This is a genomic window from Janthinobacterium sp. BJB301 (assembly GCF_002735685.1).
In the GTDB taxonomy this organism is placed as follows: domain Bacteria; phylum Pseudomonadota; class Gammaproteobacteria; order Burkholderiales; family Burkholderiaceae_D; genus Janthinobacterium; species Janthinobacterium lividum.
In genome coordinates, this window is record NZ_PDZJ01000008.1 from 1 (window position 1) to 57,671 (window position 57,671).

Consider the following 57,671-nt stretch of genomic DNA (forward strand, 5'->3'; position numbering starts at 1 on the left):
TGCCAGCAGACAAAGAAATGGTCATGCCAGGCGATAACGTGTCGATCACCGTCAAGCTGATCAACCCGATCGCGATGGAAGAAGGTCTGCGCTTCGCTATCCGCGAAGGCGGCCGTACCGTCGGCGCCGGCGTGGTTGCAAAAATCCTCGCATAAGGAAATGTTATGCTTCCACCCGGGGCGTCCTGGGTGGTAGAATAGCACTCCTCGAAAGTTTTACGTAGGGACGTAGCTCAATTGGCAGAGCGTCGGTCTCCAAAACCGAAGGTTGGGGGTTCGATGCCCTCCGTCCCTGCCACCGTCAAGGTGCAGGGCACCGAAAGTAGAAAAATGTCAAATCAATCCGTGCAAACCGTTAGCACGTCGAGTGACAAGATAAAAGTCGCGCTGGCAATAGTGGCTGCGATTGCAGGAGTAGTCGGGTTTTATTACCTGGCAGGCCAACCAGCTCTGGTGCGTGCAAGCGCGCTTGTGGCTGGTTTGGTTATTGCTGTTGCGCTCTTGTATGTCTCGACGACCGGCCGTGAATTTCTCAATTTCGCCAAAGAAGCTGTGCGCGAAACCAAGAAAGTCGTTTGGCCTACCCGCAAAGAAGCCACGCAGATTACTGCGATCGTGTTTGCCTTTGTGCTGGTCATGGCGATTTTCCTGTGGGGCACGGATAAATTGCTCGAGTTTTTGTTGTATGACGTAATTCTGGGTTGGAAAAAATAATGAGCGAAAATGTGCATGATGAAGCGGCGGACGAGTCCGTTGCGGGCGACGCTCCGGTAGCGGACACTGGTGCAGCGCTGAGCGTGCCAGTAAGCAGCAAGCGCTGGTATGTCGTGCATGCTTATTCCGGCATGGAAAAAAGCGTCATGCGCGCACTGACCGAGCGCATCGAGCGCGCGGGCATGCAAGACCAGTTCGGCCAGATCCTGGTGCCGATCGAAGAAGTCGTTGAAGTCAAGAATGGTGTGAAGTCCGTCACCGAACGTCGTTTCTATCCTGGCTATGTGCTGGTTGAAATGGAAATGACGGACGAGAGCTGGCACTTGGTCAAGAACACCAGCAAGGTTACCGGTTTCATTGGTGGCAAGTCGAACAAGCCGACGCCGATCTCCGCGCGCGAAATCGACGGCATCATGAAGCAGATGCAGGAAGGTGTTGAAAAGCCCCGTCCAAAAACCTTGTACGAAGTGGGCGAGCAAGTCCGCATCAAGGATGGTCCGTTCACCGATTTCAACGGCAATGTCGAAGAAGTCAATTACGAGAAATCCAAAGTGCGCGTCTCGGTCACCATTTTCGGCCGCGCTACCCCGGTAGAGCTCGAATTCGGCCAAGTCGAAAAAGTTTAAGCATTAGCAAGCGCCACCAGGAGCGTTGCGGCAGTCTCAGCAAAATCCGGTCAGAGGAGCCCCGCCAGGGTAGGATCGGCGGGGCGCTACTACTCAATCCAAGATAGGAGCCATCATGGCAAAGAAAATCATTGGTTTTATCAAGCTGCAAGTGCCAGCTGGTAAAGCAAACCCATCCCCACCAATCGGTCCAGCTCTGGGTCAACGTGGTCTGAACATCATGGAATTCTGCAAAGCGTTCAACGCGCAGACCCAAGGTATGGAACCAGGCATGCCGATCCCAGTCGTGATCACCGCGTTTGCGGACAAGTCCTTCACGTTCGTGATGAAGACGCCTCCAGCAACCTACCTGATCAAAAAAGCTGCTGCGATCACCAAAGGTTCGCCGAAGCCACATACCGACAAAGTCGGTACGCTGACCCGCGCACAAGCTGAAGAAATCGCTAAATTGAAAACCCCTGATCTGACCGCTGCCGACATGGATGCTGCTGTACGCACCATCGCTGGTTCCGCTCGTTCGATTGGTATCACGGTGGAAGGTGTTGTATAATGGCTAAGTTATCCAAACGTATCAAGGCTTTGAAAGCCAAAGTCGACCGTACCAAAGTGTACGCTTTCGACAACGCTGTCGCTCTGATCAAAGAGTGCGCAACGGCCAAGTTCAATGAATCGATCGACGTATCGGTACAACTGGGTGTTGATCCTAAGAAATCCGACCAAGTGGTGCGCGGCTCCGTCGTGCTGCCAGCTGGTACCGGCAAAACCGTACGCGTGGCTGTATTCGCGTCGGGCGAAAAAGCGGAAGCTGCCAAAGCAGCTGGCGCCGACATCGTTGGTATGGAAGACCTGGCTGAGCAGATCAAAGCCGGTGACATGCCTTTCGACATCGTGATCGCTTCGCCAGATACCATGCGTATCGTTGGTACCCTGGGTCAGATCCTGGGCCCACGCGGCATGATGCCTAACCCGAAAGTTGGCACTGTTACTCCTGACGTCGCTACCGCCGTGAAAAACGCGAAAGCCGGTCAAGTTCAGTACCGTACCGACAAATCCGGTATCATCCACGCTACCATCGGCCGTAAATCGTTCGCTGACGCAGATCTGAAGTCGAATCTGGTCGCACTGATCGACGCACTGAACAAAGCCAAGCCAGCATCGAGCAAAGGCGTGTACCTGCGCAAAGTTTCGCTGTCGTCGACCATGGGCGCTGGCGTCCGTGTTGACCAGGCTAGCCTGGCAGCTTAAGTAACAGAATCAAGTCCCACGCGCCTTCGGGCGCTGTGGGCGCATCTTTGGGCTGTCGGCCCGGTGTTCGCACCAGGCCGGCAGACAATCAAAGACCGTTGGGCCGACTGCGATCGCACATGCAGAAGGTTAATAGGCTTGCCGGCAACGGCAGGTGCCCAACGCAGATGGTGTACCCGAACAAGTTTTGTAGTCCTCATGCTGCGTGAATCCATCCGCTCAGTTTAGTACTTCTTGACTTCGGACGCCGTGTTCGAACCGATGCAAGGCGCTCAACCACTCGGTTGTGATTGCCGAACATCATTTAAGGAGGTTGACCGTGAGTCTCAATCTGAATGACAAAAAGGCCGTCGTCGCCGAAGTTTCCGCACAAGTAGCAAATGCGCAAACGATCGTCGTGGCCGAATATCGTGGCATCCAGGTTGGTCACTTGACGCAACTGCGTGCTAAAGCGCGTGCCCAAGGCGTGTACCTGCGTGTGTTGAAAAACACTCTGGCTCGTCGCTCCGTTGAAGGTACCGCATTCGCCAGCCTGGCAGATGCCATGACCGGCCCGTTGATCTACTCGATCTCGGCCGATGCCGTTGCAGCAGCTAAAGTCATCGCTGACTTCGCTAAAACCAACGACAAACTGGTCATCAAAGCAGGTAACTACGCAGGCAAGCCGCTGGATACAGCTGCTGTCACCGCGTTGGCGAGCATTCCTAGCCGTGAAGTCCTCATTTCGCAGTTGTTGGGCGTTATGCTGGCTCCGGTTTCGGGCTTTGCACGTGGTCTGGCTGCCCTGGCAGCGAAAAAAGGCGAAGGCGCCGAAGCTCCTGCAGAAGCAGCAGCAGAAGAAGCCCCAGCAGCCGCTTAATTGCGCGCGCTTTTTTCTCTCAGTACCAATCTGATGTAACTAACGTAATAAATTTAGGAGTTTCAAAATGGCAATTAGCAAAGACGATATCCTGGAAGCAGTTAGCGCCATGTCCGTAATGGACCTGAACGACCTGGTTAAAGCATTCGAAGAAAAATTCGGCGTGTCCGCAGCAGCAATGGCTTCGGCCGGTCCTGCAGCAGGCCCAGCAGCAGCTGCTGAAGAGCAAACCGAATTCAACGTCATCCTTGACACCTTCGGCGCAAACAAAGTTGGCGTTATTAAAGCAGTTCGCGAAATCACCGGCCTGGGCTTGAAAGAAGCTAAAGACCTGGTCGATGGCGCACCAAAAACTGTGAAAGAAGCAGTGTCGAAAGCTGACGCTGAAGCTGCACAGAAGAAACTGGTAGAAGCCGGCGCAACCGCTTCGATCAAGTAATATCTGTACCGGCGGCAGTTAGCGCCCGAGTCAAAGTCTGAGGTTTCCCCTCGCAAGGGGGGGAATCCGACTTTGGCTCCTTTGTCGTCTGCATCGTATTTGTCATGTAGTTGTAGCAGCAGTTTTTATTCGATTCAAGCCGGAAAGCAGAGCCTTGAGGTTTCGTCTGTGTCACACGCAGCGGTGCAAACGAACACTTGCAAAACCTGAATTTTCTATCCTTTCTGTCACTCACGGAGTGTCCATGCACTACTCATTTACTGAGAAGAAACGCATTCGCAAATCATTCGCGAAGCGCGCCAACGTTCACCACGTTCCGTTCCTGCTGGCGACCCAGCTCGAGTCTTATCATAGCTTCTTGCAAGAGGACATAGCACCGTCCGGCCGCAAGAATGATGGCCTGCAGTCGGCTTTCACTTCGATTTTCCCTATCGTGTCGCACAATGGTTTTGCGCGCCTCGAATTCTTGTCGTACGTTCTGGGCGATCCTGCCTTCGACGTCAAAGAATGTCAACAACGTGGCCTGACGTTCGCGTCGCCGCTGCGCGCGAAAGTGCGCCTGGTGATCCTGGACAAGGAATCGCCAACCAAGCCCGTCGTCAAAGAGATGAAGGAACAGGAAGTCTACATGGGCGAATTGCCGCTCATGACGACCACCGGTTCGTTCGTGATCAACGGCACGGAGCGGGTTATCGTTTCCCAGTTGCACCGTTCGCCTGGCGTGTTCTTCGAGCACGACCGCGGCAAGACCCACTCGTCCGGCAAACTGCTGTTCTCCGCGCGTATCATTCCTTACCGCGGTTCGTGGCTGGACTTCGAGTTCGACCCGAAAGACATCCTGTTCTTCCGCGTCGACCGCCGCCGCAAGATGCCAGTGACGATCCTGCTCAAAGCCATCGGCATGTCGCACGAGCAAATCCTGGCGAACTTCTTCGTCTTCGACAATTTCAACCTGCGCTCCGAAGGCGCGGAAATGGAATTCGTCTCCGAGCGTCTGCGCGGCGAAGTGGCGCGTTTCGACATCGTCGACAAGTCGGGCAAGACCCTGGTGCTGAAAGACAAGCGTATCAACGCGAAACACGTGCGTGATATCGAAGCTGCCGGCATCAAGCACATTTCCGTACCGGAAGACTACCTGCTGGGCCGCGTATTGGCGAAGAACATCGTCGATGGCGATACCGGTGAAGTCGTCGCTTCCGCGAACGATGAGCTGACCGAAGATCTGTTGGGCCGCCTGCGCGATGCCAACATTTCCGAAATCCAGACCTTGTACACGAACGACCTGGATCAGGGCGCCTACATCTCGCAAACCCTGCGTATCGACGACACCGCCGATCAGATGGCTGCGAAAGTGGCGATCTACCGCATGATGCGTCCAGGCGAACCGCCAACGGAAGATTCCGTTGAAGCGCTGTTCAATGGCCTGTTCTACAACTCGGACCGCTACGACCTGTCGGCCGTGGGCCGCATGAAGTTCAACCGCCGCATTGGCCGCGATGAACTGACCGGCGCCATGACCCTGTCGAACGAAGACGTGCTGGCCGTGATCAAGATCCTGGTGGAACTGCGCAATGGCCGCGGCGAAGTCGACGATATCGATCACCTGGGCAACCGTCGCGTACGTTGCGTGGGCGAACTGGCCGAGAATCAATTCCGCGCCGGCCTGGTGCGTGTTGAGCGCGCCGTCAAGGAACGCCTCGGCCAAGCCGAAGCGGACAATCTGATGCCGCACGACCTGATCAACTCGAAGCCGATTTCGGCCGCGATTCGCGAGTTCTTCGGTTCGTCCCAGCTGTCGCAGTTCATGGACCAAACCAATCCTCTGTCGGAAATTACCCACAAGCGCCGCGTATCGGCTCTGGGACCCGGCGGTCTGACACGCGAACGCGCCGGCTTTGAAGTGCGCGACGTGCATCCGACCCACTACGGCCGCGTCTGCCCGATCGAGACACCGGAAGGTCCGAACATTGGTCTGATCAACTCGCTGGCTCTGTATGCCCGCCTGAATGAATACGGCTTCCTGGAAACCCCGTACCGCAAGGTCGAAGGTTCCAAGATTACCGATCAGATCGACTACCTGTCCGCCATCGAAGAAGGCCGCTACATCATCGCTCAGGCGAATGCGACCATCAACGACGAAGGCATGCTGTCCGATGAACTGGTCTCGGCCCGTGAAGCCGGCGAAACCATCCTGGTCTCCCCGGAGCGCATCCAGTACATGGACGTGGCGCCAGGCCAGATCGTTTCCGTCGCTGCCTCGCTGATTCCGTTCCTCGAACACGATGATGCAAACCGTGCATTGATGGGCGCCAACATGCAACGCCAGGCTGTGCCTTGCTTGCGTCCTGAAAAAGCGCTGGTCGGTACCGGTATCGAACGCACTGTTGCGGTCGACTCGGGCACCACCGTGCAAGCGCTGCGTGGCGGTATCGTCGATTACATCGATGCGGGCCGTGTCGTGATTCGCGTCAACGATGACGAAGCAACCGCTGGTGAAGTGGGCGTCGACATCTACAACCTGATCAAGTACACCCGTTCGAACCAGAACACCAACATCAACCAGCGTCCTATCGTGCAAGTGGGCGACCGTGTTGCCAAGCGCGACGTGATCGCCGATGGCGCATCGACCGACCTGGGTGAATTGGCTCTGGGCCAGAACATGACCGTGGCCTTCATGCCATGGAATGGTCTGAACTTCGAAGATTCGATCCTGATCTCGGAAAACGTCGTCAAGGACGACCGCTACACCTCGATTCACATCGAAGAGTTGTCGGTTGTTGCCCGTGACACGAAACTGGGCGCGGAAGAAATTACGCGCGACATCTCGAACCTGGCTGAAAATCAGCTGGCACGTCTGGATGAGTCCGGTATCGTCTACATCGGCGCTGAAGTACAAGCCGGCGATACCCTGGTTGGTAAAGTGACGCCAAAAGGCGAAACCCAGCTGACCCCGGAAGAGAAGCTGCTGCGCGCGATTTTCGGCGAAAAAGCATCGGACGTGAAAGATACGTCGCTGCGCGTGCCTTCGGGCATGATCGGTACCGTGATCGACGTGCAAGTCTTCACCCGTGAAGGCATCGTGCGCGACAAGCGTGCCCAGCAAATTATCGATGACGAACTGAAACGCTTCCGTCTGGATTTGAACGACCAGATGCGTATCGTTGAAGGCGATGCCTTCCAGCGTCTGGAAAAAATGCTGATCGGCAAAGTTGTCAACGGCGGCCCTAAAAAGCTGGCCAAAGGCGCCAAGATCACCAAGGATTACCTGGCCGATCTGGACAAATACCACTGGTTCGACATCCGCCCTGCGGACGACGATGCAGCGGTAGCGCTGGAAGCGATCAAGGAATCGATCAACGAGAAGCGTCACCAGTTCGATCTGGCCTTCGAAGAGAAGCGCAAGAAACTGACGCAAGGCGATGAGCTGCAACCAGGCGTGCAAAAAATGGTCAAGGTGTACCTGGCCGTGAAACGCCGCCTGCAGTCGGGCGACAAGATGGCAGGTCGCCACGGTAACAAGGGTGTGGTTTCCCGTATTGTTCCTGTGGAAGACATGCCATACATGGCCGACGGCACGCCAGCCGACGTTGTGCTGAACCCGCTGGGCGTTCCTTCGCGGATGAACGTTGGTCAGATTCTCGAGACTCACTTGGGCTGGGCTGCCAAGGGTCTGGGTATCCGCATCGGCGAAATGCTGAAGGCGCAAACCAAGGTCGAGCAAGTACGCAAGTACCTGACGACGATCTACAACGACAACGGCCGTGCCGAAGAGCTGAACGACTTCGACGACGAAGAGATCATGAAGCTGGCGGAAAACCTGAAAAAAGGTGTTCCATTCGCCACGCCAGTGTTCGACGGCGCCAATGAAGAAGAGATCCGCCGCATGCTGGACCTGGCGTATCCGGACGACATCGCCAAGAACCTGGGCATGACCGCTTCGAAAAACCAGGTGACCATGTATGACGGTCGCACCGGTGAAGCGTTCGAGCGCAAGGTCACTGTCGGCGTCATGCACATGCTGAAACTGCATCACTTGGTGGATGACAAGATGCATGCGCGCTCGACCGGTCCTTACTCGCTGGTAACGCAACAGCCACTGGGCGGTAAAGCCCAGTTCGGTGGTCAGCGTTTCGGTGAGATGGAAGTCTGGGCACTGGAAGCGTATGGCGCGTCGTATGTCTTGCAAGAGATGTTGACCGTCAAGTCCGATGACGTGAATGGCCGTACCAAAGTGTACGAGAACCTCGTCAAGGGCGACCACGTGATCGACGCCGGCATGCCGGAATCGTTCAATGTGCTGGTCAAGGAAATCCGTTCGCTGGGTATCGATATCGACCTCGAACGCAACTAAACGACAGGCTTATTGACCCAATAAGCGTCATTTGGTTTGGGAAACACAAAGCCCGGCTGGGAAACCACGCCGGGCAATGTAGTCTCAGGAATATAGAAATTTAATCACCTCTGGAGTGATACATGAAAGCACTGCTCGATCTATTCAAGCAAGTACAGACCAACGAGACCTTCGATGCAATCAAGATCGGTCTCGCTTCGCCTGAGAAAATCCGTTCGTGGTCCTACGGCGAAGTCAAGAAGCCGGAAACCATCAACTACCGTACCTTCAAGCCTGAGCGCGACGGCCTGTTCTGCGCCAAGATCTTTGGCCCGATCAAGGATTACGAATGCCTGTGCGGCAAGTACAAGCGCCTGAAACACCGCGGCGTGATCTGCGAAAAGTGCGGCGTCGAAGTCACGCTGGCCAAGGTGCGCCGCGAGCGCATGGGCCACATCGAGCTGGCCTCGCCGACCGCCCACATCTGGTTCCTGAAATCGCTGCCGTCGCGTCTGGGCATGGTCCTGGACATGACCCTGCGGGACATCGAACGCGTGCTGTACTTTGAAGCATACGTCGTGACCGATCCAGGCATGACTCCGCTGAAAAAGTGCCAGATCATGTCGGAAGACGACTACGCCGCCAAGTACGAAGAGTACGGCGACGACTTCACCGCCTTCATGGGCGCCGAAGGTATCCGTGAGCTGCTGCGCTCGATCGACATCCACCGCGATGCCGAAACCCTGCGCGTGGAACTGAAGGAATCGAAATCCGAAGCCAAGATCAAGAAATACGCGAAGCGCCTGAAAGTGCTGGAAGCGTTCCAACGTTCGGGCATCAAGCCTGACTGGATGATCATGGAAGTGCTGCCAGTGCTGCCGCCGGAACTGCGTCCGCTGGTACCGCTGGATGGTGGCCGTTTCGCTACCTCGGATCTGAACGATCTGTATCGCCGCGTCATCAACCGTAACAACCGTCTGAAACGCCTGATGGAGCTGCGCGCTCCAGAGATCATCACGCGCAACGAAAAGCGCATGCTGCAAGAAGCGGTCGATTCGCTGCTGGACAACGGCCGTCGCGGCAAAGCGATGACCGGCGCCAACAAGCGTCCGCTGAAATCGCTGGCAGAGATGATCAAGGGCAAGGGCGGCCGTTTCCGTCAAAACTTGCTGGGCAAACGCGTCGATTACTCCGGTCGTTCGGTCATCGTCGTGGGCCCGCAATTGAAACTGCATCAGTGCGGCTTGCCGAAACTGATGGCGCTGGAACTGTTCAAACCATTCATTTTCAATAAACTGGAACTGATGGGTCTGGCGACCACGATCAAGGCCGCGAAAAAGCTGGTCGAGATCCAAGAGCCGGTCGTGTGGGACATCCTGGAAGACGTGATCCGTGAACATCCGATCATGTTGAACCGCGCACCTACGCTGCACCGTCTGGGTATCCAGGCATTCGAGCCAGTCCTGATTGAAGGCAAGGCCATCCAGTTGCACCCGCTCGTCTGCGCCGCATTCAACGCCGACTTTGACGGTGACCAAATGGCGGTCCACGTTCCTCTGTCGATCGAAGCGCAGATGGAAGCACGCACTTTGATGCTGGCATCGAACAACATCCTGTTCCCATCGAACGGCGAACCATCGATCGTTCCTTCCCAGGATATCGTGCTGGGTCTGTACTACGCGACCCGCGAAGCGATCAATGCGAAGAACGAAGGGATGATGTTCCCTGACGTGTCGGAAGTGATCCGCGCCTACGACAACAAGGAAGTCGAACTGACGACCCGCGTCACCGTGCGTATTACCGAATACCCGAAAAACGCCGAAACGGGCGAATTCGAGAAAACGGTTACCCGCTACGAAACGACGATCGGCCGTGCGATCCTGTCGGAAATTCTGCCAAAAGGCCTGCCGTTTTCCGTCCTGAACCGCGCGCTGAAAAAGAAAGAAATTTCCAAGCTGATCAACACGTCGTTCCGCAAGTGCGGCCTGCGCGCCACCGTGGTGTTCGCAGACAAACTGATGCAATCGGGTTTCCGCCTGGCGACACGCGCCGGTATCTCGATCTGCGTCGACGACATGCTGGTACCGCCTCAAAAAGTGACCCTGATCGCGACGGCCGAATCGGAAGTCAAGCAGATCGAACAGCAATACGCCTCGGGTCTCGTGACCGCCGGCGAGCGTTACAACAAGGTAGTCGATATCTGGGGCAAGACCTCCGATGAAGTCGGCAAGGCCATGATGGACCAGCTCAAAGTCGAAGACGTGATCCGCCGCGATGGCACCAAGTCGACGCAAGAATCGTTCAACGCCATTTACATGATGGCCGACTCCGGCGCGCGCGGTTCCGCAGCCCAGATTCGCCAGTTGGCCGGTATGCGTGGTCTGATGGCCAAACCGGATGGCTCGATTATCGAAACGCCGATTACCGCGAACTTCCGCGAAGGTCTGAACGTTTTGCAGTACTTCATTTCGACCCACGGCGCTCGTAAAGGTCTGGCCGATACGGCGCTGAAAACGGCTAACTCCGGTTACCTGACGCGTCGTCTGGTTGACGTGACGCAAGACTTGGTGGTGATCGAGGACGATTGCGGCACCATGAACGGCGCCGTCATGAAGGCACTGGTCGAAGGTGGTGAAGTCATCGAACCGTTGCGTGACCGTATCCTCGGCCGCGTGGTGGTGCATGACGTCGTCAATCCTGAAACCCAGGAAACGCTGTACGAAGCCGGCACGCTGATGGACGAAGACATGGTCGAAGAGATCGAGCGTCTGTCCATCGATGAAGTCAAGGTCCGCACGCCACTGACTTGCGACACGCGCTTCGGCCTGTGCGCCAAGTGCTATGGCCGCGATCTGGGCCGCGGCATGCTGGTCAACGCCGGCGAAGCCGTCGGTGTGGTGGCAGCGCAGTCGATTGGTGAGCCTGGTACCCAGCTGACCATGCGTACGTTCCACATTGGTGGTGCGGCATCGCGTGCGGCAGTGGCATCGTCGGTGGAAGCCAAGTCGAACGGTACCATCCGCTTCACGGCAACCATGCGTTACGTGACGAATGGCAAGGGCGCGCAAATCGTCATTTCCCGTTCCGGCGAAGTGCTGATTACCGACGACCATGGCCGTGAGCGTGAGCGTCATAAAGTACCGTACGGTGCGACCCTGATCGTCAAGGACGGCATGGTCATCAAGGCCGGTACGGCCCTGGCAACGTGGGATCCGCTGACCCGTCCGATCATTACCGAATACGCCGGTCAAGTGCGTTTCGAGAACGTCGAAGAAGGCGTCACCGTAGCCCGTCAAGTCGACGAAGTGACCGGTCTGTCCACCCTGGTGGCGATCGATGCGAAACGTCGCGGTTCGTTGACGAAAACGTTGCGTCCGCAAGTCAAGCTGATCAACGACGCGAACGAAGAAGTCAAGATCGCCGGCACCGAACACTCGGTGGCGATCGGCTTCCAGGTCGGCGCGCTGATCATGGTCAAGGACGGTCAACAGGTATCGGTGGGTGAAGTGCTGGCACGTATTCCTACCGAATCGCAAAAAACGCGCGATATTACCGGTGGTCTGCCACGCGTTGCGGAACTGTTCGAGGCGCGCTCGCCGAAAGATGCCGGTATGCTGGCGGAAGTCACGGGTACGGTTGCGTTCGGTAAAGAAACCAAGGGCAAGCAGCGTCTGGAAATCACGGACATGGACGGCAACAAGCATGAGTTCTTGATCACCAAGGACAAACAAGTGCTGGTGCATGACGGCCAAGTCGTGAACAAGGGCGAGATGATCGTGGACGGCCCGGCCGATCCGCAAGACATCCTGCGCCTGCTGGGTATCGAAGCGCTGGCACGTTACATCGTTGACGAAGTGCAAGACGTGTACCGTCTGCAAGGCGTGAAGATCAATGACAAGCACATCGAAGTGATCGTGCGTCAGATGCTGCGCCGTGTTCAGATCGTCAATGCCGGCGACACCAACTACATCGTTGGCGAGCAGGTTGAGCGTTCGGAACTGCTGGACGAGAACGATCGCATGGCCGTTGAGAACAAGATTCCAGCGACCTACGAAAACGTCTTGTTGGGTATTACCAAGGCATCGCTGTCGACCGATTCGTTCATCTCGGCCGCATCGTTCCAGGAAACCACCCGCGTGCTGACCGAAGCGGCGATCATGGGCAAGCGCGATGGTCTGCGCGGCCTGAAAGAGAACGTCATCGTCGGCCGCCTGATTCCTGGCGGTACGGGCCTGGCCTTCCACCGCGCACGCAAAGAGAAAGAAGCGTGGGAAGTGGAAGAGCGTCAAGCACTGCTGCTGGCCGAGAAAGCCTCGATGGCTGGCGAAGCTGCCGAAGCGCTGCAGGACATCGAAACCCAGCAACACCACGGCGACGAAGCGTAATCTACGCTGCTAGCTGACAAGAACGGCACCTTCGGGTGCCGTTTTTTTATGCGCGCTGCCGTAATTTGCACCGGTAAATTGCACCGAATACGCAAAGAGCTAGCAGCGTGGGAAAGTGAAGAGCGTCAGTTGCCACGCTGCTAAAGGGGAATCGGCTACCTCGGCAATTAATAATCACGGTACCTGGGAGAAATTCCTGGTGCCGTTTTTTTATGCCCGTATTTCCTTCCTGCGCCGATTTGTCCGGTATCGGGCATTCAATGAAAAGCTGGCCAATTTGAATCATGCAAGTGTTAATCAATTGAATGGAACGGGTTTCCTGTTTTATTAAGGCGGGCTATTGAATGGCATTATTGAAGAACGGAGCATTCAATAATCTGTTGCACGGACATGGCAAATACAGGCATTGATCCTGGCGGTTTATCGGGTGGCATTGCCCGGCGTTTTATCGAGTTGCCGCGGTTGCCGCTGCGTGGCGAGGCGAGGCGCGGAAAGTTGCGGTTGGAAGCCGTCATAGTAGTGAGCGCTCACAAGCTTGCCTGGTGCCGCCCGCTTTTCTGCCGGCGCGGCCGGCCGGAGACGGCGTGGCGGCGCACTGTTGCGCCACCGCCTGCGATTAGCCCTGCCGCGCCAGTTTCCAGTTTATTCATGCTAAGATTTGGCACATGATTGCCCAAGCCCTGTTTACTCCCGCCCAGCAGAAATTGCTGGGACTGCTCTTTGTCCGCGTGAATGAAGGATTTCACTTGAACGAGATCATGCGCTTGACGGGATTGGGCAGTGCATCGGCGCAGCGGGAACTGCGCCGGCTGCATGAGTCCGGGCTGATCACGTCGGAGCGGATCGGTAACGTGCGGCGCTTTTGGCCCAACAAGGAAAGCCTCGTGTATCCGGAGTTGAGCGGACTGGTGCAGAAGACCTTCGGCATCGTCGGCGTGCTCAGCATGACGCTGGCGCCCTTGCGTGCCCAGCTGCACCTGGCCTTCGTGTCTGGCGCCACGGCGAAGGGACAGGACATGCCTGGCAGCGCCATCGATTTGCTGCTGGTGGGCGAAGAAGCCAATTATGGCGATCTGTTGACGGGATTGGCCCCGGCCGAGCGAACCTTAAGGCGTAAAATCAATCCCAACTTATATACGCTGGCCGATTATCGCCGACGCCTGCGTGAAGGCCAGCCATTTCTGCTGCAGGTAATACAGCAGCCGAAGTTGTTTGTCATCGGCGATGAATCGCTATTGCAAGCGCTGGCTTTGCCAGACTCCTCAATGCAGACGAATGACATGCCATCTGTATTTTAAAGACCGGGCCTGGCATTCAATTTTTAATGCATGACATTGTTGGCCAGGAAAATATCTGAGGCGGATTGATCGTATGATGAATAAACTACAGGCTTTCGGTTTAATTGTTTCCCAGGCGGTGCGCGGTGAATTAACATTTCCCACAAGTGTTAATTCCGCACTGCAATTGCAATTGGCCCTGGCTGAACCGGATTGCCATATCGACCATGCCATCAAACTGGTACTGGCCGAGCCCTTGCTGGCGGCGCGCACGGTCGCGCTGGCCAACTCGGCCGTGTACAGCCGCGGCGATGCGGCGCCCGTGACCAGCGTGCGCGCCGCCGTCATGCGCATGGGCTACCGCAATCTGTACGCGCTGGTGGCGGCCATGGTGGTGCGCCAGTTCGGCAGCAAGATCATCGACCCCATCCTGCGCCAGAAGGCGACGCAGCTGTGGGAGCACACGGCCCACGTGGCGGCGCTGGCGCACGTGCTGGCCCGCCGCGTGACGCACGTCGATGCCGACACGGCGCTGTTCGCCGGCATCGTGCATGAGGTGGGCGGTTTTTACCTGCTGTCGCGTGCCGATGAATTCCCCGGGCTGCTCGATGACGATGCGGATCACTGGATGGAGTCCGCCGAAGAGATCATTTCCCGCGAAGTCATGAAGAAGCTGCTGATCCCGGCGGCCGTGAGCGAGGCCATCGAAGGCTTGCGCGATGGCTTGCTATCGATCCCGCCCGATTCCCTGCTCGATACCTTGTTGTTGGCCAAGCAACTGTCGCCCGTGCCGTCGCCCTTGCAGGTGACGTACGTGGAAATGCTCACCCCATCCGATTCCGTCATCGATTTCATTATCGACAATGAGACCCTGCAAAGCATCCTGGCCGAATCGGCCGAGGAAGTGCGCTCGATGAGTGCCGCACTGCTGGTGTAATATCAAACGCTCAGGCGAAAAAAAACGGCAACCCCGTCAAGGGCTGCCGTTTTGCTTTCAGGTGCGGTCGCTTACTTCTGCTGCGCGATCCACCGGTCGACCTTGGCTTCCAGCAGTTTCAAAGGCAGGGTGCCGTCGCCGAGTACCACTTCGTGGAACTTCGGCAGGCTGAACTTGTCTCCCAGCGCTTGCTGCGCGCGCTGGCGCAGTTCGACGATCTTCAGCGAACCGATCTTGTAGCCCAGGGCTTGGCCGGGCCACGCCATGTAGCGCTCCGTCTCGCTTTTCGCCACGGCGTCATAGCCGAGGGTGTCGCGCATGTACTTGATCGTCTGTTCGCGCGTCCAGCCCTTGGTGTGCAAGCCCGTGTCCACCACCAGACGCACGGCGCGCAGCATCTCGTCGTTCAAATGGCCGAAATACTGGGCCGGATCCTCGAACAGGCCCATTTCCTTGCCCAGGGTTTCCGCATACAGGGCCCAGCCTTCCGTGAAGGCATTGTTGCCGCCAAAACGGCGGAAGTTCGGCAAGTCCATCTCTTGTACCAGCGCCAGGTGGAAATGGTGGCCAGGCTTGCCTTCGTGCAGGAACAGGGTGGTCATGCCCGTGTCGCCATACAGTTTCGGATCGGTGACGACGGACCAGAACACGCCGGGGCGCGAACCGTCGGCGGCCGGTGCCGTGTAGTGGTCGGCGGCCGTGTCGCGGCTCAGTTCGGGTTCCAGGCGCAAGTCCAGCGGCGCCTTCGGCACCAGGGTGAACAGGGCGGGCAATTTGCTGTCGAGCAGCACGTTCAGCTTGCGGTAGACGTCGAGCACTTCCTGTTCCGTCTTGAACGGGCGGTATTTTGCCTGTTCCGACACCCACACGGGCAAGCCGGCGGCCGGTCCGTTGTAGCCCATCTTCGGGCCCACGATCGCATATTGTTCCTGGATGCGCGCCACTTCCTTCAAGCCGATGGCGTGGATCTGCTCCGGCTTCAAATCCGTGGTGCTGCTGCTGGCCACGCGCGCCTGGTACCAGGCAGCGCCATCGGGCAGGGCGCTCCAGCCGCTGCTCGCGCGGCCGGCCGGCAGGTAATCGCGTTCCATGAAGGTGGCCAGGCGTTGCAGCGCGGGCATCAGTTTGGCCCCGATGATGACGGTGTAGGTTTGCGTCAGGCGCGCCTTGTCCGCGTCAGAAAAGCTGGCCGGCAAGTTCTTGATCGGCGTGTAATAGACGCTGTCCTGCGGCGTGGCGCTGACGAGTTTCTTGAATTGCGGCAAGGCCGATTCCGTCAGCGCCTTCGGCAGCACGATGCCCTTTTGCATGCCGACTTTCATGTTGGCGATGGCTTGGTCTATCCAGCCCGGCAACTGGCCAATACGGCTCAGGTAAGCGTCATACTCCTTGACCGTGGTCAAAGGCTGCGATGCCTCGCCGCCCGCATAGTTGGCCAGGGTGACGGGCATGCTGTCCATCTGGTTCAAGGGCAGCAAGTATTCGGGGAAGCGCTCGAAGCTCAGTGCTGTCGCCAGTTCATAGTCGAGAATATCGTAGTTGATCTGGTCCTGATGCGACAGCTGCGCGCGCGCAATGCTGCGCAGGGTCTTCTGGTACTGGCGGTACAGCGCGAACTGTTTTGCGCGCGCGGCGGGCACAATGGCTGAACCGAGCTGGTCGTCAAAACGGTTGTCGCCGCTCTCGGTGGCATTGATCGGCTCGAAACGGGCCAGCGCATCGTAGTACTGATCGGCCACGACCTGCAATCGCTGCTTGGCTTGCGGCGCGCTGACGGCGACGGTTTTGGTAGCGGGCTGGGCCGCTTGCGCCATGGGCGCATGGGCGAGCAACAGGGAGATGGCCAGGGTGCCGAGGGTGCCGGCGGCAATACGATGCTTCATGCGCGATGTCCTTTGTAAGGAAGGAGAATGAACGGAGGCGTAGCGAGGTCGGGGTGGCCGGTCGCGATGGAACAGCCGGGGCGTAAGCATACGCGATTGCCCAGTGCGTTTGGACAAATTATTGAGGAGGAATGTTGCTATTTGTCCGCTGGCGCGACCAAGGCTTTCATCGCCTGCCAGTGCTGGCTGTTCAAGGGGACGCAGGCGGGGCAGGGCGTGGCGGCGATCAGGCTGCGGATCTGCTGCGCGCGCGCCGCCGTCTGCGGGTGAGAGGAAATCCATCCCGGCACGCTGGCCTTGTCCTTGTCGTCGAGCTTCTGGAAAAAGCGCAGCATGCCGTCGGGACGGATCTGTGCGCGCTGCAAGGCAAGCAAACCCAGGCGATCCGCCTCTTCTTCCATGTCGCGGCTGAAATACAGGGTGCCGGCCTGGTGCGCCAGCATGGCGGCCACGGCGCTGATGTCGCCGATGGTCACGCCCACCAGGGCGCCCCAGCCCAGGCTGCTGATCATTTGCCGCAGCGAATGGCGTTGCTCCACATGCTGCACTTCATGCGCCAGCACGCCGGCCAGTTCGCCCGGGTCGGCTGCCTGGCGCAGCAAGCCCGTATGTACGACGATGATGCCGCCCGGCATGGCAAACGCGTTGACCGTGTCGTCCTGCTTGACCAGCCAGCGGTACTGGTAGCGCGAACCGGCCGTCAGCTTGCGGCCGATCTCCTGCACCGTCTGCTGCGCCACGCCGCTTTCGCTGATGCCGCCCTGCGCGCGCACTTGTGCCAGGGCCAGTTCGCCCAGTTGCTTTTCCGTCGACAGGGGAATCAGCCCTGCCAGCGCGCCAACGGCATGGCCGCCCTGCCACCACAGCAGGGCGGCGGCGATGATGGTCGCGCCCGTCAAGCCGGCGAGCCAGCCCGATACTTGCCGTCGGTTGCGCTGGCGCTCGCCCCACAAACGCTGCAGTTGCGGCTGCAGCGCGGCCGGCGCTTCGCGCAAGACGGTGGCGATGTCGTCCGCTGTCAGCGGCTTGAGCGAGGCTTGCCGGCCTTGGCCGTCGAGCCAGTTCAGGAACAGTTCCGGTCCGTCGACACCGCCCACGCTGACGACCAGCTGCGCTACCTCGACGCTGGAACCGGGCGCGTCGATGGCCAGCTGGCTGCCGAAGAAGTGCGCGCTGACGGCCGTGCCGGCGGAGCCGCCATCGGGGCCGGCCAGCAGTGCCTGGAATGGCGTCATGCCACCGCCTCGGCAAAGCGGCTTTCGTACAGGGCCGCCATCAGGTCGGACTGGCTGATGATGCCGGCCAGGCGCTCTTCATCGTCGAGGATGGGAATATGGTGGTAGCCGGCATCGGCCATCAGGGGCACGAGGTCGATGATGGGCGTGCCCAGGCGGGCCGTGTGCGGCGACGGCGTCATCAGTTGGCCCACCACTTCCGGTTTGTCGCTGTGGGACAAGCCGCTGCGCTGCAGCAGGCCGCGCAGGCGCTGGCGCATGCCCTGATAATCGTCGAGGCCGCCGTGGCGCAGGAAATCCGTCTGCGTGATGATGCCGATGACGCGGCGCGCCCGGTTCAGCACGGGCAGGGCGCCCACCTGATGCTCGCGCATGGTGCGCCAGGCAACATCGAGCGGCGTGCCGAATTCCACGCTGAGCACGTCTTTCGACATGATGTCGGCGCAGGTGACGACGCCGAAGCGGCGCTGGTAGGCGCGCATTTCCGTTTGCAGGAAGATGGCTTGCAAGTCGTCGCGGCTGATGTCGAGCACTTCGCTGTGCTGGCGCAGCACGGCATCGAGGTCGTCCGGCGAAAAGCCCAGGCGGTTGCTGGGCACCTCATCCTTGGTGTCGTGCGGATGCGGCGCCACCAGTTGCTGGATGTGCGGGTAGCGGCGCCCCGTCAGGTTGTTGTACAGCACGGCGCAAGCGACCAGCACGGCGGAATTGAACAGCACGGTGATGAAGACGAATTCAAAGCCGGCCGCATGCACGCTGGCGCCGCCAACCACCGTGGTCAGTGCCACGGCGCCGCCCGGCGGATGCAAACAGCGCAGAGCAAACATGGCGCCGATGGCCAGGCAGGCGGCCAGCGCCGCCACGCCCACGCTGGGGCCCAGCCATTTCACGCAGGCCATGCCGACCAGGCCGGAGACGACATTGCCGCCCACTACGGACCACGGTTGCGCCAGCGGGCTGGCCGGCAGGCAGAACAGCAGGACGGCCGAGGCGCCCATGGGGGCGATCAGGTAGACGCTGGCGCTGTCGGGGGCCAGCAGGAAATGACAGATCAGGCCCGTCAGCAGCAAGCCGCAGATGGCGCCCGCGCAGGCGCGTAATTGTTCGCGGCGGCTGCCGTTGTTCGGTTGCGGCAGCCAGCGTGCCAGGAAAGAAGTCGTCATGGGGGGAGGGCGCGTTCGGGCCGCGTTGCTCAGTGTGAGCCCCATATTATCCCATGCGTTCCATTTCGCTGCCTGCGGGCATTAATCCTCGGCGCAGACGGCCTGCAAGCCGTGCTGCGCCAGCAAGTTCTTGGCGGCCTCGACGCTGGACGGCTCCGGCTTGCTGCTGGAGCAGGCATAGATGTCATTGAGGACCGTCTCAGCATCCTTTTGCGTGACGGCGGCCATCAGCTCGGCCAGGTTGCGGTCGGAAAAGTGCTCATACAGCAGGGCCAGCACGGCGAAATACGCCGTGTCTGGCATGCCGCCGGAATAGGCGCTGCGCAGCATGCGCGCGGCGCCGGACAAAGTCGGGGGCAGGGTATCTGGCGTGCTCAAGCGGCCTCTCCTTGGCGGTGCTTATACGTTTTCCGCATAAGCACAGTGCAATTAAATGGTGGATATTTCCTACAAGCAGGCATATTCTAGACAATCACGCCCGCTGGCAGCTGTTCAGCTGGCCTTACGATTTCTCTCAGGAGCCCCGCATGCGCGTTTCCCGTTTCGTTTCCCTTTTCCTTGCCAGCCTGCTGCTTGCCGGTACCGCCGTTGCCGCCGCCCCTACACCGGGCAACCCTGTCGCCACGCCGCATTTGCCGTACAACGCGGCGGCCGACGCCAAGGCCGACGTGGCGCGCGCGCTGGCCGAGGCCAAGACGGCGCACGTACCTGTCTTGCTGATCTTTGGCGCGAACTGGTGCGAGGATTGCCGCGCGCTCGACAGGGCCTTGAAGGAAGGCAAGAACGCCGAGTTGATGCAACAGCAGTTCAAGGTCGTCAAGGTCGACGTGGGTAACTTCGACCATAACCTCGATGTGGCGCAAGCCTATGGCAATCCGCTCAAGAAAGGCATCCCCGCTGCCGTGCTCGTTTCGAGCGACAACAACCAGGTGCTGTACGCCACCAAGGGCGGCGAACTGGCAAATGCCCGCCGCATGAGCGAAAGCGGCATTTATGATTTCTTCAAGCAAGCGGCGAGCGTGAAGTCACCTGCCCTGTAATTTCCTTAAAACTCTTCCCACGCATCGCTGGCCGGCACTGTCGGGTGGGACGGCGTGGGCAGCATGGGCTTGTGCGCCGGCGGCTGCGGTGCCACATGCCCGCTTTCCTCCAGCTTGAAGACGCTGACCACCTGCGCCAGCCGCCCAGCCTGATCCTGCAAGGATTGGGCTGCTGCTGCCGCTTCTTCCACCAGGGCCGCGTTTTGCTGGGTGGCGTCATCCATCTGCGTGACAGTGGCATTGACCTGCGCGATGCCCTGGCTTTGCTCCTGGCTGGCCGAGGCGATTTCGCCCATCAGGTCGGCGACTCTCTGGACGGAGACGACGATGTCCTGCATGGTGGCGCCGGCCGAGTCGACCAGCTTGCTGCCCGCTTCCACCTTGCTGCCCGAGTCGACGATCAAGTCCTTGATTTCCTTGGCCGCCTGGCTTGACCTCTGCGCCAGGTTGCGCACCTCGGTCGCCACCACGGCAAAGCCGCGGCCCTGTTCACCCGCGCGGGCCGCCTCGACCGCCGCATTCAGCGCCAGGATATTGGTTTGAAAGGCAATGCCGTCGATCACGCCGATAATGTCGGCGATCTTGCGCGAACTTTCCGTAATCGCGCCCATCGTCTGCACGACTTGCCCGACCACTTCACCGCCCTTGACGGCGTGGCTCGACGCCGACACCACCAGCTGATTGGCCTGGCGCGCATTGTCCGCGTTCTGTTTCACCGTCGACGTCAGTTCTTCCATGGCTGCCGCTGTTTCTTCCAGGCTCGACGCCTGGGCTTCCGTGCGCGCCGACAGGTCCAGGTTGCCCGACGCGATCTGGCTCGATGCGCTGGCAATGGCCCCGGTACTGTCGCGAACTTCGCGTATCGTCACGTTCAGCGATGTGACGAAACGGTTGAAGGCGGCGGCCAGCGCACCGACCTCGTCTTCCGATTCGACGGGCATGCGGCGGCTCAGGTCGCCATTGCCGCTGGCGATCTCACTGAGCATGTCGGCCGCCCGCGCGACGGGGGCGGCGATGGCGCGGCTGATGACATAAATGATGAGCAGGGCGATGCCGCCACCGACCAGGCCGGCGATCAGGGCGGCGATCAGGGCCGATCGCGTGACATTGCCCAGCACTTCCGCTTCCGGTACTTCAGCCATCACATACAGATTCAATTCCGGCACGAAGGAAGCGGCGACGAACTGGCGTCCCGCGGGCGCGTCATAGATGGCGTACGCGTACTTGTTGCCCGTCAACAGGCTCTGGCTCAGGGTATCGCTAAAGCCCGGTAAATCCTTGAGCAGATGCTTGCCGTCGGCCAGGGCCGTGTCACGGTGCACCAGCAGCACGCCGTTGGCGCGCGCCAGGTAGACATGGCCCGTCTGGCCGATCTTGTAGCTGCGGATGGTGTCGGCCAGCGCATTGATGGACAGGCCCAGTCCGGCCGCGATCTGCTTGCCGCCCGCCGTCTGGCCACGCGCATTCAGGTACAACATCAGGTCGCTGGAGTTTTCCGCCTTGTCGATGTCGAGCGTATAGGCCTTGTCGCCGGCCAGCAAGCCATAAAACCACTGGTCGGCCGCCTGGTTCTTGTCCAGGGTGCGCAGCAAGCCTTCGGTGGTGAAGTATTTGCCCGTGCTGGCGGAAGCCCAGTTGATCGAGGCCGCCTTGTTCTTTTCCTTGACCACGCTGGCGTAGCGCTGGAAGGTGGCGATGCCGCTGTCGGGCAAGCCAGCGTCTTCCCAGTCTTGCAGGTAGACATCGTTGGCCATGGTCTGCACCACGGACAGCGGCTGGTTGATCTGGCGCAGCACGTCGTTGCGGATCTCGCCCACTTGCGCCGGCAATTCCTGGCTGACGACGCGCTCGCGCACGTAGTCGCTGCTCATGCGCACGCTGAGGAAGGACGAGATCGCCATGAAGAGCAGCAGGCACAAGCCCATGCTGAACAGGAGTTTTTTCTGGATGGAGAGGCGGCGGAGCAGAGACATGGAAGACCTTGGATGGTGGCCTGCACAAGGTGCAGAAAAGCGGGCAGACAAGCGGACAGTATACCGGCCGCGCTGCGCGTCCCGCCGCACCATTGCTGCTTTTCGTTCATTTATGTTGCATTGCAGCAACGTGATTTTCCATGTCCGCCCGGCGTGGATGAAAAACGCTTCAGGCAGGCAAGCCGTGGGCGATCAATTCCAGCGGCAATTCCGTGCTGCATTTGATCTGTTCCATGGAAAAGGCGGAGGACACGCCCGTCAGCTGCACGGCCTTGATGAGCTTTTTGTAGAAGGTATCGTAGCCCTTGATGTCGGTGGTGACGACTTTCAGCAGGTAGTCGATGTCGCCGCTCATGCGGTGGAATTCCTGTACTTCCGGCAAGACGATGACGGCGGCGGCAAAGCGGCGCAGCCATTTCTCATCGTGCTGGCCCGTGCGCACGCTGACGAAGACGGTCACGGGCAATCCCACTTTTTGCCGGTTGACGATGGCCACACGGCTCTCGATATAACCCTCTTCCTCCAGGCGCTTGACCCGTTTCCAGCATGGCGTGCTGGACAGGCCGATCTTTTCGCTGAGGGCGGCGATCGACAGAGTACCGTCCTGCTGCAGGGCTGCGAGGATGGCGCAGTCGAATTTGTCGAGCGAGGCGTTTGGTGAATTCATTTTGTTATTCCGGTTTTTATGGCATGAACATGCTGCATAGTACCGTAGTTGCAGTGTCTTTTGGCATATCTTCACGGGCGCAGGCCGGTAGACTATCCATATGTTTCAGCCGCTTGCTCTGCCCCTTTTTAGCTGTGCCCTTTTATAGAATACTCAGACTGCCATCATGAAAGAAATCTACCTCGACAGCAATGCCACCACCTGCGTGCTGCCCGCCGCCGTTGCCGCCGCCCGGCAAGCGATGGAGCAGGGCTATGGCAATCCCAGCAGCACCCATGCCACGGGATTGCAGGCCAAGGCCATGATGGATGGCGTGCGCCGGCGCGCCAGCGGCTTGCTGGGCGTGGGCGACGGCCGGTTGATGTTCAATAGCGGCGCCACCGAAAGTATCCAGACGGCCGTGCTGTCCGCCCTGTGCGCGCTGCGCGAACGGCGCGATGCGGGCAAGCGCATCGGCAGCCTGCTGCTGTATGGCGCGACCGAGCACAAGGCCGTGCCGGAAAGCCTGGCGCACTGGAACCGCTTATTGGGCCTGAACCTGGAAGTGCGCAAGCTGCCTGTCGATGCGCAAGGGCGCCACGATCTGCAGGCCCTGGGCGCGCTGATCGGCGACGCGGCCATGCTGTGCACGATGGCGGCGAATAATGAAACGGGCGTCGTCAGCGATTTGTCCGCCATCGCCCAGTTGCTGCAGGAACGGGGCGCCGACGCCTACTGGATGGTCGATTGCGTGCAGGCGCTGGGCAAGCTGAAACTGAACCTGGCCGCCACGCGCATCGATTACGCGCCGTTTTCCGGCCACAAGCTGTATGCGCCCAAGGGCATCGGCATGCTGTACGTGCGCGCCGGCGCGCCGTTTACGCCCCTGATGATGGGCGGCGGCCAGGAAGCGGGCCTGCGCTCTGGCACGGAAAACATGGCCGGCATCGCCGCGCTGGGCGCCGTGCTGGCCGCGCTCGACGATGGCAAGACCTTCCGCAGCCACGCCGACCTGGCCGCTTTCCGCGAGCAGCTGGTGGCCAGCCTGGAACGGGCGTTTCCCGGCATCGTTTTCAATATGCCGTTCGACTTGTCCTTGTCGACGACGCTCAATTTTTCCGTGCCGGGCCTGTCCTCAAAGGAGCTGCTGGACCTGTTCGACGCGGCGCGCGTGCGCGTCAGTTCGGGCAGCGCCTGCTCCGCCGCCAAGGCGCTCCCCAGCTATGTCCTCGAAGCGATGCACGTGCCGCAATGGCGCGCCAGCTCGGCCATCCGCCTGTCGTTCGGCCCCCTGATCGACGCGGCGACGATTGCCGCTGCCTGCGCGCGCATCGAGCGCTGTGGCGAGGCCCTGCGCAGCAGCTGTCTGCTGCCGTCGGCGCTGGCGCCATCGCCGCAGGACGGCGCGCAGGACGGCATAATCCAGCTGAGCGTGGATGGCCAGTGCACCTGGCTGATCAGCGACGCTGCCAGCGCCAGTTGTGTCGTCATCGATCCGGTCGCCGCGCTCGTGCCGCGCCTGGCCGCCTTCATCCGCTGCCAGCAGCTGGCCTTGTGCGCCATCGTGCACACGGCGCCGCCAGCCGACCATGGCGTGGCGCGCCTGGCATTGCTGCAGGAACTCGCCATCGAGCAGGTGGGTCGCATCGATATCGACGGTGAGCTGGCACTGGGCCAGCAGCGCCTGCGCCGCGTCGAGTGTGGTGAAAACCATGTGTACCTGCTCGATCAGCGCTTCGCCTTCATCGGCAACCTGGCGCCCGAGGCGCTGGCGCCCCTGCTGGATGCGGCGCTGCTGACGCAAGGCACCGTGCTGTGCGCGTCAGGCGACGACGGCAGCATTTGCGGCACCGTGCGCAGCGTGCAGGAAGGTATCGTGCCTGCCGCCGAACTGCAGCTCGATGCGGCCGCCTTGCCCGCCTTCCTGCGCCAGCATCCCGACGCCATCCTTGTCGACGTGCGCGAAGCGTATGAACACGCGGCTTGCGCCGGCACAGTATTCGAGGGCTGCGCCGTGCGCAGTGTGCCGCTGAGCCGCCTGGCGGGCCAGGTAGCCGCGTGGCTGCAGCAGCCGCAGCGCCCGCTGGTCTTTTTCTGCCGCAGCGGCAACCGCAGCGCGCGCGCCGCTGCCTGCCTGCGCCGCCTCGGTCATGGTGCGGCATGGCAACTCAACGGCGGCATGGCGATGGCGGAGGCGACGCGCCATCCGCTGGCCATCGCTGCCTGAGCGGCTTGAGCTTTCTTCCGTGAAATATTGCGCCGTGCCATCATTGGCACGGTGCTGCTACTCATTTCCCTCTGTTCATTTCCTCCAGGAATTTTTCTCCCGTTTTACTCGCTGATTTCTTTGCCGGCACGCCCCTAAAGCACCGGGTATGTACGCTAGCGCACGGTCTTGCGCACAGGGCGCCCCTACGATGAAGTTCAGAAAATCTCCCTATACCCTGAGATTCGTCGCAACGCTCCGGCGCTTCGCTTTCCGTCTTCGCCAGTGTCCGATCGTGTTCTTCAGACTGGGCCAGCGTGACGGCGGCCGCTGGCTGCCTGCGCGCACCTAGCGAGGCCAAGTTGAAAGAGTACACAGCAGTTGTCACGCAGCAGATCAAGGAACAGGTTTCCAAAGTCAGGGAAATCTTCCGCGACCATTCCCTCGCACCGGACACCTTCGACGCCGCGCGCGACGATGCCTTGCCCCTGCGTTCCGAATTATTCAGCGCCATCCAGATGGCCGCCCACGGCAAGCATGTGGCCGCCGGCCATGCGGTAGGTCGGCATCATGGCCGCGACCGCCTGCTGGCGCGTCTGGCCGACAATGCGGCCCTGATCACGGCTACCGTCAACGAACTGACGGCCACGGTGAAAAGCGGGCGCCAGGTCACGCCCGCCTCGGAATGGCTGCTCGATAATTTTTACCTGATCGAAGAGCAGATCCGCACCACGCGGCGGCATTTGCCGAAGAACTACAGCAAGGAGCTGCCACGGCTGACCTCTGGCGTGGACGCGGGCTGTCCGCGCGTGTACAAGATCGCGCTGGAAATCATCTCGCATGGCGATGGCCGCGTCGACCTGGAAAACCTGTGCCACTTCGTCGAGGCTTACCAGGACGTGGCCACCTTGACCCTGGGCGAGCTGTGGGCCGTACCCATCATGCTGCGCCTGGCCCTGATCGAAAACCTGCGCCGCGTCGCCGTACGCGTGGCCGATGACCGCATGCAGCGCGACCTGGCCAATACCTGGGCCGACCAGATGACGGAGATCGCCGAGCGCAATCCCAGCGGCTTGATACTGCTGGTGGCAGACATGGCACGTTCGAATCCGCCGATGACCAGCGCCTTCGTGGCCGAATTGTCGCGCCGCCTGCAGGGACAGAGTTCCTCGCTGACCCTGGCGCTATCGTGGCTGACGCACAAGCTGGCCGAGTCGGGCCTCACCATCGAGCAGCAGATCCAGTCCGAGATCGGGCAGCAGGCGGCCGACCAGGTGTCGATCGCCAACAGCATCGGTAGCCTGCGTTTTCTCGGCACCATGGATTGGCAGGAATTCGTCGAAACCATGAGCGTGGTCGAGCAGACCCTGCGCCTGGATCCGGCCGGCACGTATGGCTTGATGGATTTCGCCACGCGCGACAGCTACCGCCATGCCATTGAACGCATCGCCAAGCGCAGCGCGCGCAGCGAAGTGGAGGTGGCCGAGATGGTGGTGCAACTGGCGCACACGCACGGCAACGGCAATGACGCGCGCCGCGGCCACATCGGCTTTTACCTGGTGGGGCGCGGCGTGCTCGTGCTGGAAAAGCAGGCCGGCGCCAGGCTGCCTTTCATCGAGGCGTTGCAGCATACGGCGCGCGCCGCGCCGCTGGCCGTCTACTTGGGCGCGATCTCGTTCCTGACCCTGGCGACGAGCGCCTTGCTGCTCGAGCGCGCCGTGCGCCATGGCGTGCAGGGCTGGCCCCTGGCGGCGCTGGGCGCGCTGGCGCTGCTGGGCAGCAGCCAGCTGGCCGTGGCCGTGGTGAACTGGCTGGCGACCCTGATGACGTCGCCGCATCCGCTGCCGCGCATGGATTACCAGGCCGGCATTCCATCGGATGCGCGCGGCATGGTCGTCGTGCCGACCCTGATCTACAGCCAGGAAAACGTGGCGGCCCTGTGCGAGGCGCTGGAAGTGCGTTATCTCGCCAACCGCGACCCGAACCTGCGCTTTTGCCTGCTGACCGACTTCGTCGACGCGGAAGCGCAAACGATGCCGGGCGACGAAGCCCTGCTGCACCAGGCGCAGGAGACCATCCGTGGCTTGAACGAGAAATACCGCGTGGAGGGCGTGGCGGCCAAGGAAAACGGCGACCCGGCCGACCCGGAACAGCTGGGCCAGGTGGGGCCGTTCCTGCTGCTGCACCGTCCGCGCCTGTGGAATTCGCAGCAGAATACGTGGATGGGGCAGGAGCGCAAGCGCGGTAAATTGTCCGACCTGCACGCATTTTTGCGGGGCGGCGCGCGCGACAAATTCTCGCTGGTGGAGGGCGAGTTGCGCGGCCTGCGCACGATCAAATACGTGATCACGCTCGACACGGATACGCAGCTGCCGCGCGACGCGGCGCGCGAATTCATCGCCACCATGATGCACCCGCTGAACCGTCCCGTACTGGACGCGGCCGGCACGCGCGTGGTGGCCGGCTATGGCATCTTGCAGCCGCGCGTGGCCGTGGCGCTGCCCAGCGCCAACGCCTCGCGCTACGAGCTGCTGTGCGGCGGCGAGCCGGGCATCGACCCCTACACGCGCACCGTGTCGGACCTGTACCAGGACGTGTTCTATGAAGGCTCTTTCATCGGCAAGGGCATCTATGACCTCGACATGTTCGAGCGCGTGCTGGGCCAGCGCCTGCCCGACAATAAAATCCTCAGCCACGATTTGCTGGAAGGCTGCTACCTGCGCGCCGGCTTGCTGAGCGACTCGCAGCTGTACGAGGAATACCCGGCCCGCTATGACGCCGACGTGAGCCGCCGCCAGCGCTGGATCCGCGGCGACTGGCAGCTGATCGGCTGGCTGCTGGGCCGGGTGCCGGGCCGCGCCGGCAAGCGCGAACGCAATCCATTGTCGATGCTGTCGCGCTGGAAGCTGTTCGACAACCTGCGCCGCAGCGTCGTGGCGCCGGCTACCACCTTGTCGCTGCTGCTGGCGTGGGGCTTCCTGCCGCAGGTGGCATTCTGGAGCGCGGCCGTGTTGGCCATCATCTTCCTGCCGCCCGTCTTTTCAGCCCTGTACGATTTGCTGCGCAAACCGCGCGACACCCTGTGGCGCCAGCACCTGGCCGCCTTCGAGCGGCGCTGCGGCGTACAGTTTTCGCACGCCATGCTGACCCTCGTCTTCCTGCCGTATGAGGCGTGGATCAGCCTGGACGCCATCGTGCGCACCCTGTGGCGCCTGGGCGTGTCGCACAAGCACTTGCTCGACTGGCGCGCGTCGAACCTGCATGTATCGTCGGGTTCGCAGGCCGACAGCTGGCGCGCCATGTGGTGCTCGCCCGCGCTGGCGCTGGCCGCCTTCGGCGCCTTGCTCTACTGGCGCCCCGAGGCCTTGCCCGCCGCAGCCGTGGTGCTGCTGCTGTGGCTGGCCGCACCCGCCATCGCCTGGTGGATCAGCCGCCCCATCGAGCGTGCCGTGGCGCGCCTGTCGGCCGAGCAGGGTCGTTTCCTGCACGGCGTGGCGCGCAAGACCTGGGCCTATTTCGATACCTTCGTCGGTCCCGATGACCACTGGCTGCCGCCCGATAACATGCAGGAGCATCCGAACCTGGTGGTGGCGCACCGCACCTCGCCGACGAATATCGGCCTGGCGCTGCTGGCCAATTTGACGGCCTACGATTTCGGCTACCTCACCCTTGGCCAGTTGATCGAGCGCAGCCGCGCCACCCTGCACAGCATGGGTGAGCTGGAACGTTTCCAGGGCCACTTCTATAACTGGTACGACACGCAGACCCTGAAGGCGCTGCAGCCGATGTACATCTCGACGGTCGACAGCGGCAACCTGGCCGGCCATCTGCTGACCTTGCAGCCGGGACTGGTGGAACTGTATGACGCCCCGATCATCGGCGCGCAGGTGGTGCAGGGCATCCGCACGACGGCACAAGTGCTGCAGGAATTCATCGCCGCCGAAGGCGAGAGCAAGGCCATGCGCGAGAGCATGAGCCTGCTGCAGGCGCAGGCCGCGCCCGCCAGCCTGGCCGAATGGCATGCCTATCTCGCCGCCGCGAATGGCGCTGCCGAGGCGCTGCTGTCGCTGACCTTGCAAAGCGAGGATGGCGAGCTGTCCATGTGGAGCGGTGCGCTGGCGCGCCAGTGCCGCGCGGCGCTGGCCGAGTTGCTGCAGCTGGCGCCATGGGCGGCGCAGGCGGGCGTCGATCCTGCGTGGCTGCGCGTGCCGACCCTGCGCGAACTGGCCAACCTGGAAACGCCGGAAGGCACGCCTTCGGAGCTGGCCGCCTTGCTGGCGCAGGGCCGCGAACAGGCGGGCCGCCACATGCGCGATATCGCCCACGCGGCGGGCCAGGCGCGCGATTTCGCGCAGATCGAGTACGCGTTCCTGTACAACCCATCGACAAAACTGCTGGCCATCGGCTACAACGTCAGCGAGCGGCGCCTGGACCCCAGCTACTACGATTTATTGGCTTCCGAAGTGCGCCTGGCCAGCTTCATCGCCATCGCCCAGGGCCAGCTGCCGCAGGAGCACTGGTTCGCCCTGGGCCGCCAGCTGTGCATGGTGGCCGGCCAGCCCGTGCTGCTGTCGTGGAGCGGCTCGATGTTCGAGTACCTGATGCCGCTGCTGGTGATGCCGAACTACCCGAATACCCTGCTTGACCAGACCTACCACTCCGTCATCGAGGCGCAGATCGACTATGGCCGCCAGCGCGACGTGCCATGGGGGATTTCCGAATCCGGCTACAACACGGTCGACGCCAGTTTGAACTATCAATATCGCGCCTTCGGCGTGCCGGGACTGGGTTTGAAACGGGGCCTGGCTGACGATCTGGTGGTGGCGCCATATGCCAGCATGATGGGCCTGATGGTCCAGCCGGAAGCGTCCTGCCAGAACCTGCAGCGCATGCAGGCGGCCGGCTACATGGGCCGTTACGGCTTCTTTGAAGCCATCGATTTCACGACGGCGCGCCTGCCGCGCGGGCAGGGCAGCGCCATCATCCGCTCCTTCATGGTGCACCACCAGGGCATGGGCTTCCTGGCCCTCAGCTACCTGCTGCACGACCGTCCGATGCAGCGCCGTTTCGAGTCCGATCCGCTGCTGCAATCGGCCTTGCTGGTGCTGCAGGAACGCACGCCGCAGGCCGGCGCGTTCTACTCGAACACGGCCGAACTGGCGGTGCTGCGCAGCGGCGCGCCCGAGCAAGCCATGCCGATGCGCATCCTCACGCAAGCCAACAGCGCGGTGCCGGAGACGCAGCTGCTGTCGAATGGCCGCTACCACGTCATGGTGAGCAATGCGGGCGGCAGCTACAGCCGCTGGAAAGACCTGTCCGTGACGCGCTGGCGCGAAGACAGCACGCGCGATAACTGGGGTAATTTCTGCTACCTGCGCGACCTCGACGACGGTGCCGTCTGGTCCACCATGTACCAGCCCACCTTGGCCGAACCGAAGAAATATGAAGTGATCTTTTCCGAGGGGCGGGCGGAGTTCCGCCGTGCCGACCATGGCCTCGACCTGTACACGGAAATCGTCGTCTCGCCCGAGGACGACATCGAAATCCGCCGCACGCGCATCAGCAATAATTCGAACCGCCAGCGGCGCATCGAGATCACCAGTTTTGCCGAAGTGGTGATGGCGCCGGCGGCGGCCGATGCGGCCCATCCCGCGTTCAGCAAGCTGTTCGTACAGACGGAAATCCTCGCGCATGAAAAAGCGATTTTATGTACGCGCCGGCCCCGCTCCAAGGAAGAGCAGATGCCGTGGCTGCTGCATGTGATGACGGTGCACGATATCGAGCGCTACGAAGTATCGTTCGAGACGGACCGCGCGCGCTTCATCGGCCGCGGCAATACGGTGCAACTGCCGCAGGCGCTGCAGGAAAGTGGCCCGCTCAGTGGCGGCCACGGCTCCGTGCTCGATCCCATCGTGGCCATCCGCTATGTCATCACGCTCGAACCCGACCAGGCCGTCACGGTCGACAGCGTCACCGGCATGGTGGAGCAGCGCGACGCGGCACTGCACCTGATCGACAAATACCAGGACCGCCACCTGGCCGACCGCGTGTTCGAACTGGCCTGGACGCACAGCCAGGTGGTGCTGCGCCAGTTGAATGCCAGCGAAGCGGACGCGCAGCTGTATGCGCGCCTGGCCAATGCCGTGATCTATCCGAATGCGGCCCTGCGCGCCGAGGCCAGCATCCTGATCAAGAACCAGCGTGGCCAGTCCGGCCTGTGGGCGTATGCCATATCCGGCGACTTGCCCATCGTGCTGCTGCAGATACGCGACGCGGCCAATATCGAACTGGCGCGCCAGATGGTGCAGGCGCATGCCTACTGGCGCCTGAAAGGCCTGATCGTCGACCTGGTGATCTGGTATGAAGAGCAGTCGGGCTACCGCCAGCTGCTGCACGACCAGATCATGGGCTTGATAGCCTCGGGCATCGACGCGCAGGCGATCGACCGCCCGGGCGGCATCTTCGTGCGCCTGGCCGAGCAGATCGCCAACGAGGACCGCATCTTGCTGCAATCGGTGGCACGCGCCATCATCAGCGATCTGCGCGGCACTCTGGCCGAGCAGGTCAAGCGTCCGCCGAGCCCCGTGCTGCGCATGCCGCCGCTGCTGCAGGACCCGGCCCGCGAACATGGCGGCGTGCCGCACCGGGCGCAGGCGCGCGAGCTGATCCTGGAAAATGGCCTCGGCGGCTTCACGCCCGATGGCCGCGAATACGTGATTACCACGGGAGAGGGCAAGCAGACGCCGGCGCCGTGGTCGAACGTGCTGGCCAATGCGCAATTCGGCACGGTGGTGTCCGAAGCCGGCCAGGCGTATACGTGGAGCGAGAATGCGCATGAATTCCGCCTCACGCCATGGCAGAACGACCCCGTGTCCGACCTGTCCGGCGAAGCGTTCTATGTGCGCGATGAGCAAACGGGCCAGTTCTGGTCACCCTCGTCCCTGCCCGCGCGCGGCAGCGGCGACTACGTCACGCGCCACGGCTTCGGCTACAGCGTGTTTGAACACAGCGAAGGCGGTATCGCCACGGAACTGTGCACCTATGTGGCGCTCGATGCGGCCGTCAAATATTCGGTCATCAAGGTGCGCAACGACAGCGGCGTGCCGCGCCGCCTGTCCGTCACGGGCTATGTGGAATGGGTGATGGCCGACCTGCGCGCCAAGTCCGGCATGCATGTGGCCACGGAGGTCGACACGATCAGCGGCGCCCTGTTTGCGCGCAATAACTACAATACGGAGTTTTCGGGCCGGGTCGGCTTCTTCAATACGGATGCCAGCATCCGCTCCATCACTTGCGACCGCAATGAATTCATCGGCCGCAATGGCAGCCTGGCGCAGCCGGCCGCCTTGCGCCGCGTGCGCCTGTCCGGCAAGGCGGGCACGGGACTGGATCCGTGCGCGGCCATCCAGGTACCGTTTGAATTGCAGCCGGGGCAGGAACGTGAAATCGTCTTCCTGCTCGGCGTGGGCGGGCGCCGCAATGCCGACGCCAGCACCATGGTGCAGCGCCATGCGGGCAAGGATGCGGCCCGCAGTGCGCTCGACGCGGTGCGCGCGCACTGGGAAGGCACTCTGGGCGCCGTGCGCATCGAAACGCCCGATCCATCGCTGGACGTGATCGCCAATGGCTGGCTGATGTACCAGACCATCGCCTGCCGCCTGTGGGCGCGCAGCGGCTACTACCAGTCGGGCGGCGCCTACGGTTTCCGCGACCAGCTGCAAGATGCGATGGCGATGATCCACACGGCGCCGCAGCTGCTGCGCAATCACTTGCTGCTGTGTGCGGCGCACCAGTTTGTCGAAGGCGACGTGCAGCACTGGTGGCATCCGCCATCGGACCGCGGCGTGCGCACGCATTGCTCCGACGATTACCTGTGGCTGCCGCTGGCCGCCTGCCGCTATGTGATCGCCACGGGCGATGTCAACGTGCTGTCGGAAGTGGCGCCCTTCATCGAGGGCCGCGCCGTCAAGCCGGAAGAGGATTCGTATTACGACCTGCCCGTGCGTTCGGGCGAGTCGGCCGACCTGTACGAGCACTGCGTGCGCGCCATCCGCCATGGCTTGCGCCTGGGCGTGCACGGCTTGCCGTTGATCGGTTCCTGCGACTGGAACGACGGCATGGACAAGGTGGGCGAACATGGCAAGGGCGAGAGCGTGTGGCTGGCCTTCTTCCTGTACGAAGTGCTGCAGCGCTTTGCCGAGGTGGCCGTGCTGCGCGGTGATGCTGCGTTTGCCCAGTTCTGCCGCGACGAAGCCGTGAAACTGGCGGCCAGCGTCGAGGAACATGCGTGGGATGGCGAGTGGTACCGGCGCGCGTATTTCGACGACGGCACGCCATTGGGTTCGCACACGAACGAGGAGTGCCAGATCGATTCGATTTCGCAAAGCTGGGGCGTGCTGTCGGGCGCTGCCAACAAGGAGCGGGTTGCCGGCGCCATGCGCCAGGTCGATGCGCGCCTGGTGCGCCGTGATTCCGGCGTGATCCAGCTGCTCGATCCGCCGTTCGACAAAGCCGACCTCAATCCCGGCTATATCCGCGGCTATGTGCCGGGCGTGCGCGAGAACGGCGGCCAGTACACGCATGCGGCCATCTGGACGGCGATGGCGTTTGCGCGCCTGGGTGACGGCGAAAAGGCGTGGGAATTGCTGCGCATGATCAATCCCGTGCGCCATGGCATGGACGCACATGCGGTGGCGCGCTACAAGGTGGAACCGTATGTGGTGACGGCCGATGTGTATGCCGTCGCGCCGCACGTGGGACGCGGCGGCTGGAGCTGGTACACGGGATCGTCGGGCTGGCTGTACCGGCTGATCGTCGAATCCCTGCTGGGCTTGACGCGTGAAGCGAACGTGCTGCGCATGACGCCCACCATGCCGGCCGAATGGGACAGCTTCAAGCTGCATTACCGCTTCGGTGCCAGCAGTTATGCCATCACGGTGGAGCAGGCACAGGGGCGGCCTGCGGGATTGTCGCTCGATGGCGTCGCACAGGGCGGCAACAGCATTGCCTTGCGCGACGAGGGCCGCGAGTATGCGGTGCTACTGCTGCTCTAGTATTGTCCAGGTGTCGTGTTCTGGCCGGCGCCGGCCAGCCAGCAGTATCAAGCCGGCGCCGAACAGCAGCAGGTCGCGCGTGCGTACTTCGGGTGCGGACTGCGCTGCTGTCTGGCGGTGGTAGTTCAAGGGTATCGCCAGGGCGGCGATAGGCTGGCTGGCGCAAGCGGCCAGGCACAGCGCCGCCACTTTTCTGTTTAACTGCATACATTCCTCAAGAAGGCGCGCTGCCCGCTCGGGATGGGCGCGCCGGTACTCATGTCGCCGACATTGTAATTATGAGCATGAATATTGTAAATGAGAAATTATATCAGGCTGCCTCAGAACCCTAGTGCCGCGCCCGCGCCCAGCAGGGTGGCCACGCCCAGCACGGCAAAGACCAGCGCCGCGATGCCGTGCACGAGGCGCAGCGGGACGCGGTTGGCGATCCTGTCGCCCAGGTAGACGGCCGGCACGTTGGCCAGCATCATGCCGAAGGTGGTGCCCAGCACAACAGAGACAATGTCGTGATAGCGCGCCGCCAGCGCTACGGTCGCCACCTGCGTCTTGTCTCCCATTTCCGCCATGAAGAAGGCGATCAGAGTGGTCAGGAAGACGCCATACCTGGCCAGCTTCGTTTCGCCTTCATCGAGCTTGTCGGGGATCAGGGTCCAGGCGGCCATGGCGAGGAATGATACGCCCAGTACCCAGCGCAGCACATCGGGCCCCAGCATGCTGGTGATCCAGGTACCGACGGCGGCGGCAAACGCGTGATTGGCGATGGTGGCGACGAAGATCGCCAGCACGATGGGCAGGGGCTTGCGGAATTTGGCGGCCAGCAAAAAGGCCAGGAGTTGGGTTTTGTCGCCGATTTCAGCGAGACCGACGATGCCGGTGGAGATGAGGAATGCTTCCATGAGATTGCAAGAGTACGCGGGCCGGACGAATTAACCAATGATCCACGGGCGACTCCGGCCCATGCGGCCGCCCTGGATCAATGGTCTCGTCAAGTTCTGCAACCACCTGCACCATGGCCTGCGGGCCAATCATGTTGATACAGGTTCCCGCGGCAGGACCGCGGGACGACTACTCCCCAATGTTCGAGGCGCATCATACGCCAATGCCCGCGCCGGCGCCAGTACCGGCGGGGCACGGCACGGCCTGGTGTGTGGGACTTCGACAACAATGATCGATTTGCAAACAGACTCGACTTAGAATGCAGTGTGCCCACGACTCCCAGATGGAATGCGCCATGCCGGTCCTTGTCCGCTTGCTTGCCTTATGTGTGACCTTGTTTGCTCCCTTGTCCGGCCTGTGCGCCGCCGCGCCCTTCGACGACAAGTTCCGCCAGCTGGAAGAACTGCTGCCTACGCCGAATGCCTACCGCACGGCGTCCGGTGCGCCGGGTCACGCCTACTGGCAGCAGCGCGCTGATTACGTGATCCGCGCCACGCTCGATGAGGCACGGCGCGCCATCACGGCCAGCGAACAGATCACCTATTACAACCGCTCGCCCGACAGCCTTGCGTACTTGTGGCTGCAGCTGGACCAGAATGGCTTGCGCCAGGATGCCGACCAGCGCCGCGTACTGAGCGCGCCCTCGCGCCAGGCCTGGTTGAGCGGCCGCGAGGATGAAGCGCTGAAATTCGAGGACTTGCGCGCCATCCATGCGGGCCGCGAATTCGACGGCGGCTTCAAGCTCACCGCCGTGAAAGCGGCCAACGGCAAGCCGCTGCCGCATGTGGTCAACCAGACCATGCTGCGCATCGATCTGCCGGTGGCGCTGGCGCCTGGCCAGAGCGTCACTTTCAACATCGACTGGTCGTATCAGATCAATGACCAGAAGGTGCTGGTCGAGCGCTCCGGCTATGAGTACTTTGAAGACGACAAGAACGCGATTTTCCAGATCGCGCAATGGTTCCCCCGTATGGCCGCGTATTACGACGCCGTCGGCTGGCAGCACAAGCAGTTCCTCGGCTCCGGCGAATTCACCTTGGAGTTTGGCGATTACGAGTTGTACCTGACGGTGCCGGGCGACCATGTGGTGGCCGCCACGGGCGAGCTGCAAAACCCTGCTAGCGTGTTGAGCGCGGCGCAGCGCGAACGCCTGGCGCGGGCAAAGAACAGCAATACGCCGCTGCTGGTGATCACGCCCGCCGAGGCGCTGGCGGCGGAAAAGAGTAAAGCGGTGGGGATGAAAACCTGGCACTTCAAGGCGGCCAATGTGCGCGACGTGGCGTGGGCCTCGAGCCGCAAGTTCATCTGGGATGCGCAGGGACTGGACAGCGGCGGCAAGCGCGTGATGGCCATGTCCTACTATCCTAACGAGGGCAATCCGCTGTGGCAGCAGTACAGCACGCGCGCCGTCGTGCACGCGATCGAGCAGTACAACAAGTACAGCTTCGACTATCCGTATCCGAACGCGATCTCCGTCAATGGCGCCGTCGGCGGCATGGAGTACCCGATGATTGCGTTCAATGGCGGACGCCCCGTGAAGGACAAGAAGACGGGAGAGCTCACGTATTCGAAGACGGCCAAATATGACCTGATCGGCGTGATCATCCACGAGGTAGGCCACAATTATTTTCCCATGATCGTCAACTCGGACGAGCGCCAGTGGACGTGGATGGACGAGGGCCTCAATTCCTTCCTGCAGTATCTGGCCGAGCAGGCGTGGGAAGAGCATTTCCCCTCCTGGAATGGCGAGCCGCGCAAGATCGTCGATTACATGCGCAGCCAGAACCAGGTGCCCATCATGACCAATTCCGAGTCCTTGCTGCAGTTCACGGCGAATGCCTATGACAAGCCGGCCACGGCACTCAACATCCTGCGCGAGACCATCCTGGGGCGCGAACTGTTCGACTTCGCCTTCAAGCAGTACGCCTTGCGCTGGAAGTTCAAGCGGCCCACGCCCGCCGACTTTTTCCGCACCATGGAAGACGCTTCCGGCACGGACCTGGACTGGTTCTGGCGCGGCTGGTTCTATACCACGGACGCGGTCGACATCAGCATCGACGGCATCAGCGAATATGGCGTGAGCACGAAGAATCCGGAAGTCGAGAAAGCGTGGAAGAAGGCGCAGAAGGCCGCGCAGCCCATCTCGATCTCGGACCAGCGCAACAAGGCGCTGCCGAAGAAGATCGACCTCGATCCCGCGCTGAAGGATTTCTATAACCGGCACGATGAATTCACGGTCACCAACAAGGACCGCAACAGCTATGCGGAAGAGCAGGAAGCGCTGGAGCCGTGGGAGAGACAGCTGCTGGAACAGCGCAACATGGGCAAGCATCTGTACCTGGTCGACTTTTCGAATCTCGGCGGCCTGGTGATGCCGCTGATACTGGAGATTGAACTGAAAAGCGGCAAGAAGATCATCGAGCGCGTGCCTGCCGAAGTGTGGCGCTATGCGCCGCACAAGATCAGCAAGGTCATCGTCACTGACGAGCCGATGGTGGGACTGGTGCAGGACCCGTACTGGGAGACGGCCGATATCGACACCAGCAACAATGCGTGGCCGAGAAAAATCACGCCATCGCGCCTCGAACTGTTCAAGCAGGACCGCGACAAGAACAACCTGATGAAGGATTTTAATGCGCCGCTGAAGGCACCCGAGGTCAAGCCGGAAGCCAAGGCCGAGACGAAATAGGGAAACGGCGCCGGCCAGTCCGGCGCTTTTTTCTGCCGGCCTGCGCCGGAAGTGCTATTCTGCGCGACGCCCCGGCGCACACGGACCGGGGCTTTCGCAAATCATTCAAAAGACGACCATGCAAACTTTGACCTTCCTGCGCGCGCTGGGCTGTGCGCTACTTTGCCAGGTAACCCTGGCCGCGCACGCCGACCCCCTCAGCTACGCGCGCTACGACCAGGTGCGCACGCGCGACCTGCAGCTGGACCTGAAAGCGGACTTCAAGCAAAAGACCCTGTCCGGCTATGCGGAGCTGTCCTTGAACTGGATCGATCCGGCGGCGCGTACCCTGGTGCTCGATACGCGCGATTTGTCGATCGCGAAAGTGCAGGTACAGGACAAGCGCGGCGCATGGCAGATGGCGCCGTACCAGCTGGACAAGGCCGATCCGGAAAAAGGCCAGGCGCTGCGCATCACCACCACGGGCCAGCCGGGCAAGGTGCGCGTCTACTATCACACGGCGCCGAACGCCATCGCGCTGCAGTGGCTCACGCCGCAGCAGACCATGTCGGGCAAGCTGCCTTTCATGTTCAGCCAGTCGCAAAGCATCAACGCCCGCTCGTGGGTGCCGTCGCAGGATACGCCGGCCGTGCGCTTTACGTACAGCGCGCGCATCGAGGCGCCAGCGGGCATGCGCGTCGTGATGAGCGCCGAGAATGACGAAAAGGCGACGGGCAAGGGCGGCTGGAAATTCAGGATGCCGCAGCCGATCCCCTCGTACCTGCTGGCCATCGCCATCGGCGAACTGGAAGTGCGCAAGCTCGGTCCCCGTTCCGCCGTGTATGCCGAGCCGCCGCGCATCAAGGCGGCCGAATACGAGCTGGCCGACACGGAAAAGATGATCCAGGCAGCCGAAGCGCTGTACGGTCCGTATGGCTGGGGTCGTTACGACATGATCGTGCTGCCGCCATCGTTCCCCTACGGCGGCATGGAAAACCCGCGCCTGACCTTCCTTACGCCGACCATGATCGCGGGCGACCGCAGCCTGGTCGACCTGATCGCGCATGAACTGGCCCACTCGTGGTCGGGCAACCTGGTCACCAATGCCTCGTGGAAGCACATGTGGCTCAACGAAGGCTTCACCACCTACGTCACCACGCGCATCGTCGAGCAGCTGTATGGCAGCGAAGTGGCGCAGATGGGCGTGCAGGTCGACCAGGAAGAACTGGCCGCTGCGATCCGCGATTTGCCGGCAGCAAAAACGGCATTGATCACGCGCGATGCGGATGCCAATCCCGCTGAAACATACACGGACGATGGCATCATCTACCCGAAAGGCGCCTGGTTCCTGGCCACCATGGAGCGCCGTGCTGGCCGCGCCGTCTTCGATCCCTTCCTGCGCGGCTGGTTCGACCAGCACGCGTTCCAGAGCGTGACGACGGAGCAGTTCATCGCCTACCTGCGCAAGAACCTGCTGGCGCAGCATCCGGACGTGATGCCGGAAGCGGAACTCGATGAATGGCTGTATGGCACCGGCGTGCCGGCCAGCGCGCAGCGCGTCGTCTCGCCGCGCCTGGCACTGCTCGACCAGCACCGCGACGCCTGGCTGAAAGGCGAGCTGGCGACCAAGGACCTGGGCATGGACAAGTGGATCGCCATCGAATCGATGCACTTCCTGAACGATATCAACAACAAGGCCAGCGCAGCGCAATTGCGTGAGCTGGACCAGGCCTACGGTGTGGGCAAGAGCGGCAACAATGAAGTCGCTTACCGCTTTTATCTGGCCTCCGTGAACGCCGGCTACGATGTGCGCCAGCCCTTGCAGGCATTCCTGATGAGCGTGGGCCGCCAGAAGTTCGTCGTGCCCCTGTACAGCGCCTTGATGAAGACGCCGCAAGGCCATGCCTGGGCCAAGGACGTGTATGCGAAGGCGCGTGAACGCTACCACCCGGTGACGCAGGAGAGCGTCGATAAATTGATGGCCGCGCAAGCGCATTGAACCTTCTTTGGACATCCTGACCATGCATACCATGAACCGTCTTGCCGCCGCCATCGTGCTGGCGTTTTCCAGCATCGCCGTGCCGGCGCTGGCTTTGGACGCCGCACCCGTTGTTGCCGCTGCGCCGGCGCCCGCGCCCGCCTTCGATCTTGACCGCGACGTTGCCACCGCCCTGAAAGTGTTCGACGTGCCCGGGATGGCGATCGCCATCGTCAAGGATGGCAAGGTCGTCACCGCCAAGGGCTTTGGCGTACGCAAGCTGGGTGAACCGGCCGCTGTCGATGCGCAGACCTTGTTCGAAGTGGCATCGAATTCGAAAGGCTTTACGGCCGCCGCGCTGGCCATGCTGGTCGACGATGGCAAGCTGGCCTGGGACGATCCCGTCACCAAGCACTTGCCCGGTTTCCAGATGCACGATTCCTACGTGACGGGTGCCATGACCATCCGCGACCTGCTCACGCACCGCAGTGGCCTGGGCCTGGGCGCGGGCGACTTGCTGTGGTGGCCGACCACCACGTTCAGCACCGACGAGATCATCGAGAAGCTGCGCTACATCCGTCCGGCCACGAGTTTTCGCAACAGCTATGCCTACGATAACCTGCTGTATATCGTGGCCGGCAAGATCATCGCCGACAAGGCGGGGAAAAGCTGGGGCGAGGCCATGCATGAACGCATCCTGGCGCCGCTGGGCATGACGGGCACCACCACCAGCCTGCTTGAAAACGCGGGCAAGTCCGACGTCGCCAGTGCGCACAGCAAGATCGACGGCAAGATCGCCGCCGTCAAGTCCATGCCCGTGCCGAATGCCGTGGGTGCCGTCGGCATCAACACGAATGCGGAAGATATCGCCAAGTGGATGATGGTGCTGCTCGACGGCGGCAAGATCGCCGGCGTGAAGGACAAGGATGGCAAGGACGCGCGCCTGTTCAGTGAAAAGCAGGGCCGCGAGATGTGGACGGCGCAAACGCCGATCAAGATTTCCGAGCCGAAGCCGGCGCTGGCCGCAACGAAACCGAATTTCAGCGCGTATGGACTGGGCTTCCAGCTGCGGGACTACAAGGGCATGAAAGTGGCCATGCACGGCGGCGCGCTGCAAGGATTTTATTCGCGCGTGGTGATGGTGCCGGAAGCAAAGCTGGGCGTGGCCATTCTGACCAATGCGGAAAATGGCGGTTCCATGACGGCGCTGCAATGGCGCATCCTCGACCATTACCTGCAGGCGGCGCCGTCGGACTGGCTGGCGCTGGTGGCCAAGGTGGAGCAGGACCAGCATGCCGAGGAAGTGAAAAAGCAGGGCAAGGCGTCGAGCGCGCGCGCGGCCAGATCGCAGCCATCGCTGCCGCTGGCGGCGTATGACGGCGAGTATGAGGATGCCTGGTATGGCAAGGTCACTATCCGTCCGGAAGGCAAGAAGCACATCCTCAGCTTTACGCGCACGCCGGACCTGACGGGCGAACTGGAACACTGGCAGCACGACACCTTCATCGTGCGCTGGAAGGAGCGCAATTTCAACGCCGATGCCTACGTGACGTTCTCGCTCAATCCCGATGGCAGCATCGACCGGGTAAAAATGGCGCCGGTGTCGGCCGAGACGGATTTCAGCTACGACTTTCAGGATCTGAGCCTGGTGCCGGTGAAGCCGAAGGAAGCAAAGAAATAAGGTATCGATACAAGAACCGCAGCCTGTGCTGCGGTTTTTTTTCGCCTGTTTCCATGCAAATGCACGGCAGGAGGGCGGCGGGCCAGTTTTTATTCCATGAAATGGGATGAAAAAGAAACGTTATCTTGTTTTCTTGTTTGCGTATTTATTAACTTTTCAAGGTGTTACTATTTCCGTGCGCCATGAAATTCGTCCCTCGACAGGCAGTTTCCGGCGGCTGGCGTCTTTGTCTTCCAGTGGTTTTATATAACAACTCAACTCTTTGGGAACGGGATAAAAATGATCAATGTGAAAAAAGCCGTATTTGTCTTTTGCGCCGCCGTCGGTTTTGCCGGCGCCATCAGTTCTTCCGCATATGCCCTGCCAACCCGTGAAACCTGCGAGGAAGCCTATACCGCGTGCGTGACGGATGGCGATGCCAGCTCCTGCTCCCTGGTCAAGCGCCTGTGTGGCGTGTACGGCATTTACCTGTAAGGCGCGCTGCGCGCACAGGACGATGGCGGCGCGCCGTTTCGGCCCGCCGCCATCGTCCTGTCAGTGACTCAGGGTTTGACGAATTTCAGGGTCATGCGGTCGCTCTCGCCGATGGCCGTGTATTTGGCCCGGTCCACATCCTTGTTGGCATAGGTCGGCGGCAGCGCCCACACGCCGCCCTGGTGGTCGGCATGGTCCTTCGGATTGGCGTTGATGTCCGACTTGGCCGCCAGTTTGAAACCTGCGCCTTCAGCCAGCTTGATCACATACGCTTCGTGCATGTAGCCGCTGCTGGCCGTGGCATCCTGCGCCTTGTTGGCCGGCAGGCGGTGCTCGACGACGCCGAACACGCCGCCCGGTTTCAGGCTGTCGTACACTTCCTTGAACAAGGTCTGCATGCCGGCTTCGCCGATGGGTATCCAGTTGTGGATATTGCGGAAGGTGAGCACCATGTCGGCCGTGCCCTTGGGCGCGATGCGGTAGGTGGTGGGCGGCGCGAAGGCGCCGATCTCCACCTTGCCGAAAGCCGTCGGGTTGGCGTCGAGCTTTTGCTGGAAGCGCGCCGCGCCGCGGCGGGCGCCTTCGCTGCTTGACTGCGGGTCGTTGCCGGCGGCGATCAGCTTGCCGTTGTCGCGCAGGTAGGGCGCCAGGATCTCCGTGTACCAGCCGCCGCCGGGCGCCAGTTCCACCACCGTCATGCTCGGCTTGATGCCGAAGAACGCCAGCGTTTCATACGGATGGCGGGCGCTGTCGCGCAGCGCGTTGGCCGGCGTGCGCGCACTGCCGGCGATGGCCGCCTTCAGGGCCGCGTCGCCCGCATCGGCGGCCAGTGCCGCACCGCTGCCGCCACAGGCCAGCATGACCGTCAAGGCCGCGGCCAGGGATACTCGCTTCATCATCATATGCTCCATGCGTGATTGGATCGGTTGCTCAATTGGTGGCGATCGCCATCAACGCCGATCATCGGGCAAGCACGCTGGCCGGTCAAGCGGATTCCGTCCCCCATGCGGTGGCATATGTGGGCATTTCGCTGGTGTTGAGCGCATCGGCGATGGCCGTGCCCCGCCCGTGCGTAAACGGCAGTTCGCCCGTCCAGACGGCATGCGCCATGTCGCCCGCGTCGTCGAGCGGGCCGCCCTTGCGCTGCTTGACGGCGCATTCGTCGAGCGCGATGCGCAGCACGGTGGTGGCCGCGTATTCCTTGGCGCTGCCGCCGCGCACCTGCGCCAGGCGTCCCGGCGCCAGTTTTTCCATCAGCGCATCCATGGCCGCATGCTGCTGGCCGATATCGCTTACTTTTTCAAACTGCCCGTACACCATCGCCGAGCGGTAGTTCATCGTGTGATTGAAGGCGGAGCGCGCCAGCACCAGGCCGTCGAGATGGCTCACCGTTACGCACACATCGGTATCGTGCAAGAGCTGCTTGAGCATGCGGCTGCTGTTCGAGCCATGGATGTACAGGTGCCCGCCGATGCGCCAGCAGGCGGTCGGGATGCAATGGCTGCCCGTGTCGTCGCGGAAGGCGATATGGCACAGGTAGGCGGCATCGACGATGGCGTACAGGGTGGCTTGCTCGTAGCTGGCCAGTTCGGCGACGCGGCGCACGCGGGTACGGGGGCTGGGAGGCAGGGCGGTAGCGGTCATGGCGGAAGTCCGGTTGGTTGAAGAAGCAGGCCGCACTATAATCGGCATCTGGCCCTGAAAAAAGATCCAGAACCGACAAATAATTTGGAGCCACCAAGGAAACGCATGGATTTTGCTTTGCTGCTTGATGCATTCGAGCGCACGCACCGCGAGCGGGGCTGGCCGCGCCAGCGCCTGCTGCATGAATGCCTGCGCGCGGCGATCCGCAACGGGCAGCTGGCGCCCGGTACGCGGCTGGCCGCCACGCGCGTGCTGGCCGCCGAACTGGGACTGGCGCGCAATACCGTGCTGTACGCCTACGAGCAATTGGCCAGCGAAGGGTTTGTCTTGCCGGACCGGCGCGGCACCGTCGTCGCCGGCAGCGCCGGCATGCCGGAAGCCGTGCCGGCGGCCGGCAGCAAGGATGGCTTGTCGCGCCGCGCCCGGCATTTGCGCGGCGTGGCGGGACAGGATGTGAATGCGGCGCTGGTGTTTCCCGCCGACGCCATGGGCGCGTTCGCGCCTGGCGTGCCGGCGCTCGATGAATTCCCGCTGGCGCAGTGGCGGCGCATGCTGGACCGCGCATGGCGCGCGCTGACGCCGCGCCAGCTCAATTACGGCGACCCTGCCGGCGAGCCGCAGCTGCGCATGGCCATCGCCGAGCATTTGCGCGCCGCGCGCGGCGTCGTCTGCGATGCGGGCCAGGTGTTCATCACGGACGGCACGCAGAGCAGCCTCGATGTCTGCCTGCGCGCCTTTGCCGACCAGGGCGATACCTTGTGGATCGAGCATCCCGGCTATGGCGGCGCGCTGGCCGCGGGCCGCGGCGCCGGCTTGCAGGTGACGGGCATTGCCGTTGACATGGATGGCATCGCGCCGACGGATGACGACTGGCGCGAGACGCCGCCGCGCCTGATCTACACCACGCCGTCGCACCAGTATCCGACGGGCAGCGTGCTCAGTCCCGCGCGCCGCATGGCGCTGCTCGAACGCGCGCGCGTGGCCGGCGCCTTGATCATCGAAGACGATTACGACAGCGAATTTCGCCATGGCGGCCCGCCCCTGGCCGCCATGCAGGGACTGGTGGCCGACGCGCCCGTCGTGTACCTGGGCACCTTCAGCAAGACCATGTTTCCCGCCTTGCGCATCGCCTTTATCGTCGTGCCGTCCGCGCTGGCCGGCGCTTTCGCGCAGATGCAGGCGCAGGGCGCCGCGCGCGGACGGGTAGCCGAACAGCTGGCGCTGGCCGACTTCCTGCGCAGCGGCCTGTTTGCGCGCCACGTGCGCCGCATGCGCCGCCTGTACCGCCAGCGCCGCGACGCCTTGAGCGAGGCCTTGCAGCGCCATGCGTGTGGCGGCGCGGCCATCCATGGCGGCACGGCCGGCATGCACCTGGCGCTGCGTTTTCATGAAGCGGAATGGGATGACCTGGCGCTGAGCCGGAGCGCCGCGCAGGACGGCATCGTGGCGCTGGCCCTGTCCGCGCACGGCACGGGAGAAGGGATGGGCTGGAACGGGTTCCTGCTCGGTTATGCGCAGGTGCCGGCCGAGAACATGGACGGCCTGGCACGCCGCCTGGGCGCGCTGCTTGCGCAAGCTGGCGCGGCTGGGCAGGCGAAGCGGTCACAATAGGCCTTTGCCAGGACGAGGAAGAGGACTACCCATGATACTGAGCTGGAAAGCCCCGGTTGATTACCATGACAAACTGACCGGCTCCTACGACAAGGAAGGTGGATCCTATGAGACGGCTGGATCGAACTTCGACTATCTGGCGCTGCTGCAGGGGGCTCCGTATCCGTTCGGTATGGACAGGCCCCCCGTGCATTTCGTCTGCACCCGGGAAAGGCTCCTGAAGCATGACTGTCTGTGGCTGCTGGGGGACGTGCCGCTGGTCTCGGCCCGCCTGGCCGGGTTCCTTGCCGGCGCCGCCGGCCAGGACGTGGAATTGCTCGCTCCCGCCTGCATCATGGCGGGCGGTGAACCTGTGGAGCAGCCGTTTTACATCGTGAATGCGACGCAACACGTACAGACGGTGGACCTCGAACGTTCAATCGCGGAAAAAGATGACAAGGGCAACGTCATCTACTTCACGCGGACGTTTTTGCGCGACGAGGAACTGGCGCCCAGGCAGATCGCCAGGGATGCGCAATCGGGCGACCTGTTGATCTCCAGCGAGCTCGCTGCCCTGATGAAAGCCGCGCGCTTCAACGGCGGCAAGAGCCTGGGGTTTTATCGCGCCGCAGGAAACTGGCAGCCTGTCCTGGAATGAGATCGCATGGCTTACTGCTGGTCCTGCATCCACTGCTTCAAGCCATTGACCCAGTTCTTGGCGGGCAGGTTGAACTGCTTCCTGATGGTGGCGGCGCGTTCGTATAAATCGCTGAAGTCGAGCGATGGCGATTTTTTGAAGGCCAGCACGACGATGTTTTCATCTTCCATTTCCGGCACCCAGACGACGGCGTCGAAAACCAGTTCCATCGCCTGTAGATTCTTGTCGTAGTTGGGGAAGTCGCCGAAGACATTCGTGCACATGATGCCGTCGTCGGCCAGGCAGTCGTGGCAAGCCTGGTAGAACTCTGGCGTGTCGAGCACAGGACCGCGCGCGTCTTCGTCGTACAGGTCCACTTGCAGCGCGTCGACCGTGCCGTGGTTGGCAGGATCGAGCACGAAGTCGAGCGCATTCATTTCACGCACATCGAGGCGCGCGTCGTTCGGTGGCAGCGCGAACTGGGCGCCGCAGATGGCGATCACGTTCGGATTGAGTTCGATGGCCGTGACCGTGGCGTCGGGGAAGCGGCGGTAGCTGAATTTGGTCAGCGCGGCGCTGCCCAGCCCCAGCTGCACGATGCGTTTGGGCTGCGTCTTGAACAGCATCCACATCATCATCATCTGCACGTATTCGAGCTCGATGGCATCTGGCTTGTCCAGGCGCATGGCGCCTTGCACCCACTTGGTGCCCAGGTGCAGGTAGCGGATGCCGCGGTGTTCGGTGGTGGTGGCAGGCGGGTGGCCCGGGTGGCTGAAAGCGGTATGGCTGGTGGAGGTAAAGTCGGTCGTCATGGCGCCAGTTTAGCAGCCGGGTGAAAAAAAGACGCCGCAGCGTCTTTTGGGTGGGGAGCTCAAGATTGCTTGCGGCGTCGTGCCAGGAAGCCCAGTATGCCCAGGCCGGCCAGCAGCATGCCATACGTTTCCGGTTCAGGAACGGGCGCCAGGTTCAGGTTGAAGGTGCCGCCATAGCTGCCGCCGTTGCTGTTGCCCATGACGGTGAGGACCATCGGACCGTTGAACAGCAGTGTGGTTGGCGCCAGCACCTCGCCCTGGGCATAGCCGAAGACAGTGGGGCCGCCAAAACCGGTCAGGGAGATGCCGTTCAGATTGGCGCTGGTGAAGTTGATGGAAGCCGGGTCGCTGCCCGTGACCGACAGGTTGGCCAGGAAGGCTTGCGCGGTCGAACCGAAAGTCGCGTCGGGAGTGAACGTGAACGTATCGGTAAAGACGCCTAGCGGCGTGGGAGTGGCGTTGAAGCCCCCCGTCCACAGGTTGCCCGTGGTGTTGGTCAGGTTGATGGTGTACGACGCAGCATATGCGCTACCGATGGTTGCAGCGCCCAGTACCGCTGCTGCGATGAGTGATTTCAGTTTCATATTTATCCCCGCGAAAAAACGATTAATGTTTCAAAAAAAACCGTGCCGCTCAGATAAATTATCGCCACGACATTTCATTGTCAATGAGCTATTTTTATATCATTATGAAAACTTAAATAGCTTATTTCTAACACACGGGCATGGCGCTCATGAGGTTGCAATATTAAAAACTCTAATTGTCAATATTGTACCGAAAAATAATTGCGCAGCGTGTGATGAAAAAATCGTTACGCCAGTAACTAATTTCTGTCCAGCAAGGGCAGAATCAATGTCACCGCCAGGCCGCCACCTTCGCGGTTGGCCAGGGTGATGCGCCCGCCATGGGCTTCGGCGATTTCGCGTGCCAGCGCCAGGCCAAGTCCCGTGCCGCTGCGCTTGGTGGAATAAAACGGTACCAGCGCGTTTTCCAGCACGGCGCCGCTCATGCCCGGGCCGCGGTCGCGCACTTCGATGCGCAGCTGCCCTTGCGCCTGGCTGACGTGCAGGCCGATATGCTCTTGCCGCGAACCGGATTCCAGCGCATTCTTGAGCAGGTTCAACAGTGCCTGCTGCATTTGCGCCGCATCGAACACGGCCGCCTGTGCGGGCGGTACGCAGTCGAGCGCGAAGGCCGCCTGCGAGGCCAGGCTGTCGAGAAAAGGCTGCCACTCGCACGGCGCCAGGCGTGGCGCGGGCAGCTTGGCAAAGCGCGCATAGCCGAGGATGAAGGTTTCCAGGTGGCGCGTGCGCTCCTCGATGGTGGCAAGGATTTGCGGCAGGCGCTCCGTCTGGCCGCGGCGCACCAGCTCGGCGCCGGAATGGGCCAGCGAGGCCAGCGGCGCCAGCGAGTTGTTGAGTTCATGGCTGATGACGCGGATGACTTTTTTCCAGGTCTGCACTTCCTGGCGCCGCAGTTCCAGGGTCAGCTGGCGCAACAGCAGCAGTTCGTGCTTGCGCCCGTTCAGGCTGAAGCTGCGCCGCGCCAGGTGATATACCTCTTCCTGCTCCCCTTCGCCGCTGGTAAACAAGCCGTCGTTGCGGCGCGCCAGCGCTTCGGCCAGGGCCGGCGCCGCCTGTTGCACGATGTCGGCCAGGTGATGCCCCTCGAGCCGGCGGCCGTGGTGCAGCAGCTGGCGCGCGGCCAGGTTGGCGTAGACGATAGCGCTGCCCTCGGCTACCAGCAGCATGGCCACCGGCGTGTTTTGCACCATGGTGTCGAGCAGCAGTTCGCGCTGCACCAGGTCCAGGCGCTGCTTGCGCAGCACGTCGCCCAGTGCATTGTGGGCCGCCACCAGGTCGGCCAGTTCATCGTTCTGCGGCCAGCGCAGGCTGAAGCCGAAGTCGCCGTCCTGGTAGCTGGCGACGGTGCCGCTCAAGGCGCGAAACAGCGACAGCATCGCTTGCAGCTGCGCGCGGATGGTAATCACGGCCACAGGCAGCACGCACAGCAGGGTACCCGCCAGCACCAGCAGCGGCTGGCCGGGTAAAAAATGCGCGAGCAGCAGGGCGATGACGATGCCCAGCACCAGCAGGGTGACGATCAGCGCCGTCCAGCGCGTGAGCAGGGAAAGGCGCATGGGACGGTAGGCCATCAGCCGCGCGCGATGCCCAGGCGTTCCATGCGCCGGTACAGCGCCTGGCGCGACAGCCCCAGTTCCTGTGCCGCCTGCGCTACCACGCCGTGTGCGCGCGCGAGCGCCGCGGTGACGCTGTCGCGGTCCGGTTCCGTCGCGGCGCCATCCTGCGGCGCGCGCAGCGATGGCACACCCGCCAGTGGCAAGCCCGTTTCCTGTGCGCGGATCACGGAACCGGCCGTCAGCAGGCTGGCGCGCTGCATGACGTTTTTCAGTTCGCGCACGTTGCCGGGCCAGCCGTGCGCCAGCAGGGTGGCCTGCGCTTGCGCGTCCAGGGTTTTTTCGCTGCCCAGGAAATGCTGTGCCAGCACCAGGATGTCGAGCGGGCGCTGGGCCAGCGGCGGCAGGCGCAGTTCGATCACGTTCAAGCGGTAGAACAGGTCTTCGCGAAATGTGCCGGCCTTGATCATCGCCGGCAGGTCGGCGTTGCTGGCGCTGATGACGCGCACTTTCACTTGCCGCTCGCGGTTCGAGCCGAGGCGCTCGAAGCGTCCCGTTTCCAGTACGCGCAGCAGTTTCATTTGCCCGGCCAGCGGCAGGTTGCCGATCTCGTCGAGGAACAAGGTGCCGCCGTCGGCCGCGTCGAACTTGCCGTCGCGCGCGCGCGTGATGCCCGTGTAGGCGCCTGCCTCGGCACCGAACAGTTCCGCCTCGATCAGCTCGACCGGCACGGCGCCGCAATTGAGCACGACGAAGGGGCCGCTGGCGACCTGGGAATTGGCTTGCACGATGGCGGCGATGCGTTCCTTGCCGCTGCCGTTCGGCCCCGAAATGAGCACGGGCACGTCGGCCCGCGCCACCTGGCACGCCAGGTGCACGACTCTTTCCGTGGCCGGGTCTTGCCACACCATGCCGCGCAAGTCGAAGTCTTTTTCCAGCGCGTGGCGCTGGCGCTGCTCGGCCACGACGCGCTGGCGCAGCGCGCGGCTGGCCTGTCCCAGTTCCAGCAGGTTCTGCACGGAAGCGATCAGGCGCCGGTCATCCCATGGCTTGGCCAGGTAGTCGGCCGCGCCGGACTTGATCAGGTCGACGGCCGCGTCGAGCTGTGTCCATGCCGTCAGCAGGATCACGGGCAGATCCGGGTAGCGCGCGCGGATCGCGTGGAACAGCGCGCTGCCTTCCTCTCCCGAAGTGGTGTCGGCCGTGAAGTTCATGTCCTGCACCACCAGGTCGATGGCGTGGCGCTCGAGCAGCTGCAGGCCTTCCTCGGGCGAGGCGGCGCGCACGGCGTCGATCTCGTGCAGGGAGAACAGCACGTCCAGCGCGATGGCCACGGCGGCATTGTCGTCAATAATCAGTACGGTAGGCATGCGCGCAGCATATCACTCAGGTGCCGGCTCAGGTACTGCGCGTGGCAGTGGCCGGCGAAATACTGGCAGCGCGCCAGGCTGGCCCATACACGGCGCCCACGCCCAGCAGCCAGAATACCAGCGCGCCGGCCAGCAGGTAGCCGGGCGGCAGGCGCGCCATTTCCAGCTGGCTGACCAGCAGCTGATTCAGGCCCAGCGCCAGCACCACGCCAGCCGCCACGCCGACGCTGGTGATCATGAAATTCTCCGTCAGGAAGTAGCGCAGGATGTCGATGCGGCGGGCACCGAGCGCGCGCCGCACGCCGATCTGCTTGCGCCGCTGCGAGACCCACAGGCTGGCGATGCCGACGATGCCGCTGGCCGTCACCAGCAGCAGCAGGGTGCTGACGGCGAGGAGCATCCAGGACAAGCCCTGGTCGGCCAGATAACGTGTCTTGCGGTGCTGCTCCAGGGTATCCGTGCGCACCAGCAGGCGCTCGGTGCTGGACTTGCGGATGGCTTGCTCCGCCTCCTTCATCAGGCGGTTGCGCTGGCCTGGTTCTGCCCGCACGGCAAATAGCAGCGAATCGCGCCCGCCCGCCAGGCGCGCCGGCAGGATGATCGAATACTCGCCCTGGGCGCTGACCTGGCCGACCTGCGTCTGCAGCCGTTCCACCACGCCGATCACGCGCATCTCGTCATCGTTGTCGCCGGTGCCATTGAACAGGGGTTTGCCGACAAAGCTGGTTTCGCCTGGCCAGATTTTTTGCGCCGCGGCGCGCGTCACGATCACCACCTTGGGGAAGCTTTCATCGACGTCTTCATTGATTTCCGGGACCTCGTCGGGATGGAAATCGCGCCCTTCCACCAGCTTCAGGCCATATGTCCTGACCAGCGAATCGGGCGTGACGTACATCGAGGTGCCGGCGCTGGCCTCGGCCTGTCCGCGTTTGGCCGCGACGTTGGTGCTGCTGCCGGAACGCGACAGCACGGCCTGCGTGGTTTGCGCCACGGAGACCACGCCCGGCAGGGCGCGCAGTATCGCGGCCTGGCGCTTCTGTTCGGCTATCTGGCGCTGCGGGCTGCCTTTGTCCATGCTCTGGACTTTGACATAGAAGATGTCGTTTTCGGCCGCTACGCCGGTGGGACGGGCGGCGATGGCCTGGCGCAGGTTGACGATGTACAAGGCGTTGGCCAGGATGGCCAGGCTGATGGCAACTTGCACGGCGACGAGCACGGCGCCGGTCTTGTTGCGCATCAGCGCCGACAGGATGGGGCGGATTTCCATGTGGGGCCTCATTGTGAAAAGGTGGGTGTCATTGGGATTTGAGCTGCATCGCCGGCGTGACCTGGCAGGCGCGCCAGGTGGGCAACAGCCCTGCGAGCAAGGCCGCCAGTACGGAAACGGCAAACGTCAGCAGCAGCATCGGGACATCCAGGTGCGCCACGGTGCCCAGCTCCCTCGATTGCGCGCTCACCACGGCCAGGGCGGCATAGGCCAGCAACAGGCCCAGTACGCCGCCGGCCAGGCCGATGACGCCTGTCTCGATCAGGAACTGGCGGAAGATGTCGCGCTGCGTGGCGCCCAGTGCGCGGCGGATGCCGACTTCCGCCGCCCGCGCGGAGAACTTGGCCAGCAGCAGGCCGATGGTGTTGACCAGGCAGAGCAGCAGGAAGCCGAAGGCCAGCCAGGCAGCCAGCTTGTTGTCGTTGTCGACCACGTTCAGGAAATCGAGCCACTGCCTGACGTCGTACAGCATGTTGGGCGCATGGCGTGGCATGCGGCCCAGCTTGCGCTGTTCGGCCGCATAGCTGTCGAGATAAGCCTGCAAGTCGCTGCGTTCGCCGGCGCTGGCCATTTCAAACCAGAATTGCAGCCAGGTGCAGTCCGATGCCAGGATACCCTGGTAACCGGGGCTGCGCTCGACGCCGCTGCAGGCCATGCCGCCGTCATGCCCCGTTTCGTGGCGGATGGCACTGGCAAACGGAATGAAGAATTCATCTTCCGTGCCGAAGGCGCCCTTGCTGCCGATGATACGGTGCACGCGCGGCACGGGATCCCAGCGATCGAGCACGCCGCTGACCAGATAGGGGCGTCCCAGCACCGTCACGCGCTGGCCCACGGGATTGGCTGTGCCCAGCAGCTTTTCCGCCAGGGCGCGGCTCAGGACGATGACGTCGGCGCCGCTGGCGTCGTCGGCCTCGCTCCATGGCTGGCCATACAGAAACGGTACTTCAAACATGGCGAAGAAATCGCGCGTGGGTGCCAGGCCCTGGGCCCGGAAGGCGCCGAGGTCCCTGCGCGCCGGCTCCACGGGGCCGGCCACGCCGTACATGACACTGCGGCGGATGCCCATCTTGCTGGCCATGAAGTTCTTCGCATCGGTATAGGCGAGCTGTGACTGGCCAAAGCTGGGTTTGGTGCCCGGCGTATAGCCTTTCAAGGGAACGACATCGATCATTGGCACGAACAGGCGGTCGCTCTTGTGCGGCAAGGGGTCGCCCGACATGGCGTGCAGGATGGTGACGGTGGCCACGCTGGCGGCCACGCCGACGGCCAGGGTCAGCACCATCAGCGCCGTCAGGGCGGGATTGCGGCGCAGGTTGCGCAGGCCCAGCTTGAAATAGTATTGGAACATGGCGGCTCCTAGGCGGTCGCGTGCTGTGGCCTGGCCGACAGCGTGGCGCCATGCTGTACCAGATCCGACACCTGGCCGTCGATGATGTGCACATTGCGCTGGCTACGCAGCGCCAGTTCCGGATCGTGCGTGACCATCAGGATGGTGGTGCCTTGCGCATTGATTTCTTCCAGCAGCTCCATCACGCCGCGCGCCATCTGCGTGTCCAGGTTGCCCGTCGGTTCATCGGCCAGCAGCAGTTTCGGCGAGCCGGCCAGCGCGCGCGCGATGGCCACGCGCTGCTGCTGGCCGCCCGACAGTTCGGCCGGATAGTGCTTCATGCGCGACGCCAGGCCCACCTTGGCCAGCGCCTCCTCGATGCGCTCCTTGCGTTCGGCGCGGTTGAAACCGCGGTAGCGCAGCGGCACGTCGACATTGTCGAACAGCGACAGGTCGGGAATCAGGTTGAAACCCTGGAAGATGAAGCCCAGTTTTTCATTGCGCAGGCGCGAGCGGGCATTGTCGTCCATGCCCCTGACGTTGACGCCGTCGAGGATGTATTCGCCATCCGTGAATTCCTCGAGCAGGCCGGCGATGTTCAGGAAGCTTGTCTTGCCGGAGCCGGACGGTCCCGTGACTGTGACGAATTCGCCCTGGCGGACGTGGATCTCGAAGCCGCGCAGCGCGTGCGTTTCGATCATGTGGGTGCGGTAGATCTTGCTCAGGTTTTGCATGCGCAGCATGGAGGGCTCCTGGTTGGATGAGTATTGTTAGTTGAGCGAGACGCGGGCCGCGTTCGCGAAATTTTCCGTGCCGGCGACCACCACCTTGTCGCCCAGTTTCAGGCCGCCGAGAATCTCGACGGCAGAGATGCTGGTGGCGCCCAGTTTGATGGGCGTGCGGACGGCCACGCCATCGCGCACCACGTAGGCAAAGCGTCCGCCTTCGGCTTCGACGAAGGAACCGCGCGCCAGCATCAGCACATTGGGCCGCTCGTCGATCAGCAGGCGTGCCGAGACGCGCTGGTTCTGGCGCAGGCCGGCCGGCTGTTCGCCGTTGAAGCGCACGCGCGCCAGCACTTGGTTCTTGACCACTTCGGGCGACAGCGCCGACAGCTTGCCGGAGGCGCGGATGGCGCCCGTCTCGATCTCGGCGCTCATGCCCAGGCCGATGTCGGCCACATACGTTTCCGGCACCTCGAGCTCCACTTCCAGCTGCGACAGGTCGACCAGGGTCATCAGGGCCGTGTTGGCCTGCACCACGCTGCGGTTGGCCACCGACAGCGTGCCGATGAAGCCATTGACGGGCGCGCGCACGGTCAGCTCGTCGACCCTGCGCTGCGCGTTGTCGCGGCTCAGGCGCTGGCGTTCCAGTTCGTTGACCCGGGTCTTCAGCGCCAGGGTCACGTCCTCGCCTTCCAGGCCGGCCGCCTGCGAAGCGTGCTTGCTGCGGATCTCGGCGGAATTCAAGGCATCCTTGGCCTTCTGGTAATCGATCTTGGCGATGATGCCCACCTGCGCCACGCTTTCATAGCGCTCCAGCGTGCGCTGGGCGGACAGGCGCTCGATTTCTGCCGTATCCGCTTCGCGCCGGGCCAGCAGTTTCTGTTTCTTGGCCAGGATCTGCTGGCGCGCCACTTCCGCTTCCAGCTGTTGCACGCTCGACTGCTCGCGTTTCAGCGCGTCCGACAGGTCGGGCGATTCCAGCACGGCGAGGATATCGCCCTTTTTGACGGTGTCGCCCGCCTTCGCTTTCAGCGTGACGGTGGCCACGGTGGTCGAATACAGCGTGGGGCTGATGGCGGCCACCACGCGTCCGTTCACGGCGGCGTCGCGGATCAGGGTGCCGCGCGTGACGTCGGCGATGCGCAGGCGGTCGGCATTGACGGAATGCTCGCTGTTGCGCCAGCCGGCTACGGCAGCGATGGCGGCGCCGATGACGACGACGGCGCCGGCCAGCAGCAGGGCGCGTTTCTTGTGGCGCTGGCCCGGCGGGGCGGACAGTACGGCGTCTTGGGAGGATGTATCGCGGATCATGGTCAGGTCTCGTGAAGGATAGCGTTTCTAAAGCACGATCCATGCCAGTTGTTAAGTCATTGATTTGAATCGGGAAAAATTCTGGCGTCCGGCTGTCCGCCGTGTCCGCGCCGTCCAGCGTGTCCGTCCGCGCAGGCTCCACTTGATAAATTGGCAATCGCCTGCATCTGCTGTGGCGACTCTTTTTTGACTCCTCCCCAAGGCGCCATGCATCCGTTTTTCCAGCAAATTTTCCCTGCCCGTGCCTTTGCGCCAGCGCTCGATTATCCTTTTGCGCGCAGCGACGTGGCGATGCTGCAGCGGCTGACGGGCGAGGCGCCATCGCTCGATGGTCAGACCTGGAACGAACTGTTGCTCGACCAGTACGCGTCGCAACTGGCACGCGAGACCAGCATCTTTGGCCAGCAGGAGCTGCACCGACGCCTGAGCGGCGGCCAGGCCGATCCTGGCTCCATTGCGCGCGTCCAGCGATTGCTGGACGACCCGGTCCAGGCGGCGAGCCTGCAGCGCGCCTGCCTGCCCTTGCGCCAGGCCGATACGGAAGTGAGCGAGACCCTGTTCGGTGCGGCGCTGGCAGCGGCGCCATGGTGGAGTGCCTGGCTATGGCTGGTGCCGCTGGCCTTGCTGCTGACCATCGCCGCCAGCTGGCTGGCAGGTTGGCCGGCGCTGTTTGGCGTGCTGGCCGCCTGTGTTGCGCTGATGACCGTGCAGGTGCGTTTTTACGAAAGCGCCAAGCTATGGGAACGCACGCTCGATACCTTGCGCCATCTGCTGAAAACCCGTGCCGCGCTGATGCGGCTCGATGTACCGGCAGCCTTGCCATTGGCTGCCGGCAGCGCGCAGGCGGCCAAGCTGACGCGCGCCATCGAGCGCTCGCTGCTGCATTACGTGCCCTTCATCGATACGCTGCTGGTCGAATATGGCGACTGGCTCCTGCTGAAAAACGTCAAGCGCTATTTCCGCACGCGCCAACTGGTGGCGCAGCAGTTGCCCTTCCTGCGCGATAGCTTTACCCAGGTGGCCCAGCTGGAAGCGGACCTGGCGCTGGCGCGGCAATTGCGTGCGGCCCCCGTGTTTTGCTGGGCGGGCATTGCGGCGCCGCGCGCGCTGGCCTTGCGGGGCATGCTGCATCCCTTGCTGGAGAACGCTGCGCCGTTGTCGTTCGGCGTGCAGGGCAAGGGGGGCTTCATCTCCGGCCAGAACGGCATCGGCAAGAGTACCTTGCTGCGTTGCATAGGCTTGAACCTGGTCTGTGCGCGGGCCTTTGGCTTCTGTTATGCGGACAGCGCTGACGTGCCGCGCCTGGCCGTGTATGCGAGCATGCAGAATGACGATTCGCTCGATGGCGGCGAAAGTCTATATATCGCCGAATTGCGGCGCGCGCGCGAATTGCTGGCGCTGGCTGAGGAGGGCGCGCCGGCGCTGTTCCTGATCGATGAAATCTTCCGCGGCACGAACCACCTCGAATCCGTGGCGGCGGCCGCCGCCGTGCTGCATTCCCTGGCCGCGCGCCACCTGGTGATCGTCTCGTCACACAATCTGGTACTGGGGCCGTTGCTGGAAGACTGTCTGGCGCCGTGGTGCGTGGGCCGCGATGACGCCGGCGCGCTGCTGCTGGCGCCGGGCGTGCTGCAGGCCACGAATGGCATCGCCCTGCTGGCGCAGCGCGGCTTTGACGCCGGTATCGCAGACAAGGCCGGGCGCGTCTTCGACTGGCTCAGCACGCACATGGCGCAGCCGGCCGACTGCGGCGGCGTGCTCGAACGGGCCTGATGGCCGCGCTTATTTGTCCTGCTTTTCCGGCGTGCTCTTGTCGATCACTTCGCGGCAATCGCCGCGGATGATGGCGTTGTCGTAGTTGGTCCAGCCGTAGCTGTCGACGTAGCGCTTGTGCTGCTTGAAGCGGGGGCTGGCGATGCTCCACTCGGGCTGTTCGCCGGCGAAGCGGATGTCGCCCAGGTCGAGCAGCGTATGGAACATGTTTTCCGTCGACAGGCGCGCCTTTTGATGGCGCTGCAGCTGTGTCACCTTGTCCGGATAGTGCCGCTGGAATTGCGGCGAGTACCAGACGAAGGCGGGCACGTGGAATTCGAACTGCGTGTTGTGGCCGTGGAAGGCCAGGCGGCAGGTGCCGTCGTACAGGGTCTGGCCATGGTCGGCCACATAGACGAGCGAGCTGCGCAGGGCGGTGCGCTGGCCATCGTCCTTCAGCATGCCGATCACGTTCGACAGGAACCAGTCCGTGTACAGGATGGAACTGTCGTAGCTGTTGTTCAGCTGCGGCTTGATGGCCGTGTCCGTGTAGACGGGCTTGTCGACGCCGAACAGCGACGGTTGCCACTTGTCGAACGCTTTCGGATAGCGCTGGCTGTAGTTCCAGTGGCTGCCCAGGGTGTGCAGCACGATGAGTTTTTTCGGCGCCGGGTCGGCCAGCGCGTTCTTGAACGGGTCGAACAGGATCTGGTCGAAGTTTGAATTGTTGGTAAAGCCGCCCAGGTTCAGGAATTGCACCACGTCCGCTTCCTTGGCAAAGACGGACACGGGCGTGTCGAACTGGCCGAACGAAATCTGGTTCGACAGCCAGTAGGTCTTGAAGCCCGCTTCCTTGTAGGCGGTGAGGAAGGATTTCTCCGAGAAGCCATCCTTGAGGCTTTGCGTGGCCGGCTTGCGCGAGATGATGACGGGCACGGACAGGCGCGTGGCGGAAACGGCCGTGATGACGTCGGCCAGCGGCACCAGGTTGGCTTCCTGCTTCAGCAGGGGATTGGTGTCGCGTTCATAGCCGTTCAGGCTCCAGCGGTCGTAGCGCGACGATTCACCGATCACCATGACCACTACTTCAGGATGGGGATCGGGTTGCTGCTGGTGCGCGCCGAAACGGAAGCTGCTGCTTTTCTGTCCCAGCTCGGCCAGGTAGCGACGCTCCTTGTAGAAATCGAAGCCGCGCGCGGCCAGGCCGAAAGGCCAGGAGTTGCTGACAGTGTCGAAGGCGTAGGGCAGGCGCGCCCAGTGGGGCAGGCTGGGCCAGCCCAGGCCCGTTTCGTCGGCGCCGGCGATGCTGGCGTTCTCCGGCTTGCTGCTTTCCTCGTCTTCCTCGGCCG

At 62.4% G+C, this 57,671-nt stretch carries 39 protein-coding genes, 1 tRNA gene, 1 pseudogene and 1 riboswitch (1 of these 42 running past the window's edge); of the genes and pseudogenes, 22 read left to right on the forward strand and 19 right to left on the reverse strand.

Annotated elements, in window-relative coordinates:
- The 12 genes and pseudogenes from CSQ91_RS27790 to CSQ91_RS27845 all read left to right on the forward strand — a co-directional run.
- Positions 1-155: pseudogene (locus tag CSQ91_RS27790) on the forward strand (elongation factor Tu); the annotation flags it as partial.
- A gap of 66 nt (positions 156-221) precedes the next feature.
- Positions 222-297: transfer RNA gene (locus CSQ91_RS27795), tRNA-Trp, on the forward strand.
- Between the two features lie 32 nt (positions 298-329).
- Positions 330-713, forward strand: coding sequence for a preprotein translocase subunit SecE (secE, locus tag CSQ91_RS27800; RefSeq protein ID WP_010394308.1), 384 nt, complete (start codon positions 330-332; stop codon positions 711-713).
- A complete protein-coding gene (nusG, locus tag CSQ91_RS27805; RefSeq protein ID WP_099390215.1) occupies positions 713-1,339 on the forward strand; it encodes a transcription termination/antitermination protein NusG in 627 nt (208 codons plus the stop codon). The genes secE and nusG overlap by 1 nt, the downstream gene beginning before the upstream one ends.
- Positions 1,340-1,454: 115 nt before the next feature.
- Positions 1,455-1,889: a 50S ribosomal protein L11 gene (rplK, locus tag CSQ91_RS27810; RefSeq protein ID WP_034783246.1), complete on the forward strand. Its 435-nt coding sequence runs from the start codon at positions 1,455-1,457 to the stop codon at positions 1,887-1,889.
- Positions 1,889-2,584, forward strand: a complete 696-nt coding sequence (gene rplA, locus CSQ91_RS27815; RefSeq protein ID WP_034753134.1) for a 50S ribosomal protein L1 — start codon at positions 1,889-1,891, stop codon at positions 2,582-2,584. Before rplK ends, rplA begins: the two co-directional genes overlap by 1 nt.
- Positions 2,585-2,903: 319 nt before the next feature.
- The gene (rplJ, locus tag CSQ91_RS27820; RefSeq protein ID WP_034753621.1) at positions 2,904-3,443 is read left to right on the forward strand and encodes a 50S ribosomal protein L10; all 540 of its coding nucleotides are present in this window, start codon (positions 2,904-2,906) and stop codon (positions 3,441-3,443) included.
- A 67-nt stretch (positions 3,444-3,510) separates the two neighbouring features.
- On the forward strand, positions 3,511-3,882 hold the full coding sequence (gene rplL, locus CSQ91_RS27825; protein ID WP_034753136.1) for a 50S ribosomal protein L7/L12: 372 nt from the start codon (positions 3,511-3,513) through the stop codon (positions 3,880-3,882).
- 244 nt (positions 3,883-4,126) lie between these two features.
- Positions 4,127-8,233, forward strand: coding sequence for a DNA-directed RNA polymerase subunit beta (rpoB, locus tag CSQ91_RS27830; RefSeq protein ID WP_034783248.1), 4,107 nt, complete (start codon positions 4,127-4,129; stop codon positions 8,231-8,233).
- Positions 8,234-8,355: 122 nt separating this feature from the next.
- Positions 8,356-12,597 carry a DNA-directed RNA polymerase subunit beta' gene (gene rpoC, locus CSQ91_RS27835; RefSeq protein ID WP_034753138.1) on the forward strand — a complete coding sequence of 1,414 codons (4,242 nt, stop codon included), beginning with the start codon at positions 8,356-8,358 and terminating at the stop codon, positions 12,595-12,597.
- Between the two features lie 746 nt (positions 12,598-13,343).
- Complete coding sequence (locus CSQ91_RS27840) at positions 13,344-13,895, forward strand: ArsR family transcriptional regulator (protein WP_257217504.1); 552 nt, start codon at positions 13,344-13,346, stop codon at positions 13,893-13,895.
- A 76-nt stretch (positions 13,896-13,971) separates the two neighbouring features.
- Positions 13,972-14,811 carry an HDOD domain-containing protein gene (locus CSQ91_RS27845; protein WP_070259968.1) on the forward strand — a complete coding sequence of 280 codons (840 nt, stop codon included), beginning with the start codon at positions 13,972-13,974 and terminating at the stop codon, positions 14,809-14,811.
- A gap of 71 nt (positions 14,812-14,882) precedes the next feature.
- On the opposite strand, the gene CSQ91_RS27850 is transcribed toward CSQ91_RS27845, so the two are convergent.
- From CSQ91_RS27850 to CSQ91_RS27865, 4 genes are all read right to left on the reverse strand, one after another.
- On the reverse strand, positions 14,883-16,694 hold the full coding sequence (locus CSQ91_RS27850; RefSeq protein ID WP_099390217.1) for a DUF885 domain-containing protein: 1,812 nt from the start codon (positions 16,692-16,694) through the stop codon (positions 14,883-14,885).
- Positions 16,695-16,831: 137 nt separating this feature from the next.
- The gene (locus CSQ91_RS27855) at positions 16,832-17,929 is read right to left on the reverse strand and encodes a M48 family metallopeptidase (RefSeq protein ID WP_034783255.1); all 1,098 of its coding nucleotides are present in this window, start codon (positions 17,927-17,929) and stop codon (positions 16,832-16,834) included.
- Positions 17,926-19,092 (reverse strand): HPP family protein, encoded by a 1,167-nt coding sequence (locus tag CSQ91_RS27860; protein WP_034783256.1) that lies wholly within the window; start codon positions 19,090-19,092, stop codon positions 17,926-17,928. Before CSQ91_RS27860 ends, CSQ91_RS27855 begins: the two co-directional genes overlap by 4 nt.
- Before the next feature lie 81 nt (positions 19,093-19,173).
- A complete protein-coding gene (locus CSQ91_RS27865; RefSeq protein WP_218963778.1) occupies positions 19,174-19,470 on the reverse strand; it encodes a DUF3349 domain-containing protein in 297 nt (98 codons plus the stop codon).
- Positions 19,471-19,619: 149 nt separating this feature from the next.
- Between CSQ91_RS27865 and CSQ91_RS27870 the strand changes: the two genes are divergently transcribed.
- Positions 19,620-20,132 (forward strand): thioredoxin family protein, encoded by a 513-nt coding sequence (locus CSQ91_RS27870; protein ID WP_034783258.1) that lies wholly within the window; start codon positions 19,620-19,622, stop codon positions 20,130-20,132.
- Positions 20,133-20,137: 5 nt separating this feature from the next.
- Here CSQ91_RS27870 and CSQ91_RS27875 read toward each other — a convergent pair whose 3' ends face one another.
- Positions 20,138-22,105, reverse strand: coding sequence for a methyl-accepting chemotaxis protein (locus CSQ91_RS27875; RefSeq protein WP_099390218.1), 1,968 nt, complete (start codon positions 22,103-22,105; stop codon positions 20,138-20,140).
- Between the two features lie 169 nt (positions 22,106-22,274).
- Positions 22,275-22,772 (reverse strand): Lrp/AsnC family transcriptional regulator, encoded by a 498-nt coding sequence (locus CSQ91_RS27880; RefSeq protein ID WP_046682091.1) that lies wholly within the window; start codon positions 22,770-22,772, stop codon positions 22,275-22,277.
- Between the two features lie 166 nt (positions 22,773-22,938).
- On the opposite strand from CSQ91_RS27880, the gene CSQ91_RS27885 reads away from it, so the two are divergent.
- Together CSQ91_RS27885 and CSQ91_RS27890 are read left to right on the forward strand one after the other, a co-directional pair.
- Positions 22,939-24,978 carry an aminotransferase class V-fold PLP-dependent enzyme gene (locus CSQ91_RS27885; RefSeq protein WP_099390219.1) on the forward strand — a complete coding sequence of 680 codons (2,040 nt, stop codon included), beginning with the start codon at positions 22,939-22,941 and terminating at the stop codon, positions 24,976-24,978.
- 404 nt (positions 24,979-25,382) lie between these two features.
- Positions 25,383-34,010, forward strand: coding sequence for a GH36-type glycosyl hydrolase domain-containing protein (locus CSQ91_RS27890; protein ID WP_099390232.1), 8,628 nt, complete (start codon positions 25,383-25,385; stop codon positions 34,008-34,010).
- Here CSQ91_RS27890 and CSQ91_RS27895 read toward each other — a convergent pair.
- On the reverse strand, positions 33,996-34,217 hold the full coding sequence (locus tag CSQ91_RS27895; RefSeq protein ID WP_070278878.1) for a hypothetical protein: 222 nt from the start codon (positions 34,215-34,217) through the stop codon (positions 33,996-33,998). The genes CSQ91_RS27890 and CSQ91_RS27895 overlap by 15 nt on opposite strands.
- Before the next feature lie 113 nt (positions 34,218-34,330).
- Positions 34,331-34,906 (reverse strand): TMEM165/GDT1 family protein, encoded by a 576-nt coding sequence (locus tag CSQ91_RS27900; protein ID WP_070278880.1) that lies wholly within the window; start codon positions 34,904-34,906, stop codon positions 34,331-34,333.
- Positions 34,907-34,916: 10 nt separating this feature from the next.
- A riboswitch (yybP-ykoY riboswitch) is annotated at positions 34,917-35,096 on the reverse strand.
- Between the two features lie 145 nt (positions 35,097-35,241).
- Between CSQ91_RS27900 and CSQ91_RS27905 the strand changes: the two genes are divergently transcribed.
- From CSQ91_RS27905 to CSQ91_RS27920, 4 genes are all read left to right on the forward strand, one after another.
- Positions 35,242-37,635 (forward strand): M1 family aminopeptidase, encoded by a 2,394-nt coding sequence (locus tag CSQ91_RS27905; RefSeq protein WP_099390233.1) that lies wholly within the window; start codon positions 35,242-35,244, stop codon positions 37,633-37,635.
- Positions 37,636-37,753: 118 nt separating this feature from the next.
- Complete coding sequence (locus tag CSQ91_RS27910) at positions 37,754-39,613, forward strand: M1 family metallopeptidase (protein ID WP_099390220.1); 1,860 nt, start codon at positions 37,754-37,756, stop codon at positions 39,611-39,613.
- A gap of 22 nt (positions 39,614-39,635) precedes the next feature.
- Entirely contained in the window at positions 39,636-41,273 is a 1,638-nt protein-coding gene (locus tag CSQ91_RS27915) for a serine hydrolase (RefSeq protein ID WP_099390234.1), read from the forward strand.
- A gap of 279 nt (positions 41,274-41,552) precedes the next feature.
- The gene (locus CSQ91_RS27920; RefSeq protein ID WP_034783267.1) at positions 41,553-41,747 is read left to right on the forward strand and encodes a hypothetical protein; all 195 of its coding nucleotides are present in this window, start codon (positions 41,553-41,555) and stop codon (positions 41,745-41,747) included.
- 68 nt (positions 41,748-41,815) lie between these two features.
- On the opposite strand, the gene CSQ91_RS27925 is transcribed toward CSQ91_RS27920, so the two are convergent.
- Together CSQ91_RS27925 and CSQ91_RS27930 are read right to left on the reverse strand one after the other, a co-directional pair.
- Positions 41,816-42,646, reverse strand: a complete 831-nt coding sequence (locus tag CSQ91_RS27925) for a class I SAM-dependent methyltransferase (RefSeq protein ID WP_099390235.1) — start codon at positions 42,644-42,646, stop codon at positions 41,816-41,818.
- An 85-nt stretch (positions 42,647-42,731) separates the two neighbouring features.
- Positions 42,732-43,391, reverse strand: coding sequence for a pyridoxamine 5'-phosphate oxidase family protein (locus CSQ91_RS27930; RefSeq protein WP_099390221.1), 660 nt, complete (start codon positions 43,389-43,391; stop codon positions 42,732-42,734).
- 105 nt (positions 43,392-43,496) lie between these two features.
- Here CSQ91_RS27930 and pdxR point away from each other — a divergent pair, with 105 nt between their 5' ends.
- Both pdxR and CSQ91_RS27940 read left to right on the forward strand, forming a co-directional pair.
- Complete coding sequence (gene pdxR, locus CSQ91_RS27935; RefSeq protein ID WP_099390222.1) at positions 43,497-45,002, forward strand: MocR-like pyridoxine biosynthesis transcription factor PdxR; 1,506 nt, start codon at positions 43,497-43,499, stop codon at positions 45,000-45,002.
- Positions 45,003-45,033: 31 nt separating this feature from the next.
- The gene (locus CSQ91_RS27940) at positions 45,034-45,639 is read left to right on the forward strand and encodes a hypothetical protein (protein ID WP_099390223.1); all 606 of its coding nucleotides are present in this window, start codon (positions 45,034-45,036) and stop codon (positions 45,637-45,639) included.
- Positions 45,640-45,650: 11 nt separating this feature from the next.
- Here the strand turns inward: CSQ91_RS27940 and CSQ91_RS27945 are convergent, their stop codons facing one another.
- The 8 genes from CSQ91_RS27945 to CSQ91_RS27980 all read right to left on the reverse strand — a co-directional run bounded on the left by CSQ91_RS27945 (position 45,651) and on the right by CSQ91_RS27980 (position 54,570).
- Positions 45,651-46,430 (reverse strand): spermidine synthase, encoded by a 780-nt coding sequence (locus tag CSQ91_RS27945; protein ID WP_099390224.1) that lies wholly within the window; start codon positions 46,428-46,430, stop codon positions 45,651-45,653.
- A 59-nt stretch (positions 46,431-46,489) separates the two neighbouring features.
- The gene (locus CSQ91_RS27950) at positions 46,490-47,014 is read right to left on the reverse strand and encodes an FxDxF family PEP-CTERM protein (RefSeq protein WP_070259937.1); all 525 of its coding nucleotides are present in this window, start codon (positions 47,012-47,014) and stop codon (positions 46,490-46,492) included.
- Between the two features lie 239 nt (positions 47,015-47,253).
- Positions 47,254-48,585, reverse strand: a complete 1,332-nt coding sequence (locus CSQ91_RS27955) for a sensor histidine kinase (protein WP_080753432.1) — start codon at positions 48,583-48,585, stop codon at positions 47,254-47,256.
- Positions 48,585-49,937 carry a sigma-54-dependent transcriptional regulator gene (locus tag CSQ91_RS27960; protein WP_099390225.1) on the reverse strand — a complete coding sequence of 451 codons (1,353 nt, stop codon included), beginning with the start codon at positions 49,935-49,937 and terminating at the stop codon, positions 48,585-48,587. Before CSQ91_RS27960 ends, CSQ91_RS27955 begins: the two co-directional genes overlap by 1 nt.
- Before the next feature lie 28 nt (positions 49,938-49,965).
- Positions 49,966-51,204, reverse strand: coding sequence for an ABC transporter permease (locus CSQ91_RS27965; RefSeq protein WP_099390226.1), 1,239 nt, complete (start codon positions 51,202-51,204; stop codon positions 49,966-49,968).
- A gap of 28 nt (positions 51,205-51,232) precedes the next feature.
- Positions 51,233-52,555 carry an ABC transporter permease gene (locus tag CSQ91_RS27970; RefSeq protein ID WP_099390227.1) on the reverse strand — a complete coding sequence of 441 codons (1,323 nt, stop codon included), beginning with the start codon at positions 52,553-52,555 and terminating at the stop codon, positions 51,233-51,235.
- An 8-nt stretch (positions 52,556-52,563) separates the two neighbouring features.
- Positions 52,564-53,277, reverse strand: a complete 714-nt coding sequence (locus tag CSQ91_RS27975; RefSeq protein ID WP_099390228.1) for an ABC transporter ATP-binding protein — start codon at positions 53,275-53,277, stop codon at positions 52,564-52,566.
- A 27-nt stretch (positions 53,278-53,304) separates the two neighbouring features.
- Complete coding sequence (locus CSQ91_RS27980; protein WP_099390229.1) at positions 53,305-54,570, reverse strand: efflux RND transporter periplasmic adaptor subunit; 1,266 nt, start codon at positions 54,568-54,570, stop codon at positions 53,305-53,307.
- Between the two features lie 207 nt (positions 54,571-54,777).
- Between CSQ91_RS27980 and CSQ91_RS27985 the strand changes: the two genes are divergently transcribed.
- Entirely contained in the window at positions 54,778-56,343 is a 1,566-nt protein-coding gene (locus CSQ91_RS27985) for a MutS-related protein (protein ID WP_099390230.1), read from the forward strand.
- A gap of 9 nt (positions 56,344-56,352) precedes the next feature.
- On the opposite strand, the gene CSQ91_RS27990 is transcribed toward CSQ91_RS27985, so the two are convergent.
- Positions 56,353-57,671, reverse strand: partial view of a phosphoethanolamine transferase gene (locus CSQ91_RS27990; protein WP_143451110.1) — the 3' portion only. Its footprint extends 607 nt past the window's final position; only the last 1,319 of its 1,926 coding nucleotides appear in the window; its start codon lies off the right edge, out of view; it ends in the stop codon at positions 56,353-56,355.

Bases quoted from the DNA above. Each gene is read 5' to 3' on its own strand.
- rpoC (WP_034753138.1), top strand. From the start codon at position 8,356: ATGAAAGCACTGCTCGATCTATTCAAGCAAGTACAGACCAACGAGACC.
- CSQ91_RS27920 (WP_034783267.1), top strand. From the start codon at position 41,553: ATGATCAATGTGAAAAAAGCCGTATTTGTCTTTTGCGCCGCCGTCGGT.
- pdxR (WP_099390222.1), top strand. From the start codon at position 43,497: ATGGATTTTGCTTTGCTGCTTGATGCATTCGAGCGCACGCACCGCGAG.
- CSQ91_RS27975 (WP_099390228.1), bottom strand. From the start codon at position 53,277: ATGCTGCGCATGCAAAACCTGAGCAAGATCTACCGCACCCACATGATC.
- CSQ91_RS27985 (WP_099390230.1), top strand. From the start codon at position 54,778: ATGCATCCGTTTTTCCAGCAAATTTTCCCTGCCCGTGCCTTTGCGCCA.
- CSQ91_RS27960 (WP_099390225.1), bottom strand. From the start codon at position 49,937: ATGCCTACCGTACTGATTATTGACGACAATGCCGCCGTGGCCATCGCG.
- CSQ91_RS27880 (WP_046682091.1), bottom strand. From the start codon at position 22,772: ATGAATTCACCAAACGCCTCGCTCGACAAATTCGACTGCGCCATCCTC.
- CSQ91_RS27965 (WP_099390226.1), bottom strand. From the start codon at position 51,204: ATGGAAATCCGCCCCATCCTGTCGGCGCTGATGCGCAACAAGACCGGC.
- CSQ91_RS27945 (WP_099390224.1), bottom strand. From the start codon at position 46,430: ATGACGACCGACTTTACCTCCACCAGCCATACCGCTTTCAGCCACCCG.
- CSQ91_RS27875 (WP_099390218.1), bottom strand. From the start codon at position 22,105: ATGTCTCTGCTCCGCCGCCTCTCCATCCAGAAAAAACTCCTGTTCAGC.
- CSQ91_RS27910 (WP_099390220.1), top strand. From the start codon at position 37,754: ATGCAAACTTTGACCTTCCTGCGCGCGCTGGGCTGTGCGCTACTTTGC.
- rplL (WP_034753136.1), top strand. From the start codon at position 3,511: ATGGCAATTAGCAAAGACGATATCCTGGAAGCAGTTAGCGCCATGTCC.
- CSQ91_RS27980 (WP_099390229.1), bottom strand. From the start codon at position 54,570: ATGATCCGCGATACATCCTCCCAAGACGCCGTACTGTCCGCCCCGCCG.
- CSQ91_RS27950 (WP_070259937.1), bottom strand. From the start codon at position 47,014: ATGAAACTGAAATCACTCATCGCAGCAGCGGTACTGGGCGCTGCAACC.
- rpoB (WP_034783248.1), top strand. From the start codon at position 4,127: ATGCACTACTCATTTACTGAGAAGAAACGCATTCGCAAATCATTCGCG.
- CSQ91_RS27845 (WP_070259968.1), top strand. From the start codon at position 13,972: ATGAATAAACTACAGGCTTTCGGTTTAATTGTTTCCCAGGCGGTGCGC.
- CSQ91_RS27850 (WP_099390217.1), bottom strand. From the start codon at position 16,694: ATGAAGCATCGTATTGCCGCCGGCACCCTCGGCACCCTGGCCATCTCC.
- CSQ91_RS27900 (WP_070278880.1), bottom strand. From the start codon at position 34,906: ATGGAAGCATTCCTCATCTCCACCGGCATCGTCGGTCTCGCTGAAATC.
- CSQ91_RS27855 (WP_034783255.1), bottom strand. From the start codon at position 17,929: ATGACGCCATTCCAGGCACTGCTGGCCGGCCCCGATGGCGGCTCCGCC.
- rplK (WP_034783246.1), top strand. From the start codon at position 1,455: ATGGCAAAGAAAATCATTGGTTTTATCAAGCTGCAAGTGCCAGCTGGT.
- CSQ91_RS27905 (WP_099390233.1), top strand. From the start codon at position 35,242: ATGCCGGTCCTTGTCCGCTTGCTTGCCTTATGTGTGACCTTGTTTGCT.
- rplA (WP_034753134.1), top strand. From the start codon at position 1,889: ATGGCTAAGTTATCCAAACGTATCAAGGCTTTGAAAGCCAAAGTCGAC.
- CSQ91_RS27885 (WP_099390219.1), top strand. From the start codon at position 22,939: ATGAAAGAAATCTACCTCGACAGCAATGCCACCACCTGCGTGCTGCCC.
- CSQ91_RS27870 (WP_034783258.1), top strand. From the start codon at position 19,620: ATGCGCGTTTCCCGTTTCGTTTCCCTTTTCCTTGCCAGCCTGCTGCTT.
- CSQ91_RS27970 (WP_099390227.1), bottom strand. From the start codon at position 52,555: ATGTTCCAATACTATTTCAAGCTGGGCCTGCGCAACCTGCGCCGCAAT.
- CSQ91_RS27940 (WP_099390223.1), top strand. From the start codon at position 45,034: ATGATACTGAGCTGGAAAGCCCCGGTTGATTACCATGACAAACTGACC.
- CSQ91_RS27860 (WP_034783256.1), bottom strand. From the start codon at position 19,092: ATGACGACTTCTTTCCTGGCACGCTGGCTGCCGCAACCGAACAACGGC.
- CSQ91_RS27930 (WP_099390221.1), bottom strand. From the start codon at position 43,391: ATGACCGCTACCGCCCTGCCTCCCAGCCCCCGTACCCGCGTGCGCCGC.
- nusG (WP_099390215.1), top strand. From the start codon at position 713: ATGAGCGAAAATGTGCATGATGAAGCGGCGGACGAGTCCGTTGCGGGC.
- CSQ91_RS27955 (WP_080753432.1), bottom strand. From the start codon at position 48,585: ATGGCCTACCGTCCCATGCGCCTTTCCCTGCTCACGCGCTGGACGGCG.
- CSQ91_RS27915 (WP_099390234.1), top strand. From the start codon at position 39,636: ATGCATACCATGAACCGTCTTGCCGCCGCCATCGTGCTGGCGTTTTCC.
- secE (WP_010394308.1), top strand. From the start codon at position 330: ATGTCAAATCAATCCGTGCAAACCGTTAGCACGTCGAGTGACAAGATA.
- CSQ91_RS27925 (WP_099390235.1), bottom strand. From the start codon at position 42,646: ATGATGAAGCGAGTATCCCTGGCCGCGGCCTTGACGGTCATGCTGGCC.
- CSQ91_RS27895 (WP_070278878.1), bottom strand. From the start codon at position 34,217: ATGCAGTTAAACAGAAAAGTGGCGGCGCTGTGCCTGGCCGCTTGCGCC.